General features: G+C 50.2%; 49 protein-coding genes, 13 tRNA genes and 2 pseudogenes (1 of these 64 running past the window's edge). 37 read left to right on the forward strand and 27 right to left on the reverse strand.

From position 1 onward, the window contains the following. Positions 1-56 precede the first annotated feature (56 nt). A tRNA-Ala gene (locus C2M29_RS14025) sits at positions 57-132 on the reverse strand. Positions 133-482: 350 nt separating this feature from the next. Further along, a complete protein-coding gene (locus C2M29_RS14030) occupies positions 483-1,286 on the reverse strand; it encodes a DODA-type extradiol aromatic ring-opening family dioxygenase (RefSeq protein WP_105190389.1) in 804 nt (267 codons plus the stop codon). Positions 1,287-1,561: 275 nt separating this feature from the next. On the opposite strand from C2M29_RS14030, the gene C2M29_RS14035 reads away from it, so the two are divergent. The 8 genes from C2M29_RS14035 (at position 1,562) to C2M29_RS14070 (ending at position 6,385) form a co-directional block, all read left to right on the forward strand. After that, positions 1,562-1,637 (forward strand) — tRNA-Val (locus C2M29_RS14035). 31 nt (positions 1,638-1,668) lie between these two features. After that, positions 1,669-1,744 (forward strand) — tRNA-Val (locus tag C2M29_RS14040). A gap of 42 nt (positions 1,745-1,786) precedes the next feature. Continuing rightward, positions 1,787-1,862 (forward strand) — tRNA-Val (locus tag C2M29_RS14045). A gap of 127 nt (positions 1,863-1,989) precedes the next feature. After that, positions 1,990-2,065: transfer RNA gene (locus C2M29_RS14050), tRNA-Val, on the forward strand. 119 nt (positions 2,066-2,184) lie between these two features. Further along, positions 2,185-2,260: transfer RNA gene (locus C2M29_RS14055), tRNA-Val, on the forward strand. Between the two features lie 116 nt (positions 2,261-2,376). Then, positions 2,377-2,452: transfer RNA gene (locus C2M29_RS14060), tRNA-Val, on the forward strand. A 338-nt stretch (positions 2,453-2,790) separates the two neighbouring features. Continuing rightward, positions 2,791-4,422 carry a response regulator gene (locus tag C2M29_RS14065; protein ID WP_105190390.1) on the forward strand — a complete coding sequence of 544 codons (1,632 nt, stop codon included), beginning with the start codon at positions 2,791-2,793 and terminating at the stop codon, positions 4,420-4,422. A gap of 100 nt (positions 4,423-4,522) precedes the next feature. After that, complete coding sequence (locus tag C2M29_RS14070) at positions 4,523-6,385, forward strand: DUF885 domain-containing protein (RefSeq protein WP_105190391.1); 1,863 nt, start codon at positions 4,523-4,525, stop codon at positions 6,383-6,385. 46 nt (positions 6,386-6,431) lie between these two features. On the opposite strand, the gene msrB is transcribed toward C2M29_RS14070, so the two are convergent. Both msrB and C2M29_RS14080 read right to left on the reverse strand, forming a co-directional pair. Beyond that, the gene (gene msrB, locus C2M29_RS14075; protein WP_105190392.1) at positions 6,432-6,875 is read right to left on the reverse strand and encodes a peptide-methionine (R)-S-oxide reductase MsrB; all 444 of its coding nucleotides are present in this window, start codon (positions 6,873-6,875) and stop codon (positions 6,432-6,434) included. 121 nt (positions 6,876-6,996) lie between these two features. Further along, positions 6,997-7,869 carry a LysR family transcriptional regulator gene (locus C2M29_RS14080; RefSeq protein ID WP_105190393.1) on the reverse strand — a complete coding sequence of 291 codons (873 nt, stop codon included), beginning with the start codon at positions 7,867-7,869 and terminating at the stop codon, positions 6,997-6,999. Positions 7,870-8,056: 187 nt separating this feature from the next. On the opposite strand from C2M29_RS14080, the gene C2M29_RS14085 reads away from it, so the two are divergent. The 3 genes from C2M29_RS14085 to C2M29_RS14095 are packed head-to-tail and all read left to right on the forward strand — an operon-like array spanning position 8,057 to position 11,229. Beyond that, positions 8,057-9,145 (forward strand): FAD-dependent oxidoreductase, encoded by a 1,089-nt coding sequence (locus C2M29_RS14085; RefSeq protein ID WP_105190394.1) that lies wholly within the window; start codon positions 8,057-8,059, stop codon positions 9,143-9,145. 15 nt (positions 9,146-9,160) lie between these two features. Next, positions 9,161-10,351: a pyridoxal phosphate-dependent aminotransferase gene (locus C2M29_RS14090; protein WP_105190395.1), complete on the forward strand. Its 1,191-nt coding sequence runs from the start codon at positions 9,161-9,163 to the stop codon at positions 10,349-10,351. Next, a complete protein-coding gene (locus C2M29_RS14095; RefSeq protein WP_105190396.1) occupies positions 10,351-11,229 on the forward strand; it encodes a DsbA family protein in 879 nt (292 codons plus the stop codon). Before C2M29_RS14090 ends, C2M29_RS14095 begins: the two co-directional genes overlap by 1 nt. A gap of 55 nt (positions 11,230-11,284) precedes the next feature. On the opposite strand, the gene C2M29_RS14100 is transcribed toward C2M29_RS14095, so the two are convergent. From C2M29_RS14100 to C2M29_RS14130, 7 genes are all read right to left on the reverse strand, one after another. Next, entirely contained in the window at positions 11,285-11,746 is a 462-nt protein-coding gene (locus tag C2M29_RS14100; RefSeq protein WP_105190397.1) for a hypothetical protein, read from the reverse strand. Position 11,747: 1 nt separating this feature from the next. Further along, the gene (locus C2M29_RS14105) at positions 11,748-12,251 is read right to left on the reverse strand and encodes a DUF2919 domain-containing protein (RefSeq protein ID WP_199774887.1); all 504 of its coding nucleotides are present in this window, start codon (positions 12,249-12,251) and stop codon (positions 11,748-11,750) included. Continuing rightward, positions 12,248-12,592: a DUF3392 family protein gene (locus tag C2M29_RS14110; RefSeq protein WP_105190399.1), complete on the reverse strand. Its 345-nt coding sequence runs from the start codon at positions 12,590-12,592 to the stop codon at positions 12,248-12,250. Before C2M29_RS14110 ends, C2M29_RS14105 begins: the two co-directional genes overlap by 4 nt. A gap of 3 nt (positions 12,593-12,595) precedes the next feature. Next, the gene (gene ligA, locus C2M29_RS14115; protein ID WP_105190400.1) at positions 12,596-14,614 is read right to left on the reverse strand and encodes an NAD-dependent DNA ligase LigA; all 2,019 of its coding nucleotides are present in this window, start codon (positions 14,612-14,614) and stop codon (positions 12,596-12,598) included. A 95-nt stretch (positions 14,615-14,709) separates the two neighbouring features. Beyond that, positions 14,710-15,489 carry a cell division protein ZipA gene (zipA, locus tag C2M29_RS14120; RefSeq protein ID WP_105190401.1) on the reverse strand — a complete coding sequence of 260 codons (780 nt, stop codon included), beginning with the start codon at positions 15,487-15,489 and terminating at the stop codon, positions 14,710-14,712. A gap of 29 nt (positions 15,490-15,518) precedes the next feature. Continuing rightward, positions 15,519-18,914: a chromosome segregation SMC family protein gene (locus tag C2M29_RS14125; RefSeq protein ID WP_105190402.1), complete on the reverse strand. Its 3,396-nt coding sequence runs from the start codon at positions 18,912-18,914 to the stop codon at positions 15,519-15,521. A 56-nt stretch (positions 18,915-18,970) separates the two neighbouring features. Further along, positions 18,971-19,714, reverse strand: coding sequence for an RNA methyltransferase (locus C2M29_RS14130; protein ID WP_105190403.1), 744 nt, complete (start codon positions 19,712-19,714; stop codon positions 18,971-18,973). A gap of 163 nt (positions 19,715-19,877) precedes the next feature. On the opposite strand from C2M29_RS14130, the gene C2M29_RS14135 reads away from it, so the two are divergent. The 5 genes from C2M29_RS14135 to C2M29_RS14155 all read left to right on the forward strand — a co-directional run bounded on the left by C2M29_RS14135 (position 19,878) and on the right by C2M29_RS14155 (position 25,418). After that, the gene (locus C2M29_RS14135; protein ID WP_105190404.1) at positions 19,878-20,987 is read left to right on the forward strand and encodes a YjgN family protein; all 1,110 of its coding nucleotides are present in this window, start codon (positions 19,878-19,880) and stop codon (positions 20,985-20,987) included. A gap of 3 nt (positions 20,988-20,990) precedes the next feature. Beyond that, entirely contained in the window at positions 20,991-22,019 is a 1,029-nt protein-coding gene (locus tag C2M29_RS14140) for a M48 family metallopeptidase (protein ID WP_105190405.1), read from the forward strand. A gap of 28 nt (positions 22,020-22,047) precedes the next feature. After that, a complete protein-coding gene (locus C2M29_RS14145; RefSeq protein ID WP_105190406.1) occupies positions 22,048-23,967 on the forward strand; it encodes a hypothetical protein in 1,920 nt (639 codons plus the stop codon). A 150-nt stretch (positions 23,968-24,117) separates the two neighbouring features. Then, positions 24,118-24,849 carry a sulfate transporter CysZ gene (cysZ, locus tag C2M29_RS14150; protein WP_105190407.1) on the forward strand — a complete coding sequence of 244 codons (732 nt, stop codon included), beginning with the start codon at positions 24,118-24,120 and terminating at the stop codon, positions 24,847-24,849. Between the two features lie 164 nt (positions 24,850-25,013). Next, on the forward strand, positions 25,014-25,418 hold the full coding sequence (locus C2M29_RS14155; RefSeq protein WP_105190408.1) for a VanZ family protein: 405 nt from the start codon (positions 25,014-25,016) through the stop codon (positions 25,416-25,418). A 32-nt stretch (positions 25,419-25,450) separates the two neighbouring features. On the opposite strand, the gene rlmM is transcribed toward C2M29_RS14155, so the two are convergent. The 4 genes from rlmM to C2M29_RS14175 are packed head-to-tail and all read right to left on the reverse strand — an operon-like array spanning position 25,451 to position 28,434. Then, positions 25,451-26,536, reverse strand: a complete 1,086-nt coding sequence (rlmM, locus tag C2M29_RS14160; protein ID WP_105190409.1) for a 23S rRNA (cytidine(2498)-2'-O)-methyltransferase RlmM — start codon at positions 26,534-26,536, stop codon at positions 25,451-25,453. Positions 26,537-26,545: 9 nt separating this feature from the next. After that, positions 26,546-26,911, reverse strand: coding sequence for a DUF423 domain-containing protein (locus C2M29_RS14165; protein ID WP_105190410.1), 366 nt, complete (start codon positions 26,909-26,911; stop codon positions 26,546-26,548). Continuing rightward, the gene (locus C2M29_RS14170; RefSeq protein ID WP_105190411.1) at positions 26,908-27,534 is read right to left on the reverse strand and encodes an alpha/beta family hydrolase; all 627 of its coding nucleotides are present in this window, start codon (positions 27,532-27,534) and stop codon (positions 26,908-26,910) included. Before C2M29_RS14170 ends, C2M29_RS14165 begins: the two co-directional genes overlap by 4 nt. Next, positions 27,535-28,434: a transcriptional regulator GcvA gene (locus C2M29_RS14175; protein WP_105190412.1), complete on the reverse strand. Its 900-nt coding sequence runs from the start codon at positions 28,432-28,434 to the stop codon at positions 27,535-27,537. It lies immediately after the preceding gene. Positions 28,435-28,575: 141 nt separating this feature from the next. On the opposite strand from C2M29_RS14175, the gene C2M29_RS14180 reads away from it, so the two are divergent. Further along, positions 28,576-29,460 (forward strand): hypothetical protein, encoded by an 885-nt coding sequence (locus tag C2M29_RS14180; protein WP_105190413.1) that lies wholly within the window; start codon positions 28,576-28,578, stop codon positions 29,458-29,460. An 8-nt stretch (positions 29,461-29,468) separates the two neighbouring features. On the opposite strand, the gene kdsA is transcribed toward C2M29_RS14180, so the two are convergent. The 7 genes and pseudogenes from kdsA to hemA all read right to left on the reverse strand — a co-directional run bounded on the left by kdsA (position 29,469) and on the right by hemA (position 36,116). Then, positions 29,469-30,323 (reverse strand): 3-deoxy-8-phosphooctulonate synthase, encoded by an 855-nt coding sequence (kdsA, locus tag C2M29_RS14185; RefSeq protein WP_105190414.1) that lies wholly within the window; start codon positions 30,321-30,323, stop codon positions 29,469-29,471. Positions 30,324-30,333: 10 nt separating this feature from the next. After that, positions 30,334-31,587 (reverse strand): DUF819 family protein, encoded by a 1,254-nt coding sequence (locus tag C2M29_RS14190; protein WP_105190415.1) that lies wholly within the window; start codon positions 31,585-31,587, stop codon positions 30,334-30,336. A 12-nt stretch (positions 31,588-31,599) separates the two neighbouring features. Beyond that, the gene (locus C2M29_RS14195) at positions 31,600-32,400 is read right to left on the reverse strand and encodes a tetratricopeptide repeat protein (RefSeq protein ID WP_105190416.1); all 801 of its coding nucleotides are present in this window, start codon (positions 32,398-32,400) and stop codon (positions 31,600-31,602) included. A 94-nt stretch (positions 32,401-32,494) separates the two neighbouring features. Beyond that, entirely contained in the window at positions 32,495-32,866 is a 372-nt protein-coding gene (locus C2M29_RS14200) for a SirB2 family protein (RefSeq protein ID WP_105190417.1), read from the reverse strand. Between the two features lie 45 nt (positions 32,867-32,911). Next, entirely contained in the window at positions 32,912-33,766 is an 855-nt protein-coding gene (prmC, locus tag C2M29_RS14205) for a peptide chain release factor N(5)-glutamine methyltransferase (protein ID WP_105190418.1), read from the reverse strand. Between the two features lies 1 nt (position 33,767). Then, positions 33,768-34,852, reverse strand: a pseudogene (gene prfA / locus C2M29_RS14210) (peptide chain release factor 1). Positions 34,853-34,859: 7 nt separating this feature from the next. Continuing rightward, positions 34,860-36,116 carry a glutamyl-tRNA reductase gene (hemA, locus tag C2M29_RS14215; RefSeq protein ID WP_105190419.1) on the reverse strand — a complete coding sequence of 419 codons (1,257 nt, stop codon included), beginning with the start codon at positions 36,114-36,116 and terminating at the stop codon, positions 34,860-34,862. 218 nt (positions 36,117-36,334) lie between these two features. Here hemA and lolB point away from each other — a divergent pair, with 218 nt between their 5' ends. The 12 genes from lolB (at position 36,335) to C2M29_RS14275 (ending at position 42,381) form a co-directional block, all read left to right on the forward strand. Next, complete coding sequence (gene lolB / locus C2M29_RS14220) at positions 36,335-36,919, forward strand: lipoprotein insertase outer membrane protein LolB (RefSeq protein ID WP_105190420.1); 585 nt, start codon at positions 36,335-36,337, stop codon at positions 36,917-36,919. Then, a complete protein-coding gene (ispE, locus tag C2M29_RS14225) occupies positions 36,916-37,773 on the forward strand; it encodes a 4-(cytidine 5'-diphospho)-2-C-methyl-D-erythritol kinase (RefSeq protein WP_105190421.1) in 858 nt (285 codons plus the stop codon). Before lolB ends, ispE begins: the two co-directional genes overlap by 4 nt. 123 nt (positions 37,774-37,896) lie before the next feature. After that, positions 37,897-38,844 (forward strand): ribose-phosphate pyrophosphokinase, encoded by a 948-nt coding sequence (locus C2M29_RS14230; protein ID WP_105190422.1) that lies wholly within the window; start codon positions 37,897-37,899, stop codon positions 38,842-38,844. Positions 38,845-39,088: 244 nt separating this feature from the next. Next, positions 39,089-39,712, forward strand: coding sequence for a 50S ribosomal protein L25/general stress protein Ctc (locus C2M29_RS14235; RefSeq protein WP_105190423.1), 624 nt, complete (start codon positions 39,089-39,091; stop codon positions 39,710-39,712). A gap of 19 nt (positions 39,713-39,731) precedes the next feature. After that, on the forward strand, positions 39,732-40,316 hold the full coding sequence (pth, locus tag C2M29_RS14240; protein ID WP_105190424.1) for an aminoacyl-tRNA hydrolase: 585 nt from the start codon (positions 39,732-39,734) through the stop codon (positions 40,314-40,316). 28 nt (positions 40,317-40,344) lie between these two features. After that, on the forward strand, positions 40,345-41,436 hold the full coding sequence (ychF, locus tag C2M29_RS14245) for a redox-regulated ATPase YchF (RefSeq protein WP_105190425.1): 1,092 nt from the start codon (positions 40,345-40,347) through the stop codon (positions 41,434-41,436). A gap of 201 nt (positions 41,437-41,637) precedes the next feature. Further along, a tRNA-Met gene (locus C2M29_RS14250) sits at positions 41,638-41,714 on the forward strand. Between the two features lie 39 nt (positions 41,715-41,753). Further along, a tRNA-Leu gene (locus tag C2M29_RS14255) sits at positions 41,754-41,838 on the forward strand. Positions 41,839-41,876: 38 nt separating this feature from the next. Next, positions 41,877-41,951, forward strand: a tRNA-Gln gene (locus C2M29_RS14260). Between the two features lie 18 nt (positions 41,952-41,969). Beyond that, positions 41,970-42,054, forward strand: a tRNA-Leu gene (locus C2M29_RS14265). 46 nt (positions 42,055-42,100) lie between these two features. Further along, positions 42,101-42,175 (forward strand) — tRNA-Gln (locus C2M29_RS14270). Positions 42,176-42,296: 121 nt separating this feature from the next. Next, positions 42,297-42,381: transfer RNA gene (locus C2M29_RS14275), tRNA-Leu, on the forward strand. Between the two features lie 161 nt (positions 42,382-42,542). On the opposite strand, the gene C2M29_RS14280 is transcribed toward C2M29_RS14275, so the two are convergent. Continuing rightward, positions 42,543-43,703, reverse strand: coding sequence for an FAD-dependent oxidoreductase (locus C2M29_RS14280; RefSeq protein ID WP_105190426.1), 1,161 nt, complete (start codon positions 43,701-43,703; stop codon positions 42,543-42,545). A gap of 267 nt (positions 43,704-43,970) precedes the next feature. Here C2M29_RS14280 and miaB point away from each other — a divergent pair, with 267 nt between their 5' ends. From miaB to lnt, 5 genes are read left to right on the forward strand one after another with little or no spacing between them, the layout of a single operon-like run. Further along, the gene (gene miaB / locus C2M29_RS14285; protein ID WP_105190427.1) at positions 43,971-45,407 is read left to right on the forward strand and encodes a tRNA (N6-isopentenyl adenosine(37)-C2)-methylthiotransferase MiaB; all 1,437 of its coding nucleotides are present in this window, start codon (positions 43,971-43,973) and stop codon (positions 45,405-45,407) included. 53 nt (positions 45,408-45,460) lie between these two features. Further along, complete coding sequence (locus tag C2M29_RS14290) at positions 45,461-46,492, forward strand: PhoH family protein (protein WP_105190676.1); 1,032 nt, start codon at positions 45,461-45,463, stop codon at positions 46,490-46,492. Next, positions 46,489-46,950 (forward strand): rRNA maturation RNase YbeY, encoded by a 462-nt coding sequence (ybeY, locus tag C2M29_RS14295; protein ID WP_105190428.1) that lies wholly within the window; start codon positions 46,489-46,491, stop codon positions 46,948-46,950. The genes C2M29_RS14290 and ybeY overlap by 4 nt, the downstream gene beginning before the upstream one ends. A 60-nt stretch (positions 46,951-47,010) precedes the next feature. Continuing rightward, complete coding sequence (gene corC / locus C2M29_RS14300; protein WP_105190429.1) at positions 47,011-47,892, forward strand: CNNM family magnesium/cobalt transport protein CorC; 882 nt, start codon at positions 47,011-47,013, stop codon at positions 47,890-47,892. Beyond that, positions 47,867-49,420 carry an apolipoprotein N-acyltransferase gene (lnt, locus tag C2M29_RS14305; protein WP_105190430.1) on the forward strand — a complete coding sequence of 518 codons (1,554 nt, stop codon included), beginning with the start codon at positions 47,867-47,869 and terminating at the stop codon, positions 49,418-49,420. The genes corC and lnt overlap by 26 nt, the downstream gene beginning before the upstream one ends. A 27-nt stretch (positions 49,421-49,447) precedes the next feature. Here lnt and C2M29_RS14310 read toward each other — a convergent pair. The 4 genes and pseudogenes from C2M29_RS14310 to C2M29_RS14325 all read right to left on the reverse strand — a co-directional run bounded on the left by C2M29_RS14310 (position 49,448) and on the right by C2M29_RS14325 (position 54,309). Then, positions 49,448-50,750: pseudogene (locus C2M29_RS14310) on the reverse strand (amidohydrolase). Positions 50,751-50,912: 162 nt separating this feature from the next. Continuing rightward, positions 50,913-51,386, reverse strand: a complete 474-nt coding sequence (locus tag C2M29_RS14315; protein ID WP_105190431.1) for an FKBP-type peptidyl-prolyl cis-trans isomerase — start codon at positions 51,384-51,386, stop codon at positions 50,913-50,915. Further along, positions 51,379-53,787, reverse strand: coding sequence for a Lon protease family protein (locus tag C2M29_RS14320; protein WP_105190432.1), 2,409 nt, complete (start codon positions 53,785-53,787; stop codon positions 51,379-51,381). Before C2M29_RS14320 ends, C2M29_RS14315 begins: the two co-directional genes overlap by 8 nt. Positions 53,788-53,850: 63 nt before the next feature. Further along, complete coding sequence (locus C2M29_RS14325) at positions 53,851-54,309, reverse strand: zinc ribbon-containing protein (RefSeq protein WP_105190433.1); 459 nt, start codon at positions 54,307-54,309, stop codon at positions 53,851-53,853. A 166-nt stretch (positions 54,310-54,475) separates the two neighbouring features. On the opposite strand from C2M29_RS14325, the gene leuS reads away from it, so the two are divergent. The 3 genes in view from leuS to holA are tightly spaced (at most 1 nt apart) and all read left to right on the forward strand, a layout consistent with a single transcriptional unit that may run on beyond the window. Continuing rightward, complete coding sequence (gene leuS, locus C2M29_RS14330) at positions 54,476-57,058, forward strand: leucine--tRNA ligase (RefSeq protein WP_105190434.1); 2,583 nt, start codon at positions 54,476-54,478, stop codon at positions 57,056-57,058. 1 nt (position 57,059) lies between these two features. Beyond that, positions 57,060-57,554, forward strand: a complete 495-nt coding sequence (locus C2M29_RS14335) for an LPS-assembly lipoprotein LptE (RefSeq protein ID WP_105190435.1) — start codon at positions 57,060-57,062, stop codon at positions 57,552-57,554. Further along, positions 57,554-57,671, forward strand: partial view of a DNA polymerase III subunit delta gene (holA, locus tag C2M29_RS14340; protein WP_105190436.1) — the start only. Its footprint extends 917 nt past the window's final position; only the first 118 of its 1,035 coding nucleotides appear in the window; its start codon is at positions 57,554-57,556; its stop codon lies beyond the right edge, outside the window. The genes C2M29_RS14335 and holA overlap by 1 nt, the downstream gene beginning before the upstream one ends.

Raw genomic sequence — 57,671 nt, forward strand, 5'->3', positions numbered from 1 at the left:
CACCTAGACATTCGAAGTCTAGCCCAACGGGCGGGTCGCGTACACACTGCAGATTTTGGTGGAGCTAGGCGGGATCGAACCGCCGACCTCTTGCATGCCATGCAAGCGCTCTCCCAGCTGAGCTATAGCCCCAAACCTGAGTGCAACGATAACGAATTTGACGTCGTCATCTCGCTTAGTGCGGGGCGCATTCTATGCAGCCACCCAAACAAAGTCAACATCTTTTAAGTAACTTTTTATCGACCGCGGTAATTTTAGACAAAGCGAACAAAGCTTGTGCAAGGTGCTGGTATTTGTGGCTTTTTATTGTGCAAAAGCCAAGGGCTTTTTATCCCTTCGGTTTACTTTATGTTCAATCTAAACCTGTTCTGATCGCGATGCGAGCCAGACGGTATAAATATCCTAAGACATTCGCGAATCCTGATGCTGAATAAACCGCTTCTTTCAGTTTAGCGGTTAGTATGTAGTAAACCGACTCGTGGTTAATTTGTCGCAGACCAAAGCCCGAAACTGGCTATTTTACCAAGAACAGGTATTTGCTCAAAAGCAATGGGCTCTGATTGAGTCGCCCCTAAGGCCACATGCAAAGGCATCAGATGCTCCTCGCTGGGGTGGCAATATCGCGCTCCGGGTGCGGCTTCCCAATTTATCAGGTGTTGCGCCCTCTCCTCTTTAGGCATGGACGTATTCAGCACCTGCTTTACCCAGGTTTCAAACTCACGGTTATTTTTAATTGCTTCCTTGTTATCAGCCACTGTAAATGCAGCCATATTATGAAAGGAAAACCCCGATCCTAAAATAAGGACATTATCCTGGTGTGCAATCGTCTTTGCTATTTGCTCACCCAGTTGCAGATGAAGTTCAGGGCTATAATCACGCTGTAGTGAGATTTGCACGCAAGGAACATCGGCCTCTGGGTACATTATGGCTAACGGCACAAAGACACCATGATCCAGCCCCCGCTCAGCTTCTTCTATTACAGGAACACCTAACCCCGTTAACCCAGACAGCAATTTTTTAGCTAACTGAGAAGCCCCCGGTACGGGATAGTTAATATTGTAGGCCTGCTCTGGAAAACCATAATAGTCATACAACAAGTGTGGCTGAGCCTGGGTGTTCACTTTTATCTCCTGGGTATCCCAATGCGCACTGATCACAATAATTGCCGAAGGCTTTGGGATTAAGGATGCAAACTTTTCTAATGTTTCGACCATTTCCTGGTGACCTTCATGGCCAAAAAGAGGTAACGGCCCGGCGCCGTGAGAAATAAACGCACTGTAGTTCATAGGGAAGTCTTCATCTTATTTATAGGGGTTGTGGTTATTGTTATAAAATCCACTGCCCAACACTAGGCGCTGGGCGCACAACTAATGTTCAATAGTGCACCGGCAACCTCTTATTTAGAGATGGATTTGATTAAATAGCCCACGCATTGGCTATAAATACCTCACCTAAAACAAAATGTGTCATTCAAGTGTTGACAGTCCTTTCTCTCTATCTATAATAGCGCCCCACAACAACGCAGCTAATTAAGTTAGTCAGCGATGTTGTTACCAGATGTGGGTTGTTAGCTCAGTTGGGAGAGCATCGCCCTTACAAGGCGAGGGTCACTGGTTCAAGTCCAGTACAACCCACCACTTTAAAAGTGACGCATCTGAAATTCTATATGGGTTGTTAGCTCAGTTGGGAGAGCATCGCCCTTACAAGGCGAGGGTCACTGGTTCAAGTCCAGTACAACCCACCATTTACTAGCTAGTCTAGTTTCATATAGAATTTAAAAGACCCCGGGTTGTTAGCTCAGTTGGGAGAGCATCGCCCTTACAAGGCGAGGGTCACTGGTTCAAGTCCAGTACAACCCACCATCATTTTGATGGAGTTAAGGAGCACGATGCTCGCATCGCACTATTATCCTTAACAAGGCAAGGGGTATTGGTAAGATCCAGTAAAACCAAGCATCATTTTTAAGTGACATATCTGATATTTCTATATGGGTTGTTAGCTCAGTTGGGAGAGCATCGCCCTTACAAGGCGAGGGTCACTGGTTCAAGTCCAGTACAACCCACCATCACTTGATGGAGTTAAGGAAAACGATGCTCGCATCGCATTATTATCCTTAGCAAGGCAAGGTTTATTGGTTTAACTCAATAAAACCCACCATATAGAAATCGCAAAACATTACGTTTTGGGTTGTTAGCTCAGTTGGGAGAGCATCGCCCTTACAAGGCGAGGGTCACTGGTTCAAGTCCAGTACAACCCACCATCATCTTGATGGAGTTAAGGAAAACGATGCTCGCATCGCATTATCATCCTTAGCAAGGCAAGGTTTATTGGTAAGTCCAGTACAAGCAGCCATCTACTAAAACGTAATCCTACTGCGGGTTGTTAGCTCAGTTGGGAGAGCATCGCCCTTACAAGGCGAGGGTCACTGGTTCAAGTCCAGTACAACCCACCATTCTTTGACTCCTTTTTTCTTAAATAGATGCCATGCATCGCACTATTATCCTTAGCAAGGCAAGGTCTATTGGCTTAAGTCCATTACAACTGACTGGTTTTTGAAGTCATTTTGCTTATCTTGACGCTCCTGTACCGAAACAAAACTAGCGGGTTTATTCCCATAGAAAGCAAGCTTATCTAACCCCCCAACCACCACCAAAAACAATACTAAAATCCTAGATTTTGAATCAGCTAAAGCTTAACAATGAGGCAATTTAAGGCTTTATTCTTGATTTACTTGTCAGTCACGAGTCTAGTTTATATAGTCGATGTAAACGATATTGATCTATCCATGGCATGTCTCAGCAAGTATCCAGTTCAGCCCATATTCTAATCATTGAAGAACAGCCTCTAGCACTGAGCTATATGAAGCAGTCTTTAGAGCGGCTGGGCTATCGCTCCTTACATTTTGCCGAGAATGCCATCCTCGCCAAAGAATTATGTAAAGAGCAGTGCTTCGATTTGATCATTTGCGCTTTTAACCTCAGCAAGCATCAGGATGGTTATCAGCTCTATGAAGAGCTCAAGGTCAAAAAACTAATTAAAGGCGCCACCGGTTTTATTTTTATTTCTGCCGAAACCTCTGGGGCCCTGGTACACAGTGTATTGGAGCTACATCCCGACGACTTTTTAGTTAAGCCCTTTAATACCCTTGAGCTACAAAGCCGCATTGAGCGCATCGTCAAACGCAAACATGCCCTTAAAGACGTTTATCAGTTAATCGATGATGAGAATTACTCCAAGGCACTGAAAGTAATCGATGCTAAACTGGTTGCTAATCAGGGTTACGCCGCTGTTTTGTTACGCCTCAAGGGCGAGACCTTACTGCTGCAAAAGCAGTTCGAACTAGCCAAACGCTTTTTCAAGTCAGTGCTGGATATTCAAAAGTTTACCTGGGCGCGTATTGGCATGGTCGAGGCGCTGATCGGCAACAAAGAACATAACCTCGCCCATCGTATGCTAAAAACCATGCTGGAGCGCGATGAAACCCGCTTGGTCGCCTATGATCTGCTTAGCCAGATAGAAATAAAACTCAATCGGTATGAACAAGCCCAGGCTTACCTGAGTGTCGCCACCAGCATGGCCCCGAGAAACTTAGCGCGTCAGAGTAATTTGTCGCAGGTGGCGCAAATCAACCATGATTACGAGCAAAACTACCAAACCTGTCGGGATATCGCCAAGTTTGCCCCCCACTCGATTCACGACAGCCCCGATGTGTATCTTAATGCCGCCCGAGCGGGTATCGACTATGCCCTCACCACAGATCAGAGTGAGCATATAACCCGGGTTACGCGTCAAACCACCAAATACCTGAATGATCTTAAAAAGCAATTTCCCGATGCCCAACAGCAAATTCAAGTGGATGTACTCAATGCTCGGCTTTATTACCTTAAAGATGAGCATCACAAAGCGAAAATGCTGCTCGAGCAACTGGTGATTGATGATAGTCCCATCCGCTCCATCGATGGCGCCCTGGATCAGGCCAAGGCCTATCATGAACTTGGTTTTCAAGCCCAAGCCCAGACTCTCTATAACAAGATTATCGACCACTGTGAGCGCTATCCAGAGCGACGCTCACCACTGCAACTAAAAACCGCTATGCAACAGCAAAGCGAACGTCGCGATCTCACCATGGGTCCTCGTGAGCTTAACAACCACGCAGTGGAGAAGTTTAAACAGGGCAACTACCTGCTGGCACTTGAAGCCTTTAGCCAAGCCTTTCGGGTTATGCCGAAAAACCGCAGCATCGCCTTAAATTTACTGCAGTGCCTGTACGAAGGCAGCGTGCGCCAGGGTACCAGTTTTAACCAACTACTGGCCGATAAATGTTGTGCCCTACTCGATAACAGCAAACTCGATGAAGAAATGAGCGCCCGCTACGAAAAAATTAAGCAAAAATACCTTCACGCCCATCCTGCGGCGCTCTGATCCCCTTTCTGCCAAGGCTCTGAAGGCCAGCGCACACGGCTGGCATTGTGCGTCAAAGCCTGTATATTGATGCTATAAATCAATAACAAACGAACCCAAGATGAATAAACTAACAGCCCTGGCTCTTGGTGTGTCACTGGCTTTGGCCGGTTGCCAAGACGCCCCAGCTCCACAGCAAGAAAAACAACAACAGGCAGCCCCTGTGGCACCAAGCTCACAGCAAATTGCCAAGGTAGTGGATGCCTATACCCAACGCTTTATCGACCATCAAAGCGCGCTGGCGACCTCCCTGAAATTACCGGCCGAGCAATACGGTCCTTATGCCAGTAAATTGCCAGACTATTCGGTAGCGGGCATGCAACGATTGCAACAAGATATGCGCGATGCCGCCAAGCAATTAGGTGCGCTGCAACACCCGGCTCTGGCACAAAAAGATGCCCTACACCTGAAGGTTAACCAGGTGATCGCTAACTACTATGCCGGCGATGCCAACTTTGCCGCGGGGTATATCGATACCTGGGGTGGTCACCTTCCTTATGTGGTCAACCAACTCTCTGGACCTTTAATCGACCTGCCAAACCTGTTGAAAGATCAACATGAAATAGCTTCAGAGCAAGACGCCAAGGATTATTTAGCCCGTCTTAACGCCTTTAGCGACGTGGTTAAGCAAGTGCAAGAAAAGGTCAATGCCGATGCCAAGTTAGGCGTGATTCTGCCTAAGGCCTTGTTCCCCAACACCCTAGGGTATCTGGAAAACTTCACCTCGGTAGCGCCGGGCGAGCACCCCTTAGTGAGCTCAATGAAAGCCAAGTTGGATAAGCTTGAAGACCTGAGCGAACAACAAGTGACAGATTATATACAGCAAGCGGAAGAAATAGTCCGCAGTAAGATTTACCCCGCTTTTGCAAGCGTCTACAACGACCTGCGAAGCCTACAGGAGCAAGCGCCCGAAGAAGTGGGTATCTGGGCTCAACCCAATGGTGAAGCCTTCTACCAACATGAGATCACCTACTTGGGCGACTCAGACCTCAGTGCCGAACAAATCCATCAGCTGGGTTTAGATGAAGTTAAGCGCATCAGCGCCCGTATGGACGAAATTTTAAAGGCGAATGGCTACAGCGAAGGCAGTGTTAACGAGCGCATGCAACAGCTTAACGCCGAGCCGCGCTTTTTATATGAAGACAGCGATGCAGGTCGCGCCGAGCTGCTGGCATTTTTACGCGATGAAATCGTCACCATAAATCAAAAAGCGCCGGACTACTTCTCGACCCTGCCGCCGCAAAAGGTCGAGGTTCGTCGTATCCCAGTGGCCGTGGAAGCGGGCTCGGCGGGCGGTTACTACAATGGCCCGTCACTCGATGGTTCACGCCCTGGGGTCTTCTATATCAATCTTAAAGACATGGCCGCGGTGCCCAGCTTTGGCATGAAAACCCTGACCTACCATGAAGCCGTGCCTGGACATCATTTCCAAATTGCGCTGAATATGTTGCAACAAGACATTGGCTTAATGCGCCAAAACGCCTCTTTCAATGCCTATGTTGAAGGCTGGGCCCTGTATTCCGAGTTGGTCGCCTATGAAATGGGTATGTATGAGAATGATCCCTTTGGCGATCTCGGTCGCTTGCAGGCCGAAGTGTATCGCGCCGCGCGTTTGGTCGTAGATACAGGTTTGCACTATAAGAAATGGACCCGTCAGCAGGCCATAGATTACTTTGCCGCCGCGACCGGCAGCCCCATGAGCGATGTGGTGCCCGCCATTGACCGCTATATTGCCTGGCCGGGCCAAGCCCTGGGTTACAAGCTGGGCATGCTAAAACTGGTTGAGCTTCGCGACCGCGCGAAAAAAGCGCTGGGTGACAAGTTTGATATCAAGGCCTTCCATGATGTTATCTTGCTCTCCGGTGCCCGCCCTATGGCCATCGTCGAGCAGGATGTCGATGCCTGGATAGCCGCACAGAAATAACATCAAGGGCCCTGTCGGGCCCTTAATTTTTACTTATAACTCTAATCTAGTCACCTTTAACTATCGCTACAGCGTTAATGCAATAACGCAGATGTGATGGCGGTGGACCATCGGGAAAAACATGCCCCAAGTGGGCATCACAAACATTACAGATGGCTTCTATGCGCTGCATACCATGACTGCCATCGGCAATATAGGCGATGGCATTGTCGCTTGCCGGCTGGGTGAACGAAGGCCAGCCACTGCCACTATCAAACTTTTCGGCACCATCAAACAGCAAATTATCACAACACACACAATGGTAGCGTCCAGGTTCAAACAAGGCACATGAATCACTGCTAAAAGGGCGTTCTGTGCCTTTTTTACGGGTCACGTAAAACGCCTCTTCACTGAGTTGCTCACGCCATTGCTGCTCGGTTTTTTCCACGCGATAAGGAGGCTCGGGGTTGCCCTTCGCGCTCATCATAAGAATATTTTGCCAGTTCAACATAGTCACTCCACAGTTTGGCTAGTCGGCAAGGCAACTTTGACACACCTGCGCGCCCTTGGTCTAGCTCTTAGTGCCTAAACAGGCTTAACACTAGCGTCCCGGTTCCATGTTAAAACTGACATCAGCGGATATAGGCCTTCCCTAAACGAATAATGGCCTGGATGCGATTATCTTCACGAAGGTCCTTATGATACACAAACCACAGGCTGCTATCGTTATGCGGTTCAATACAATCAAGACGCTTTAAATGCGGACACTGCTTGGCTTTGCTGTCGTCTATGGGGCCAATGCCTAAGCCATTTTCGATGGCAAACTGAATATCGAGCAGGTTATTGCTTTGGTAACAAATATTGTTTTCGTCAATTGCTTCCAGCACCTGCTTAACAAAGGTTAAATTTCTCTTACGCCCACCGGGCATCACCCATTGATGTTGATTGAATTCACTTTCACACTTGGGCGCCTGGTGTACCTGAAAATAGTGCTCGGAATAATAATAAGAGAAATTGAGGTCACTGACCTTCAAGGCAATCAAATCCGCCTGCGTTGGCATGGCACCGGCGCGGATAGACACATGGGCTTTGCCTTCTCCCAGCGGCACTATGTCATCGCTGACATCGACTAAAATTTTCAAATCCCGATACTGCTGTTGCGCTTGCACTAGAATGGGATGCAAAAACGAGGAATATTCGGGTAAGGTAGTGATCTTCAGGGTACCCTTGACCTGATCGGAAGTAGCCAAAAGCTGTGACGGCAACTGGTTGAAACGGCTTTCAATTTCCGGAAAGGTTTCCAGTAAACGCGTGCCCGCTTCGGTTATTTGATAGCCGCGCTGATTGCGAAAAAACAGCTTACACCCCAGGTCTTTCTCTAAGCGGTTAATTTTCCGTAATACGGTGGTGTAGTTAATGGCTTCTAATTCCGCCGCCTTAGCCAAAGAGCCGGTGGCAGCAACGCGATACGCCACTTTGACGTCGTCCCAATTAAACTCTTTCACACTAAAAATTCCAATACTTCCTGAATTCGAAGTTTACCTCTGCCAACACGCCCGCTTGCTATGCATTTTTGCAGAATCATTATGCACATTTAAGCATTAATTTACCTCATGATAAAGGATAGCATCACGCCGATAACAAAATAGCTACAACCAGGTACAAGTGTAACTGGTGTTTATCGGAGGGGATATGAGACCAAGAATTGCAATTATCGGCGGTGGTATTGCCGGTTTGGCTTTCGCTATTTACTACAAAAAACTGGGTGGACGCGTCGACATTTACGAACGTAGCCCGCTTTCAGGACGCGAAGGTTTAGGCTTTATCATGCTCGAAAATGGCGTTAAGGCCATGGCCCAACTTGGTTTAGACAAGCAAGCAGCCGAGGTAGGTTACCCGGTTGAACTATGTCATATCGTCGACGACAACAATAACTTGCTGATCGAAGAAACCTTAGAGGGAAGCTACGGGGTAACCCGCAAGGCATTTTTGGACGTGCTGCTAAACGAAATTCCCTCTGAATGGCTGCATTTCGATCATCAGTTCTCTCATTTTGAATGGCACCAGGACGGCTGCGCTAAGCTAGCCTGTTTTACCAATGGTGAAAAAGTCGAGGCCGATTACTTCCTTGGCTGTGATGGCGGCCGCTCAGCGGTGCGCGCACAAATCTTCCCCGAAGCGAAGCGCTCCGATATCAAGGTTAAAGAGCTGGTTTCCATCGTTAAAAGCCCGGAGCTGGTGCAGCAACTTGAAAATAAGTTTGTTAAGTACAAACACCTAGACGGCGGCTTGGCGGTTGGTATGGTGCCTGCAGACGAGCAAAGCGTGGTCTGGTTTGTACAGTATGACTGCGAACGCTTCGATATTCTTGACGACAGCGAAACAGGTAAACAGCACTTTGCCGAACGCCTGGTTAGCCAATGGCCCGACCCGATTAATGCCCTGATCAAGTTAACCGACTTCTCACAGTCGCATATTTGGAATACCTGTTATCTTATTCCGCTGGAGCGCTTCCACAAGCACAACGTGGTGCTGCTAGGTGATGCGGCCCATGCCCTGCTGCCCTTTACCAGTCAGGGCGTAAACTCTGCTATTGAAGATGCCATAGAACTGGCGAAGATTTTTGAATCAAGCGTCGAGGGCTTCGATGTGACCGCACTGGAGCATTTCTCCGTGATGCGTAAAAGCGTTGTTGCCAACTATCTGACTCAGGGGTTAGCCTTGCAGCAGGAGTTTTTAGCCCCTCATCATCACGAACAGAAAATCCCATTCGCTTTTTAAATTGGAGTTAAATTGATGACTACCTCATTATTTGCACACGATCAGGTGCCCTTGGAGACCTTGCGAACTCGGGCTTACAACTTTCGCTGGGCGGAAACCGATGCCGATATCATTCCCCTGACCGCTGCCGATCCGGACTTCGCGGTGGCCAAAGAAATTCGCCAAGCAATCGCCGATTATGCCCAAAGCGGAGTGTTTTCCTATGGCCCACACCAGGGCTTGTCTGAATTTAAAAACGAATTGGCCAGTGCCTTAGCACTGCGCAAAGACTATCGCCTTGACCCGGAATTGATCTTACCCATCGACAGCGCCGCCAGCGGCATGTACGCGACCGCACGTTTTTGCCTTGAACCCGGTGATGAAGCCATTATTTTCGACCCGGTTGATTTTCTCTTTGAACAGTCGGTGTTAGCGGCCGGCGGCAAGGTGATCCGTTGCCCTTATGATAAAGACACGGGTCGTTTTAAACTTGAGCTATTGCCAGAACTGCTTAGCGATAAAACCCGCCTCATTGGCGTGTGTAACCCGCATAACCCGCTGGGTAAAATTATTCCCTTGGAAGATTTAAAGACCATCGCCGAGTTTGCCAACCAGCACCAGCTGTGGATCATGAACGACGAAATTTGGTCTGATATCATTTATCCGGAAAAACAATTTACCAGTTTCCATCATCTGGCCCCCGAGCTGTGTGAGCGCGTGATCACAGTCTATGGTTTTTCCAAAGCCTTTGGTTTAGCCGGTCTGCGTGTCGGTGCAGTGATCTCTCCTAATGCCGACGTGCATCAAAAGATTGTCGACGCCGCCTATGTGATGACCACCGCGGGCGGGGTTTCAACCATTTCTCAAGTTGCCGCTACCACGGCACTGAAAAGCTGCTGGTATTGGGTGGATGCCTTTATCGAGCACCTTACGGCTCTTCGCGACCACGCGGTAAAAAGATTAAATGCCATCGAAGGCGTTAGTTGTCAGGCACCAGAGGCCACCTATTTGTTGTTTGCCGATATTTCCGCAACCGGCATGGAAGCGGAGGAGCTGGTTGAGCATTTGCGCAACTTTAAGGTCGCTGTGGTCCCCGGCAATGAGCGCTTTTTTGGCCCCGGCGCCAAGGGCCATATCCGCATCTGCTTTGCGACCAGCCTGGAGATTTTAGACCAGGGTCTGGATCGCATTGAGGCAGGAATTAACGCATTAAGGCAGGAAAAATAATGGAATGTGATGCAGATATCGGCTGTGTAATGCCGAACTATGAGACCGACAAGGACCTAGATGCCAAGGCTACTCAGACGGAGCAGACGCACCTTGTCTTTGTCACCGATCCTATTTGTTCTCATTGCTGGGCCTTAGAGCCGGTTTGGCGCCGACTGAAATTAAACTATCAGGTTAACGAGCGCTATATTCATGGTGGCCTGTTGCCGGGCTGGGAGAACTTTGGCGATCCAGGCAATGGCATCGCCAAACCCACGGATGTAATCGGCCACTGGCAGCAGGTGGCTCAGCACTACCAGCAGCCCATTGACCCTTCAATGTGGGCCAAGGATCCGATCAGTAACTCGTATATTCTTTGTCGAGCGGCCATTGCCGTACGCTTACTGGCTCCCAATCTGGAATCGGCCTTTGTGCGCCTGATGCGTGAGCGCATCTTCCTCTATGCCGAAAATATGGCAAAAGATGAAGCACTTGCTGAGCTGGTGACATCCATGGGTCTGGACGGACAAGCATTTGCTACCTTGCTCCATAGTGAGCAGGTACTGACGATCTTTAACACAGAGCAACAGGAAATGATGCAGCTGGGCGCCCGCGGCTTCCCTTCACTGATTTTCAACGGTGACAACGCCTTTAGACTGGCCGGCTCACAGCCGTATCAAAACCTCGAGCGCGCCTTGGTGTTGATGGGTGAAGCGCAACCGAAACGTCGCCATTTAACCGTACAGCAAAAATTAACATCCTACCCAAGCTGGACGTTACGTGAAGCCTGTGAGGTATTGCAGGTAAGCGCCGAGGAAGCGCGCATCGAACTGCACCAGTTCGGCTTTATCGAAAGTCAGATTGCCGGCGGCAGCTTCTGGCACAAACCGGCGCTCTAAGCGCCCCAGATTACGTGCAGGCATTAGGTGAATACTCTCCCTATTCACTTATTGCCTATGCACTTTCCTCTGCCAGCCACTCCACTTTGGTATCGGCAAGTACCGAGCGCATATAGGTATGCAGGCTTTCCTTGGAGCCAACCACACTGAGTCGAACCACCCTATCCTCCGCTATAAACTCCAGACCGTGCTCATAAATCCGTACCGATGAAATAGTCTCTATGGGCAGCGTGTACCAGGGGCCATGGAAGTCAAAAACGCCTGCCAGTGAGCAAAGCTTTAACTGCCTTTGTTCACGCCGAACAAAGCGGCTCACCGGATTGCGAGCGATAAACCAGGGAGTCAGGCGGTAGAGGCAGGAGGTCAAGGCCACGACATAGGACAGCATCAACGTCATGCGCAAAAGCGGCCAAGATGCCGTTAACCAGAGCATGATAACCACCGGCAGCACAGCGCCCAAGGTAAACTTGGCCAGGGTCGTATCTATGGGTCGCGGCGAGATATGGGTGCCAAACACCCTATTCTTCCTTATTTTTCTGGTCTTGTTTCTTACTCTCTAGCTCATCCGGCCAATCGGCAAAAAACACCCGTAAATAGCGGCTACGCATTAAATACAGGATGATCCAGGCGACCGCCACCGCCTGAACGGCAATATAAAAGGAAAATCGATAGTACTGCTGTGAAGCCTGTAAAATAAGCCAGGCTAAATCGAGCACGGCGCATAGCACCAGGGGCCAGCGCATATGCCGCCACAGGGACTTTAATTTGGGGTTGCTACCGGGGCGGCGCAGGGAATAAACCGTGGCCGGCACTATGGCGATAGCCGCTATGGCCAAGGCTACAAAAAAGTCCTGCTTTTGCCGATATACCAGGGCCACTAAATCGAGCTCGGGGCGTCGAGATATGGCCGCAAAGGCCCAAATAAGATAGGGGCGCAGCAATATCATCAGGGCGAGAGTAAAGCCTATCGGGGTGCGATAAGCGCCATGCTTATCCCAATATTCCGGACCATAATGTTTCACAGCTGGGATTTCCTGTCCGCCAGTACCCCTACCAGGATAAAGGCGGCAAATACCATCAGCGGCAAATAGGTGCTGCCGAAAAACATCAGAGCCTTAGCCATAAAGGGGCTCACCCACAGGGTTAATACCCCTAAACCAAAGGCACTGACGAGCACAAATACTAAGGTGCGCAGCAAAAAGTGCTTACCGGCCACCAGCTTCTTAACGGTTTTGATCACATCGCCAGCATACAGTCCGATAATACAGACCACGAACACCAGGGCGATGTCACCGAGATGGGGTGACAACCACTGACCAAAACGAAATAAGCCCGACTCCAGCCAGGCGATAAAATCATTCATGGCTTAGGCACCGTGTTCGGCAAACAAGGCCATTAAGTCGTCTTCACTGAGAATCTCAATGCCCAGCTCCTGCGCCTTGGTGAGTTTAGAGCCGGCCTTTTCTCCGGCCACCAGGGCATGAGTTTTCGCCGACACACTGCCCGCCACCTTAGCACCCAGAGTCTGTAAGCGTGCCTTAGCATCGTTACGGGTCAAAGTATGCAAGGTTCCGGTAAGCACATAGGTTAAGCCGGTGAGTGGTTGCTCACTTTCGCTTTTAACCTCGAGCGCTGGCCAGTGTACGCCTTCGTCGAGCAAGGCCTGAACAACGCCTTGGTTTGACTCCTCACTAAAGAAGCTGTGGATATGCTTGGCGACTATCTCACCCACATCACTGACTTCCTGTAGCTGCTCTATGCTCGCCTGCATAATGGCATCCAGGGTGAGGTAATGATTGGCCAGGTTTTGCGCCGTTGCCTCTCCTACCTCGCGTATACCCAGGGAATAAATAAACTTGGCCAGTGTTGTGGTCTTGGCTTCCTCCAACGCATTCACCAGGTTAGCCGCCGACTTCGGTCCCATGCGCTCCAGGCTTTCAAAATGACCCTGGCGTAATTGGAACAGTTCAGCCGGAGTATGGATCAGTTCACGTTCCACCAATTGCTCAACGATTTTATCGCCCAGACCATCGATATCCATGGCCTTGCGCGAGGCGAAATGTTTAATCGCTTCCTTACGCTGAGCCGCACATACTAAACCGCCGCTACAACGAGCCACCGCCTCGCCTTCAATGCGCTCGACGTGGGAATGGCATACGGGGCACTGGCTTGGGAAAATTATGTCTTTGGCATCCGCCGGACGCTGCTCCAGTACCACCTGAGTGATCTGCGGGATCACATCACCAGCACGGCGCACCACCACGGTATCGCCAATTTTAACCCCTAAGCGGGCAATTTCATCGCCATTATGTAAGGTGGCGTTAGACACCGTCACCCCACCCACGTACACGGGCGCCAAGCGCGCAACGGGTGTAATGGCACCGGTGCGACCAACCTGGAATTCCACATCCAGCAACTGGGTGATCTCTTCTTGCGCCGGGAATTTAAAGGCAATGGCCCAACGCGGCGCTCGGGCCACAAACCCCAGCTGCTCTTGCGCGTCTTTATCGTTAACCTTGATCACCACGCCATCGATTTCATATTTGAGCTCGCCGCGGCGCGTCAGTATATCCTTGTAATAGGCAATGGCCTCGGCGGCGCCATTAACCAGCTTGGTCTCGGGACACAGTGGCAGACCCCAATCTTTCAGCTGATGTAGCTGTTCGAAGTGACCGCCCGCCAGCTCGGCGCCAATTACCTGACCCATGGAATAGGCGTAGAACATCAGCGGGCGTTTGGCGGTGATTTTTGAGTCGAGCTGGCGCAAACTGCCAGCAGCGGCATTACGCGGGTTTGCAAACACCTTGCCGTCGTTCGCTTTAGCTTCCTCGTTAAGGCGATGGAAACCGGCCAAGTCCATAAACACCTCACCACGTACTTCCAGCTCTTCGGGAAAGTCACCGCGCAGCTTCAAGGGAATATTGCGGATGGTTTTAACGTTCTCGGTAATGTTCTCACCAACCTGGCCGTCGCCGCGCGTCGCCGCCTGCACCAGCACCCCGTCACGATACAGGATAGACACCGCTAAACCATCGAGTTTAGGCTCGCAACAAAAGGTTTGCTCGGCACTGGCTGCCAAACGGTCGTTGATACGCTTATTAAAGGCGTTGAATTCATCTTCATCAAAGGCGTTGTCGAGGGACAACATGGGTACCTGGTGAGTCACCTGGGAGAATTTGCTCAATGCCGTGCCACCTACCTTTTGGCTCGGCGAATCAGGGCTTTGCAAATGTGGATGCTCTGCCTCCAGCGCCTGTAACTGACGCATAAGACGGTCATATTCGGCATCGGGAATGCTGGGGTGATCCAATACATAATAATTGTAATTATGCTCCTCCAACGTGGAGCGTAGCTCGGCAATCTGTTGCTCAGGCGTGAGACTCATATCTACCTCGATAAAAAAGCCACCGGGTGGTGGCTTAGTTTAAATGTGTTTCCCTGCGTGCTTCACCTTAGAAATATAAGGCTAACACCGCAGGATTAAGCGTACTCGCGGACTTTTTCCACGTACTCGCGAATGCCGTTTACGCTCAGCGGCTGACGGTTTTGATCCAACAGCTCGGCACCAAACTCTTCGGCCAGCTTTTTCGCAGCACTGTGCAGCATATTAAAGGTGGTCATGGCCTCGCCTTCGTTCGGCAAGGTCATAAACAGGCTGATACCTGCGGTGCTAAATTGCTCCATATTATCGATATCAAAGGTGCCCGGGTTGTACATGTTCACCATGCGAAACAGTACTGGGCCTTGGCCACTGCTGTGTTCGTGGCGATGGAAAAAACCGTCGTCGGAATATTTGAAGCCCAGAGTTAATACCAAAGGCAATAATTTGGCGCCCTGCATTTGCAGACCCTCGGGCATATGCACATGGATAATCACAAAATCTTCCGGCTGCACTGCACTGGGCTGGGTCTCATGTTTATGTTCCTGGCCAGCATCCGCTTGCTCATCTTCTTCGATGGCAAAATTACCCACACTCGGCTCTTCATCGTCCAAGGCATTAAAGCTTGGCTCTTCACGCACATCAGAGTTCACCGACGGGTCCACAGACTGGTTCGCCAAAGGGCTCGCTGTACTACTCGCAGTATTCGATGCGTCCTGAGGCGCCTTTGGTTGCTCTGGGGCTGGGGCCTTGGTTTTGGTCGCTGCGGTGTTATCGACCGCTTGCGAACGCTTGCGCACCGACCAGAGGCCGTGAATTAGCAAACCACCAATTACTACCGCACTGATTAGAATTAATACCCATCTGAGATCTTCGGCCATCCCCTCACCTTTATTCTTAGTTTGTTCAATTAACTGGCTTGAGCCATTTCCATTGCTTGCTCAATATCCACCGCTACCATACGTGACACTCCAGGTTCCGCCATAGTCACACCGGTCAGGCGCCCCGCCATTTCCATGGCAATTTTATTATGGCTGATGTATATAAATTGCACGGTTTGCGACATTTCTTCAACCAGACGGCAAAAACGGCCGACATTGGCATCATCTAACGGCGCATCAACCTCGTCAAGCATACAAAATGGTGCTGGATTGAGCCTGAATATAGAAAACACCAATGATAATGCGGTCAGCGCTTTTTCTCCACCACTTAACAAATGGATTGTGGAATTTTTCTTGCCTGGCGGCCGAGCCATTATCGCCACCCCGCTTTCAAGTAAGTCATCGCTGGTCAATTCCAAATAGGCTGAGCCGCCACCAAAGACCTTGGGAAACAACTCCTGGAGATCATCATTGATCTGCTCGAAGGTGGCCTTAAACTGGGCCTTGGTCTGGCGGTCTATTTTGGCGATGGCCGCTTCCAGCGTCTGCATCGCCTTGGTGAGATCGTCTAGCTGCTCATCCAGATACTGTTTGCGCTCCTTGGCACTGGCAAACTCGTCGATGGCGGCCAGGTTCACCGCCCCCAAATCGCTTAACTGCTTGTCCAAGTTGGTGAGCTGCGCCTGCCAACGTCCGGCCTGGGCATCTTGCGGCAGGGTTTCGAGCACGGCTTTCAAGCTGGTATTGAGCTCTTCCAGCGGTGCCAAGGCCTGTTGCGCCTTTAAGGTCAGGGTTTGCTCTGACAACAAGGCCTGCTGGATTTGCTCTTGCAGTTGCTCTCTTTGTTGTTCGCCTTGAGCCAATTTATCCTTATTTTGCTGCAACTCGCTTTGGGCCTGTTCGAGCTGCTGCTGCAAGGCCAGTTGTTCGTTGCCGAGCAGCTCTTTTTGCTCCAGCAACTGGGCGATTTGTTCTTCCTGCACGGCGATGGGCTCGGCGACCTCCTGCTGTTCGGCTTCGGCCGCGGCTAATTGCCCGCACACCAATTCCAGCTCACGTTCAATGTTGTCTTGCTTGCTCTGACTTAAGGTCAGCTCACTGTGCAGGCGCTCGGTGTTAATGTGCGCTTCGTTAATCTGCCCCTGAATATCTTGCACACGCAATTGGGCCTGTTTCAAGGCCTGCTGGGCTTGCTCAAACTGGTGGTGTTCTTGATCTGAATTATGCTCCGCCTGTGCCAGGGCTTCCTCGGCTTGCTCAATGCGCGCCTGCTGTTGCTCCAGCACCAATTCTGCCGCCTCAACTTGCTCGGCCAGGGTGTGTGCTCGGGTCTGCAAACGCACTAGCTCCTGTTGCCATTGCTGAGCCTGCTCTTTGAGCAACTCCTGGCGGGTTTGCATGCTGGCATAGGATTTAGAATACTCATGGACTTCCAGCTTGGCCTGCTCAAGGGATGCTTTTAACGTTTGCCGCTCGTCGTTAAGCTGTTTCAGCTCTTTTTCTATTGTCGGCAATTTATCCTGGTGCTGCTTTAGGGCGGCGCCCAATTCATCGAGTTGCTGGCGCTGCGCGAGCACCCCGAGCTGCTCACGATTGGCCTGCAAACACCAGTGACGACCATGCAATTGGGCATTTTCATTGATCACCGCCAACCAGTTGGGATCATCCAGCACCCGAGTATCGCCTTTGGCATCAAAGGCGATACGATGTAACAAGTCTGGGTAAGCACCGGCTTTGATAAATTGAGCGACCGATTGCTTTGGCGCTTTATCAACTGGCGGCGCTAACCAGCTACCGCCGTTATCGTCGCCAACCGGCAAATGACGTAGCTGCATTAACGAGGCCTCAATGACCTGCTCATAGCCCTTTTGCACCTCAAGTTGAAACAGCACACTGTTGCCCTGCTCTGCCTGTTCATCCTGTAACACAGAGTGAATGGCGTCGCGTTTAGCACCCAGCTCTTGAATCTGACGCAGTAAGGTTTGATGTTCTTCACTGGCGCGATTCAGTTCTTCCCCGTTAGCCCGCAAGGCTTGCTCGCACTGTAACTGCGCACTTTGCGCCTTGGCCAGGCGCTCGGTTAAGGCCTTGCTTTGTTGCTCGCTGTCCTCAAGTTGCTGCATCAAGGAGGCTTGCTGATGACGGGCAAGGACGGCGCTATTTTCGTCGATTTGCTGCTGGAAAGCGTGCAGCCTGGCAGCAGCACCTTGATGCTCATGACGGCATTGTTGGAGCTGGCGCTGATATTGATATAAAGACTCGCGCTGCTGATGCTGTTGATGCTGCAACTGAGCGAACTGCTCATCGGCCTCATCGCGCACCGCCTGACACTCCAACAGGGCTTCTTGCAACTCTTCACTGAGCTGTTGCTGCTCTTCATATCGGGCTTGATGCTGGGCGACGAACTCGTTTTGTTGGCGCTGCGCCTCGAGCAGCTGCGTCTGCTGTTGCTGGTTTTGCGCTATGCTGGCCTGCAATTGATGGGCCCGCTGCTTGGCATGAATTTGTTGCTGTTCCAAACGCGCCAGCTGGTTGTCGGTTTGAAATATTTGTTGCTGGTTATGATTAAGCGCCGCATTGGTATCGTCCAGTTGCTGCTGATAGGCACTGAGTACATCCTGCTCACCGCGGTGGGCATCTTTAAAAAATGCCAGCTGTTCTTTCAACTCGGCAAGCTGCTCGGATTGTTGCAGCTGCTGTTGATGCAGCTTTTGCCATTTAAGCACCGCCAGCTCGCCCTTATAGCGGCGCTGCTGCGCTTTCAGCTCGCGATAACTGCTGGCTTGCTGCGCCTGATGTTCAAGCTTATCGAGCTGGGTTTGCAACTCGGCACGTACATCAAGCAGACGCTCGAGGTTTTCCTTGGTGCTGCGAATACGGGTTTGCGTCTCCCGGCGCCGCTCCTTGTATTTTGATACGCCGGCGGCTTCTTCGATAAAGACCCTTAATTCCAGTGGCTTACTTTCGATCAGCCGGGAGATCATGCCCTGCTCAATAATGGCATAGCTACGCGGCCCAAGGCCGGTGCCCAGGAAGATGTCGGTAATATCGCGCTTGCGACATTTACTGCCGTTGAGGTAATACAGAGACTGGCCATCGCGGGTCACCACACGCTTAATGGCAACCTGATTGCGCGCCGCCATGGTGCCGGGCAAGCGCCCCTGAGTATTGTCAAATACCAGCTCAACCGAGGCTTGGGAAACCGGCTTACGGGTCGCAGCACCGTTAAAAATAACGTCCGTCATGGCATCACCACGGAGATTTTTTGCCGAGCTTTCACCAAGCACCCAGCGCACCGCATCGATCACATTGGATTTGCCACAGCCGTTTGGCCCCACCACACAGGTCATGGGGTCGGGAAAAGGAATTTTGGTGGCATCAACGAAGGACTTAAAACCCGCCAGTTTTATGCTGCTTAAGCGCATTACGCCTCATTATTCTAGTTATTATTAGTTGCAACATGTGCCTCAGCGCTACCCACTTAGCCGTGACAACGCTTTATATTATCTAAAATAATGCCACTGGCAATAGCCACATTTAAGGATTCGGCGCCACCATAGCCGGCAATGGTGATACGCTCGCTAACGTGCGCCGCCACCGCATCACTGATGCCGTGGGATTCACTGCCCATCACCAATATCCCTTGTCCGCCAAAGTCGGTGTGATGCAGGTTTTGCCCACCTAAAAAGGCGCCGTACACAGGTTTGTTGCAGCTTGCCAGGTAGGCCGGCAAATCCACTTGATGGCAGGACACGCGAGTAAACGAGCCCATGGTGGCGCTGACCACCTTGGGGTTATAGGGGTCGGCACAATTGGCCGACAGCAGGACCTGTTTAAAGCCGTACCAATCCGCAAGGCGAATGATGGTGCCCAGGTTCCCTGGGTCGCTGACGCCGTCTAAGGCCAGTTGCCAAGGAGTGTCTTCTATTTCCGTCTGAGCGATGGGTGCCACGGCTATGGCATCGTTGTTGGTGACCAGGGTACTGACCTTGGACAAGGCGGTCTCATCGCTGCGATGCACATCTTTCGCACTTAAGCGACTGTCAATCAATTGCTTATGAGTATTGCAGAACTCCTCGCTGGCAAAGAGCTCAAGCACGCCATGGTCACTTTGCAATAGCTCAACCACATTCTTAGTCCCTTGAACTAAAAACTGTTGCTGCTGTTTTCGGTATTTTTTTTGTCCTAATTGACGCAGGTGCTTTTGCTGATTCTTTGAGAGCATGGAGCGTGGCCTTGGCTAATAACAAAGGAGGATCCGCTTATTATACACATGCTTTGCCCCATTGCAGAGTGTAAAAGTAGGATAAGCCCTTGCGTCTGTTGCATTATTTGAAACTTAACGCTAAATTAATGGACTGCGTTTAAACCGCCAAAAAGACTAAAAAATGGACTTATCACAAACAGATAGCGCAACTAACACGACACCTCAGTTTCAACCTTATAGCCGTCGCGTCGAGTTTAGTGGCTCAGGGAAAGAGTTTTTCTCAATTTGGATCGTTAATATCGTTTTGACCTTGTTAACCCTGGGGATTTATTCCGCCTGGGCCAAGGTACGCACCTATCGTTATTTTTACGGCCACACGCAACTCGATGGCCATCGATTTGATTATCTGGCAACGCCGATACAGATCTTAAAAGGCCGCATTCTTGCCTTTATCTTTTTTGTTATTTATATGTTCTGCACCCAGTTTGTGCCCGCGCTGGGCATACTGGCGATTTTTATTCTGCTGTTTTTAACGCCCTGGATCATCAATCAAGGCATGCGCTTTAACATGCGTATGAGCCGTTATCGCAATGTGCGCTTTAACTTTAAGGGCAGTTATGGCGAGGCCTTTGTGGTGTTCTTATTGCTGCCAGTGGCCAGCGTATTCACCCTTTATTTATTGCTTCCGTACGTGTTTAAACGCATGGACCAGTATTTACACAGCCATATTGAGTTTTCCGACACCCCCATTAGTGTCAATACCAAGGGCGGTGAGTATTATTTAGCGGCGCTGATGGCCTATGTGGCCGCCGGCATTATCGCGGTGATCATGCTAGCCCTGGCTGGTGCCTTCGGTTTTGGCCTGGAGGCCATGATCCAAGACCCGGAAATGATGAACGACCAAGCCGGCGCCATTGCTGGGGCTATCGCCATGGTGATGATGATGGTGATCTACTTTGTTGCCTTTGCGGTGGCCACGGGCATTTACCAAACCCATATTCGTAATCACCTGCTTAATAGCAGTGAGTTGCACGGCATTGCCGATTTTAAGTCGGATTTGAAGATGATCGACTACACCCTGTTGGTCTTTACCAATACCCTGGCCATCGTCTGTAGCCTGGGTCTGGCCTACCCTTGGGCCAAGGTGCGCAGCGCCCGCATGCTTAGCGCCGCCACCGAAGTCACCTTCCTGTGCGACCCACAAACCCTGCACGACCAACTGGGCGAACAGCAATCCGCGTTTGGCGAGGAAGCAGCGGACATGTTCGATATCGATCTGTCTTTGGGCTAACGCATGCAGGTCACCGGGTTTTATTACCTACGCAATCAAAGCCACAGTACCGAAGTAACCCTGTGGCTGACGCAAGATAGCAGTTACGAGCAAGTACGCATTTACAACGGCGATGAGTTGCTGGTGCAATTTGACGAATACCGTCAGGGGCAACAGCTCAGCGGCCTGCCGGTAGAGCTGGTGTTTATTGACGGCAGTCGTTTTGTGCCTCATAGCAGCGCTCACCGGTGGCCGTCGGAGTCCACTTGGGATCGCCTGGTAGAGCGTATCGAAAAGCATAAAACGGCGGTACTCGGCTGCGTAGTGGCAAGCGCGGTGCTCGCCTGGCTGTTGTTCTTTAAGATCATTCCCGCCAGCGCTGCGGTGGTGGCACGCTCCCTGCCGGATTCGGTGGTGCATGCGGCCTCAGCGCAAACGCTTAAAGCTCTGGAATACGTGTATCTGGAGCCAAGTAAGTTAGACGATGCGCAGCAAACCCATATTCGCACCCTGTGGCAAAACCATATAGCGCAAATGGACCAGGCTCCCGAGCATTTAGTTCTGCACTTCTACAGTGCCCCGGAGATAGGCGCCAATGCCTTTGCTCTGCCCGACGGTCAGGTTGTCTTAACAGACGAACTCGCGCTAATCCTCAAAGATAATGACACCGCATTGTTGGCGGTATTACTGCATGAGATCGGCCATGTTCATCATCAACATGGCTTGACCCTGGCAGCCCAATCCGCTGGCTCCTCGGTCACCCTGGCACTGATGTTTGGTGACCTGGAAGGCTTTGCCGAGATCATCATGGGTACGGGTTCGGCTTTGATACAACAACAGTTTTCTCGCGATATGGAACGTCAGGCTGATACTTTTGCACTAGAGCAGCTAAGCCAATTAGGCTATCATCGCTCGGCATTTGCCAAGGCCATGCAAGCCCTGGCCCAGGCACACGGGATGGATGAGCAACAGCAAGATTCATTATGGGATTACCTGTCTTCACACCCGGCAATCTCCGAACGCATCGAACGTGCGAACAACACTACGGATTAAAAAATTCTATTAACTCCAAGGAATCATCATGGCTTATGATTTTGGCTCGAAAGGGCTTGGTATAACTAACCCCTTTAAAATTGAAGGGACAATGCGCACCGCAGGTGGTGCCATTATTACCTTGATTGGTTTATTTAGCCTTTTTAAAGTCACCTCTTTAACACAAACCGATATGATCTCGGCCTGGACCTATGCGGCGGTGGGCTTGGTTCTTATGATCTTAGGTTTAAAACGCTGTGGTAGCGGTCTTTTCCAACTGTTTAAATTTTTCGTTGGCCGCTCGGTACCCAGCTCTTTGGCCCCAAATCTAAGCAAGAGCGAACAGGAAAACGCGGTACTGGAGCAAAAGAAAGGCTCCCTTGCCTATACGGCAAAAACCCTGGAGTCCATGCTGATGGGTCGTAAAAACGCCACCTTCACCGAGCCTAAAGGCTGGGTGGGTCGTTTTGCTCACTCGGTGTTACCAAAACTGATCTTCTTGCCTTACCCCATGCGTAACGTGGCGCAAGAAGTCATTGGCGTTATTCTGCAAACCATTTTGGCCTTTGTTGCCTTTGGTCTCACCTACTTTGTGTCATCGTCGGGCTTAGCCGGTGAAGCCGGTCATATTATTGTGCCTATCTTTTCGGCACTGATCTTGGTTTACCTCTTGCTGTGTTGGCGAAGCGCCGCCAATGCGGTGAGCCTAAACCGAGTAAAACGCCTTAAAGACGTAGGCGCTGCCTCACTTGCGAAAATCATCGCCTTTTCGGTGATCTTCCCCGTGGTTATAGGTCTTATCTATCATCATTTCTTCGCCCCACATAAGGGTGAATTGGAGCAATGGGCGCAGCTGACAGAAAAGGTAAGCCTGTTCTCGGCCTGGCCTAGCCTGTTTACCCTGTTATTCCTCGGTGCGCTTTGCTGCGCGGCAGTCTTCTACCTGATCAATGCCCGTAGCAAACAAAACGAAGTGGCCACCGAGGTCAGCGAATACCGTGCTAACTTGCAAGAAGAAGTGCATCCGAACGAGATCTTCATTAATATCGAAAGCATAGTTCTGGCCAACCGCCGCTATAAGGAAATCCCGAACCGTACCTATATCGACTTCGACCCGGTGCTGAACGAACAAAGCAGCAGCAAGGGTGATTTCCGCGGTGAACTGCTGATTGAAACTCAGCCTGAGTTTAACCCGCGTCCTGGTAACAAGGGCTTTAATATCACCCGCTTGGTAAGCACCTTTGCGGCCCAGCTGTGCCTGGTAATCGGCGCCCTGCTCTTCTTCTCTCTGGCCGGCGAAGCCATTGGTCTGTATCACTTTATTAGCCAGCAAAGCAGCCTGTTACCCGAGTTCACCCGTGCCGCCAACCGCGGTAACATCGAGCTGTTACAAAACTGGCTGGGCGAGCTTTCTGGCCTGATTGTCGCCGTCCTGTCCACCTTCTTTATGTGGCAAATCTTTAGCATCATCGGCCGCATGCTGGAAAACTTCAGCCATGTGTTCTGGGCGGAAATGCAATTTAGCTCTTTGCTACTGTATCTAAAAACCGAAGGGACCTTCACCGAGTCGAAGATCTCAACCGGTATGTCTATCCACGATTCAACACGCAGTGAAAACGTCGTGATCAAGTCGTCAATCACGCCTTGGATCATCAGCTCGCGCATCACCTCAAGCACCTTCGCCACCAGCGGCGCCGACAATGTTGAGATGCCACGTTATGTCATGGCGATGAAGAAGAATGAGCAGGAACTCAATACCATAGTCGATGAAATCCACAGCTTCTTGAAAGCGCGTGAAAACATCGCCGGGTTCAGCAATACCTCTGATCTGCAAAACGCCGAAAACATCTTAAAGATGAACCAGGTGTCGCGCGCCCAGCAGGAAACGCCGACGCTACTGGAAGAGCAAGGCGGTGCCTACCGCGAGCGCCAGCAGCAAGAAGCCGAGATGCTCGAAGATAAGAACTAATAAAACGCCCTGCCTGGCAGGGCTTTTTTTTACCCATTTTTCAGACCCTAGCCTGCTGTTTTTGCAACAATTGTTTACTACTTAGCGCTGTAAATTCGCGGCGCCTTAGATATACTGCTGGCTAAACCCTGTAACACTTTGAGGTAAAGCATGCAGTTAGGTCGTGGATTTGAATACTTTTTTAGTGGCTTTCCAATGATCACTGAAAAGGGCCTAAAACGCTTCGTACTGATCCCCCTGTTGATCAACCTAGTGATTTTCGGCACATCCCTGTTTTTTATTTACGGTTGGCTAACCGACGCCTTCGCCTGGGTTAATGCACAACTTCCTGAGTGGTTGTCCTGGCTTGAATGGCTGTTGTGGCCGCTGGCACTCTTGGTGGTGTTATTTAGCTATTCGATGATTTTTACGGTGATCACCAACTTTATCGCCGCCCCCTTTAACGGCATTTTGGCGGAAAAAGTGGAATTGCACTTAACCGGGCAGCGGATCAACGATGATGGCCTGCTCGATACCATGCGCGATGTACCGCGCATGCTGGGTCGAGAATGGACCAAGCTCTGTTATTACCTGCCCCGCGCCATCGGCTTTTTTATTCTGATGTGGCTCCTACCGGTGATTGGGCAAATAATCTGGGCGCTTTTTACCTGCTGGATGTTCGCCATTCAATATAAGGATTACGCCTTTGATAACCACAAAGTAAGCTTTCGCGATATGAAACGCGATTTAAATGCGCATCGGGGGCTCTCCTACGGCTTTGGCGCCGGTGTGATGCTCTGTGCCATGATCCCCATTCTCAACATGATAGTAATGCCGGTGGCCGTGTGTGGTGCCACCAAGTTGTGGGTCGAGAATTACCGTAACAATTATCGCGGGCAATAATACCAATTCTGTTAAGTATGTGATCAGAGATAGCGCTGGATAAATGATATGATCACAACGCGGAATTTTTCTTATGTAGTTATTCTACATAGAAAAATTCCAACACAGTGAGCATGATATTTAGCCCGCTAGAATGATTAGCTATTTAAGTGAATTGGTATAATATGAAAGGCACCTGGCAAAGGGTACTGATGCTGCTGGCACTTAGCTTTTTTACGTTTTTGGGATGGATTATCTATCTCGCCAACACAGGCCAGCCGAGTATCTTCTTTGATTTGGTTAAAGCCCTGCCCCATGGCGATAAAATTGGCCACTTTGTACTGTTTGGCACCGCCACCTTGTTGTTGAGTCTGGCCTTAAAAGCCGCATACTGGCGCCTTGGCACAATAAAACTTTATTGGGGTGCCTTGATCGTTTTCTTCTTTGCCCTAAGCGAGGAGATAAGCCAGGCCTTTGTCGCCAGCCGTACCTTTGATCTTGTGGATTTAACGGCGGACATTGTAGGCATTGCCGTTGCGAGCTTTCTGATCAGCATGTTGGTAAAGCAGTACAAAAAAAGCCAGAGTTAATCTCTGGCTTTTTTGCATCATAGCTATGAACCTTAGCTAAACACGTTTTGCGGTACGCGCAGCACCTGTAGATGCACGGTAACCTCTTCACGGTCGTGATACAGGTGTTTGGCCTGCAAGTTGTATTTTACGCCGTACTCGTGCAGTTCATCACGAATGCGCTGGAGGTTCTCATAAACGCAGTCGAAGCGCTTTTTCATTGGCAGCTTAAGGTTGAAAATCAACTCCTTAGCAAAACCATTGACCGCCCAATCGATCATTAACTCGGTCACGCGGCTTGGTTTTTCCACCATGTCACACACCAACCAACTGATGTTGCGACGCTCCGGACGGTACTTAAAACCATCTTCACGGTAGTGCTTTACCTGACCTGTGTCCATCAGCGCCTGATCCATGGGGCCATTGTCTATGGCCTGCACAAACATGCCGCGACGCACCAATTGATAGGTCCAACCGCCAGGGCAGGCACCTAGGTCCACCGCCTTCATACCCGAGGCCACACGCTCTTCGCGCTCGTCTTCGGGCACAAACATCATAAAGGCTTCATCAAGTTTCAGCGTCGAGCGACTCGGCGCATCCTTAGGGTAACGCAAGCGCGGAATCCCCATATACAAGGGCGAGTTGTTAAAGCTGAATGAATAACCCACGTAAGCGGTATCACTGGCGATAAACAACACATGCAAGGTCGGACGGTTTTTAACCTGCTGGCGTAACAGGATTTCTTGACCCTCTAATGCTTTAGCCAACGGATTACTGATCTTTTTACAAAACTTAGAAAGCTCTTTGCCCTCATTGGTATCACAGGTTTCCACACGCAGCTCACCGCACAGTGGGAATGACTTGGCCACTTCGCAAATGCTACCAACTCGGTCGTCGATAGGCATCTTTGCTACCTGAGTGCCAATAAACCACTGGCGAGCAAAGATCATGTCCTTGAAAGGGATCTTCTTGATCAGGTATTCGGCTTCATCATGGCTATAGCAGTGATACACCACCAGGGCCGAATTTGGCTTCGTCTTAACATAACCGCCCACACCTAAATTACTGGCATGGTGAGTGATCTCTGCGGCAGCGTCGTTTTCGAAACCGGCGCGACAATAAATAACGATACAGGACATGGTAATGACTTATTTCATTTGTAAAAGTTTAATAACCATCGCCGCCCAGGCGACAATAAAACACAGGCCACCCAAGGGAGTAATGGGGCCGAACCACTTAATACCGGTGAGGGCCAAAGCGTATAGACTGCCACTAAATAATAGGATGCCGGCGAGCATAAAGTAGCCGCTGATATTAAAATGCATACCGAGTTTACCCAGCACACCTATTAAAATGAGCCCAAGCGCATGATACATCTGGTATTCAACCCCGGTTTGAAACACCCCAATGGCGTATTCCGAGAGTCGATTTTTTAGGCCATGAGCGGCAAAGGCGCCGAGTATAACACCGAGCCCGGCGAAAATCGCGCCCAGCACCAAAAATAACTGACTCATAGCTGCTCCTTAATAAAGTTTACGGCAATCTGTGCCGCCTGCTGCCAATTCCCCTGCTGTGTATAACCGCTTTTTTTACGCGGTACCAGGGAGTGATCGCCATCCGCCAGCCAATGAATGTGTGCCGGACGGGTGTCAGCAAGCTGGCTCAACTCATCTTGCTTGCCAAAGGTGTCCCGCTCCCCCTGAATCACACAAAATGGCACCTTAATATCACCAAAATGCGCAACCCTGAGCTTGTCTTTTTTACCCGGTGGATGAAATGGATAACCAAAGGCTATCACCCCCCGTATCTGGGTATTCAATTCTTCAGGTTGCGCCACCAGCATGCTGGCCATACGCCCGCCCATGGACTTGCCGCCAATAAAAATTGGCAGCGCCTCTTGTTGTTGTTTTAACTGCTTGTTAAAGCTGGCCAGCAGCTTATCGGCCCGATCCGGCGGACGACGCTTGCTCTCTGCCTTGGCTTTTTGCATATAGGGGAAATCAAACAAGCCCACCGTAATGCCTTGTGCCGCCATTAAGCGCGCCATCTCTTGCATAAACTCACTGTCCATGCCAGCGCCGGCGCCATGGGCGAAAATAAATTGTGCAATCGGCTGCTGTGCATTAAACCACTGCATTTATAATTGCTCCTGCTCTTTTTCTACCAAACCTAACATCCATTCTTTAAAGGACACAATTTTGCCCAGCTCGGATTGCGACTCTCGAAATACCAGGTAATAAGCGTTTTTACTCTCCAAGCTGTGATTAAAGGGCACGATCAGACGCCCGGCATCAATTTCCGGTTTCGCCAACACCAGGTTCCCCAATGCCACCCCCTGACCATGAGCGGCGGCCTGCATGGCCATGGACGAGTGGGAGAATATTGGCCCTTGGTTCACCTGCACATTACGCACCCCGGCGGTTTTCATCCACACCTTCCAGGGACGTCGGGTGGTGTCGTGCAACAGGGTATGATTTTGCAAATCCTGCGGCTCATTCAGGGGCTTGGGCCCGGTCAGCAGCATGGGGCTGCACAGCGGCACCAGGTACTCGGTATGCAACTTATGGGTCTCCACCCCACTCCAATGGCCTCGGCCATAGTAAATCGCGACATCGACATCGTCTTGCAGGGAATTATCATCCTGATCCTGTGCCTTAATTCGCACATCAATATCCGGATGCTGCTCGTTAAACAGGCTTAAGCGTGGGACCAACCATTGAATGGCAAAACTCGGTGTCAGGCTTACGGTCAAAGAGCCCTTGGCACCGCGAGCCAGAAGTCTTTCGGTGGCATCGTCCAGCTGCGAGAAGATCTCTTTAATATCTAGAAAATAACCCTGGCCTTCCTCGGTCAGCAGCAAAGAACGGTTCTTACGTAAAAATAATTTTAAGCCAAGATGCTCTTCTAAGGTTTTGATCTGATGACTCACTGCGGCTTGGGTAACATAAAGTTCTTCCGCGGCCTTGGTAAAGCTTAGGTGCCTTGCCGCGGCTTCAAAAGCCTTGAGAGAATTGAGAGGAGGAAGTCGCCGAGCCATTATTGATACATTAGTTTTTTTAATTTGAAACGATTATATACAAAGCCCTTCAAGATGCCAATTTAGCGCACAATACCCGGCATGTTACTAAAATGAAAATTAATACTAGATTATAGTCTTGGTTCCTCGTAATCTGATTCAATGAAGTTGTTCTTAGTAGTCTTATTCGTACTTAGCCCGGTCTCCTTTGCCAAACAAAGCATTACCTGGCTGTTGTTAGACGCCCCCCCTTTTAGCATGCCGGATGACAGCCCGGTGGCTGGGGTATGCGATCTGGTGGTCGATGAAGTGATCAAGCGCACGCCGCAGTTCGAGCATCGCCGTCAACGTTTGCCCCAGGCCCGTATTCGCCAAGCCTTACAAGACGGCAAGGCTGTATGCCATCCCTGCATGATCAAGCGCGCCAACAGCGCCCTGGTGCGTTATTCGCTGCCAACGCAAATCTATCCGCCGCTGAGGGTTATCACCACCACAGAGCAACAATGGGCGTTAACACGCGCCCACGGCAACCCCATCAGCCTGCATTCACTGTTTGCCGATCCGGCATTACGCTATGGGCAAAGTGTGGCTCGTAAGTACAGCGATGCCATAGAACAACTAAAAGAGAATATTCAAACCCGGCAGGCCATCACGCTGAATTACCGCGGCCAAGATCAAGCTGCGGCACTCGGCGACATGTTGCTTAATAAGCGCATCGATTATGGCATCGATTACCCCTTTGTCGCTGACTACTACAATGACATCAGCGCCGCCAAGGTGCTGGCAACCACCAGTATCGGTGGCGTGATGGACGAGCTGGTAAACGGTGCCATTGGCTGTGCCCAAAAGGCCGATAACGACTTTGCCAAAGAAGTATTAAGGGTGATCAACCCCATCTTAAGCGAGGAGATTTTGCCAAGCCTTGACTATCGCCAGCACCAGCAACGCTGGCTTGGCCACTACTTCGAGAACTTCAACGCCAGTTACGAGCAACATGTTCTGACAAAAAAGCCAGCAACAATGGCTGGCTCAAAAGCAATAAGGTAAACGCCTAATTACAGGTCACTGGCGCTGGTATCAAGTGGCGCAAAGCTTTTCACTAAATCATCAATGGCCTTCATTTGCGTTAAATAGCCTTCTAACTTAGCCAGCGGCAAGGCACAAGGACCGTCACATTTGGCCTCATTCGGATTCGGATGCGCTTCAATAAATAAGCCAGCAATACCCAGTGCCATTCCACTGCGAGCCAGCTCTGCGGCCTGTGCACGACGACCATCGGCACTGTCGCTGCGTCCGCCTGGGCGCTGCAGGGCGTGAGTCGCGTCAAAAATAACCGGTGCCATGGCCTTCATATCGTCCATACCCAGCATATCAACCACCAAGTTATTGTAACCAAAGCTGGTGCCACGCTCACAAAGAGCTACCTGCTCATTGCCGGCCTCGGCAAACTTGTTAATGATATGACGCATTTCGTGCGGCGCTAAAAACTGCGGCTTTTTCACGTTGATCACATTACCGGTTTTGGCCATAGCCATAACCAGATCGGTTTGTCGCGCCAAGAAGGCCGGCAATTGAATGACGTCCACCACCTCGGCCACGGGCGCGGCCTGATAGGGTTCATGCACGTCGGTGATCAAGGGTACATTAAAGGTGTTTTTGATTTCCTCAAAGATTTTCAACCCTTCTTCCATGCCCGGACCGCGGTAGGAATTGATCGACGAACGATTGGCCTTATCGAAAGAAGCTTTAAACACATAAGGAATATTTAATTTGTTGGTCACTTCCACATAGTGCTCGGCGATGCGCATGGCAAGGTCGCGAGATTCCAACACATTCATCCCACCGAACAGTACAAAGGGTTTGTCGTTGGCCAGTTCAATGGCACCAATATTAATTTGTTTAATGGTCATTTTAAATTCCTTAAGGGGCGACCGACTGCATGATCAAGCCGCAAATATAAGCCATATACGTACCTACGCCGTAACCCAATACCGCCAACAGCACACCCACAGGTGCTAACGACGGGTGAAACGCCGAAGCCACCACCGGCGCCGAGGCCGCTCCGCCGACATTGGCCTGCGAGCCCACTGCCATATAAAACAGCGGCGCCTTAATGGCCTTGGCAACGATCAACATCAAGGCCGCGTGAGTCAACATCCAAATGGCGCCAAGGACAAAGAACCAAGGTGTATCTAAGATGGCCATAACGTTCATATGCAAGCCGATGGAGGCCACCAGAATATACAGGAAGCTCGAGGCCACTTTTGATGCGCCAAAAGCTTCAATATGGCGCACTCGGGTAAATGACAGACTAATACCTATGGTGGTTGAAATAACGATTAACCAGAAGAAGGTACTGTTCAAGCTGTACTCTTGCGCCCAGGCAAACTGATCGAAATAAGGCGCCAGAATATCGCCACAGAAATGGGCAAAGCCGGTAATACCAAAGGCAATAGCGATGATGGTCATATAGTCGTTCAGGGTCGGCAGGCGTGCATGCTCGGCATGGTAAGCCTCGACGCGCTGCTTAAGATCTTCAATCGCTGTGGTATCGGCACCGGTTTTGGCATCAATGGCCTTATGGTTACCGGCCATCAGTAGCAGCACCGCCATCCAGATGTTGGCAACGATAACATCCACGGTCACCATGGCGGAGAAGATATCTCCACCGACTTCAAACATTTCTTTCATCGAAGCCTGGTTGGCACCGCCGCCTATCCAGCTCCCGGCAATGGTGGTCATGCCGCGCCACACCGCATCCGGGCCATGACCGCCGACCACCTCTGGGTTAATCGCACTCATAACCAAGATAGCCAAGGGGCCACCGATAACGATGCCTATGGTACCGGTTAAGAACATGATCAATGCCTTAGGGCCGAGGTTGATAATAGCCTTTAAATCGATACTGATGGTCAGCAAGATCAAACAGGCTGGCAGTAAATAGCGCGACGCCACGTGATACACGCTCTTTGCACTTTTTTCGTCAACCACGCCAAAGGTGTTGAGTAAAGATGGCAGGAAGTAGCACAGCAGCAAGGCCGGCACATATTTATAAAACTTTATCCACATGCGGTTTTGACTGTGGGCAGTTTTAAAAATGACCCCGAGAATAATGGCAAGCAGTCCCATCACCACGGCGGGGTTGCTGATCATAGCCTCAGCAGGTTGATCCATAATGATTCCTTACTAATGTAGTGTGTTGTTATTGTTGTCGAGCTCATCAATTTGATGGCGCACTATCTCAATGCCGGGGTCGTCCGGACACTCTTCGACAAAGAAACGAAGATCTTCTTTGGCCAGCTCCGGACGGTTAATTTGATTCAGCAAATAGCCGCGGTCGCGACGCTCGTAAGGATCATCTCCCATCAGCTCCAACAACAGCTCGGCACAGGCGAAGGCGCTGCCAAAACGCTCGGCGGCAATAAAAGCCCATTTTTGATGGGCCAGATACAACTTATAAATTTCTTCGTCGATAAGCAGCTCGGGGCTTTGCTCCGGCTCGGCGTTCTCCGGCTGCAGATGCCACATTTGCTGGCCCGAGGCCGGCTCAATCAGGTAATGTTCCTGATCACTAAAATGCACCTGCACCATCACGCTTTGATCAACCAAGACCAGATCCGCACTAAATCCGGCGTCTTCAAGGATACCGTGCAAAATAATGCCCAGCGCCAGGCTGTTTCCGGTGCGATAAAGCAGGGTAAAATACACACTGTTAAGGCGATATTCTGGCACCTTCTGTTGGGTGCCGCTAAAGCCCCACTCGCTGTAAAAACTATCGACCACGGCGTTCAGCGCCTGGTGTTTATCATCTTCATGGCGCGCCACTATCTCTTGCGCTTGCTGCTCTAGTTGCTGCAATTGCGTATAGGCTTGCTCGGCCTGAGCCTGGGCCTGCCAGCGTGATTCGGCGGCAATGCAACGGTTTAAGGCGCTAACACTGTAGCTGTGCTCTAAATCAAATTGGTCATCGAACCAAACATCAGACATAGATAGGGGTATCTCACAGGCAATAAAATGGCCACTAGTTTACCTAGGATCGCCCTAAGATACCAATTTCACTGCACTAGCTTCGCCTGGGGCGCTAAAAAAACGCCGACTTGCTGCCCGCCAGATAGCCAATTGCCAATAACACCGCGGTGTTAACTCCTAACCATAGCAGCTTTTGTTGTTTGCTCTGCGCTTTAAGTAGCTTAAAGCCAATAACAATATAGGCCACGACCAGAATGATTTTTTGCCATAACCAGGGCACGGTAAGCGGGTTGAGACTGGCCACAATCAGCAGCGCCACTGCACTTAATAGCAACAGGGTGTCGACTACATGACTGGTGATAAACACCCCTTTATTAGCGGCAATTTTACCGCTGCCGAGGCGTGAAAAAGCGCGGGTGTAAAAAAGCACTACGCTGAGTACCACAAATAACACATGCGTGTGTTTAATAGCGATATAATCCATGTTCTTCCTTAGGCCTTATGCCTTTGTTGTTATTCTATCTTTATTCTACGCACACCCAGGCACCAATTCGGCCAGGGTAATACGATCATTATCACCTAAATCGCGCCGCGTGCGGGCATCTATGTAGCCATGTTCGGTGAACAATTGACGCACCGCGGCACCTTGCTCGTAACCGTGCTCAAACATCAACACACCCGGGCGCGCTAAAAACGCCTTCGCATGAATGATTATATGCGCTATGTCAGCCAATCCCTGCCGCGCGGCAACCAAGGCGCTAAGCGGCTCAAAGCGCACATCACCCTGCTGCAAATGGGGATCCGCCGCATCGATATAAGGCGGATTGCTAACGATTAAATCATATGTAGCATCATTAAGGGCACTAAACCAGTCGCTGTGCATCACTTGAACATTGTTAAGCCCCAGATTTTGCTTGTTTTTCAGGGCTAATGCCACGGCATCCCGGCTGGCATCGACGGCATCGATATGCCAGTTTGGGCGCTCCGACGCCAGCGCCAGGGCAATGGCCCCGGTGCCTGTGCCCAGATCAAGCACCCTGGCGTTTTCTGGCAAGGGCAATGCCAGGGCCTGTTCCACCAGGGTTTCTGTGTCGGGGCGAGGGATCAAAGTACTGTTGTTCACCATGATGGGCAACGACCAAAACTCCCGAATTCCGGTGAGGTGGGCAACGGGGTGACCCGCACAGCGTTTTTCCAACAGCTGCATAAAGTCATCATATTGTTGCTCACTGAGCTGGCGGTCACCCCAGGCAAACAGATAACTGCGGGGCTGTTGCAAGACGTGCAACATCAGCACCTGAGCGTCAAGTTTAGGCGAGTCGCTCAGGGCTTGAAGGCGCTGTGTGGCCGTCGACAAGGCATCATCAATGGATGGCAATGCCAACTTAGTCGTCTCCCATCGCCGCTAATAGGTCGGCCTGATGCTCAAGCAATAACGGGTCAATTACCGAGCCCAGCTCACCGGCGATGATTTCGTTAAGGCGATATAGGGTCAGGTTAATGCGGTGGTCGGTGATACGACCCTGCGGGTAGTTATAGGTACGAATACGCTCAGAGCGGTCACCACTACCTACCAGGTTGCGGCGCTGACTGGCTTCTTCGGCCTGACGCTTTTCGGTTTCCGCCTGCTCCAATCGGGCTGCAAGTACAGACATGGCTTTGGCACGGTTTTTATGCTGTGAACGCTCGTCCTGACACTCGACAACCACGCCTGTTGGCAAGTGGGTAATACGAATAGCCGAGTCGGTTTTGTTAACGTGCTGACCACCGGCACCGGATGCTCGGAAGGTATCTACCTTGATATCCGCCGGGTTGATTTCGATGGCTTCGGCCTCTGGAATCTCAGGCATCACGGCAACGGTACAGGCAGAGGTATGCACTCGGCCTTGAGATTCGGTTTCCGGTACGCGTTGCACACGGTGGGCACCGGATTCAAACTTAAGCTTACCGTATACGCCATCACCCTTGATGTTAGCAATCACTTCCTTGTAGCCACCGTGCTCACCTTCATTGGCACTCACCACTTCTACCTGCCATTTTGCGACTCGGCGTAGCGGCTGTACATGCGGAACAGATCACCGGCAAAAATTGCCGCTTCATCACCACCGGTACCGGCACGTACTTCAAGGAAAACATTGTTGTTATCCTTTGGATCCTTCGGCAGCATCAACACCTGAAGATCGTCCTCAAGAGACTCGATTTGGCCCTTGGCTTCTTTATACTCTTCCTGCGCCATTTCGCGCATATCCGGGTCTGAGTCTTTGAGCATTTCTTCTGCGGTCGCAACATCTTCCTGCGCTTGTTGGTATGCGGTGAAGGTTTTGGCCACTTCTTCGAGCTCCGAATACTCTTTAGATAAAGCGCGGAAACGATCCTGATTGCCGATTACTTCGGGATCACTGAGCAACGCCTGCACTTCTTCATAGCGTTCCACTAAGGATTCTAACTTACGGTATACGGACTCTTTCATCTGTTTGTTATTCCTGGTTAATTCCTAACATCTTCTTCATTTGTGCCAACTGCCCCAGCTCGCCTTTTTCGGCGGCGTCTTTAATCGCCTTAGTGGGGGCGTGCATCAAACGATTAGTCAATTTGTTGGCCAGCTCAACCATTACCTTATCCGGCTCTTTACCACTGGCAAGCTGGCTTAAAGCCCGCTCTAATAATTGTTCTTTGGTTTGTGTTACCTCGTTGCGGTAATCGCGAATTATGTCCACCGAATCAAGGGATTTAAGCCAACTGGCAAATTCATCCACCTTGGTGGCGATAATCCCCTGAGCTTGCTCTGCCGCCTGCTCCCGCGTCGCCATGTTTTCATTCACTATGGCCTGTAGGTCATCCACCGAATATAAGTAGGCATTGTCGAGCTCCGCCACCTGGCTTTCGATATCCCGCGGCACGGCGATATCGATAAACAGCATAGGCTTGTTTTTACGGGTTCGCAGTGCTTGTTCAACCACCCCCTTGCCGATAATGGGCAAGGTACTGGCGGTGGAGCTAATAACTATATCGGCATTTGCCAGTTGCTCGGGCAATTGCGCCAGAGAAATCACGCCGGCGGCAAACTCATCGGCTAGGTTGCGAGCGCGGTCAAGGGTACGGTTTGCCACCGTCATCGATTTGGGTGAATGCTGATGAATATGACGCGCCACAAGCTCGATGGTTTCGCCTGCACCTATTAATAAAACGCTGGTGTTATTGAGTTGACCGTAAATATGCTTGGCCAGATTCACCGCCGCGTAGGCAACGGAAACCGCACTGGCGCCAATATTAGTCTCGGTACGCACCTGCTTCGCCACCGAAAAGGTGCGCTGGAATAAACGCTCGAACAGCACGCCAACGCCACCGTTTTTCTTAGCGCTGGCATACGCCTGTTTAATTTGTCCGAGAATTTGCGGTTCGCCTAATACTAAGGAGTCGAGGCCGCAGGCCACCTTCATCAGATGATGAATAGCCTCATTATGGTCGTAACTGTAAACATTCTCGGCCAGCTCTTCGATATCGAGGCGATGGAACTCGGCCAGCCACTGCAAAACTTGCTCGGGCGTCCCGCTTTCTAACGAACAATAGATCTCTGTGCGGTTACAGGTCGAAACAATCACGGACTCAGCAAATTCATCCTGCATGGTGAGTTGCTGTAGTGCACGATCTAACTGCTCCGCCGAAAAGGCGACTTTCTCTCGTAAATCAACGGAGGCCGTTTTGTGATTAATACCCAGTGCGACTATGGTCATGGTGACAACTATTGCTTAACAACCAATTTGATTAAATACTTACTCATTGATAAATTAGCGCACACAAAGGCCTTTACCGGCAAATAGATTTTTACGATGACGGTAAACGCTTTCTTCGACGCTAAATGCAAATCGCTTGCAATTAATATTGGTCAAAACCTGCTACAAGCGAATAATTTTACGAAAATCAAGCGAATAAGAAAAGGCAGGAAAGACATTTGATTAACTTTCGATTGATTTTGCTGGTGTTTTTTTTGTTTATCACCGGCTGTGCTCAACAAATACCAAAATCTACCACTCCTGAAGACAACTGGCGTCGGCAACTTGCGACCATTACCCATTTCAGCGCAGAAGGGAAAATGGCCTTTATTTCGCCACAAAAACGCCAATCGGCCAATTTCGTGTGGCAACAACAAGATAACGATTATGAGTTCGACCTCAACACCTTTATCGGCACCAATGTCCTGCGCCTGCAAAAGCAAGGTGAGCAAGTACACCTGGAAGTCGACGATGAGCATTATCAGGATCGCGATGCGCAACAGCTGGTCTACCGCCTTAGCGGCTGGCTGCTACCTCTGAGCGAACCTCATACCTGGCTGTTGGGGCAACTCGAAAACGACGCCGAGGTGGATGAGCTCGAGCGCGTGCGCAGCGCCAACTGGCTAAGCCCGGATCAACGTCGCTGGCAAATTCGCTATGAGCACTACGAACCCATAAACGGCGTCTGGCTGCCCACCCGCATCACTTTGGTCCATGATTCACTACGGGTAAAACTTTTAATTAACCAATGGCAAGTGCAATGAATTCGCAAACCCTGAGCGTTATTGCCCCGGCAAAGCTCAACCTTTTTTTACATATTACCGGACGCCGCGATGATGGCTACCATGAACTGGAAACCCTGTTTACCTTTCTCGATCACGGCGACACCCTGCACTTTCATAAGCGCCAGGACCAAGAAATAGTCATCGCTCCCCTGCCCGGCGTTGCTAATGCCGATAATCTTATCTATCGCGCCGCGCGCATGCTGCAGCAGCGCTACGAAAAAATAGGCTCAGCCACCTTTGGCGTCGACATCAGCATAGACAAAATTCTGCCCATGGGTGGCGGGGTCGGCGGCGGCTCGTCCGATGCGGCCACCACCTTACTAACTTTAAATAAAATCTGGGGCCAGCGTCTGAGTCTGACACAACTGGCCGATCTCGGAGTCACTCTGGGCGCCGATGTGCCGGTGTTTATCCATGGCCACAGTGCCTTGGCCCGCGGCATAGGTGAGCAGTTACAAACCGTGGAGCTACCTGAACGCTGGTATTTAGTGGTTCACCCACAAGTGCATATTAGTACCGCCGCGGTTTTTACTCACCCGGACTTAACACGCGACAGTGAGAAACTTCCCGAGCAGTGGCAACAGGCCGAACTGCGTAACGACTGTGAGCCGCTGGTCAAAAAGCTGTACGGCGAGGTTGAAAAAACACTGCTCTGGTTGCTAAAATACGCCCCGTCGAGAATGACTGGCACTGGGGCATGTTGCTTTGCCGAGTTCGAAAATGAACAAGCTGCACGTGATGCTCTAGAAAAGCTGCCTGAAAAATGGCATGGCTTTGTTGCCAAAAACCTAAACAAGTCGCCCACACATTTGGCACTTGGTTTAGTGAAGTAAAGTGTTTAAGTTAGCCTGTAACCAGGCATTATCCTGCACCCTTGCAAACCCGTGTTTGCCACCGCAGTCGATATGCTCAATTTACAAGTTAGTCCCAAATTTCAGTGCCCGAGGACCCCTACCGTGCCAGACATGAAGCTCTTTGCTGGTAATGCAACGCCTGAACTTGCTCAAAAAGTTGCAAAACGTTTATATATCGAACTAGGCGATGCCGAGGTTGGTCGTTTTAGCGACGGTGAAATCAGTGTGTCTATTAATGAGAACGTCCGTGGATCGGACGTTTTTATTATCCAGTCAACCTGTGCGCCAACTAACGACAACTTGATGGAATTGATCGTTATGGTTGATGCGTTACGCCGTGCTTCGGCAGGTCGCATCACCGCCGTCATTCCTTATTTCGGCTATGCTCGCCAAGACCGTCGCGTGCGCTCGGCCCGTGTACCAATCACGGCCAAGGTTGTTGCCGACTTCCTATCAAGCGTAGGTGTTGACCGCGTACTAACCGTAGACCTGCACGCAGAGCAGATTCAAGGTTTCTTCGATGTGCCGGTAGATAACGTATTCGGTAGCCCGGTACTAATCGAAGACATGAAACAGCGTGACTTCGACGACGTAGTCGTAGTCTCTCCTGATATCGGTGGTGTAGTGCGTGCCCGTGCGATTGCTAAGTTACTAGACGATAAAGACTTGGCGATCATCGACAAGCGTCGTCCACAAGCCAACGTATCGCAGGTTATGCACATCATCGGTGATGTTAAAGGTCGCGACTGTATCATCGTTGACGATATGATCGACACCGGCGGCACACTATGTAAAGCAGCTGAAGCACTAAAAGAACATGGTGCCAAGCGCGTGTTTGCATACGCTACTCACCCGGTACTTTCTGGTAAAGCAGCTGAAAACCTGCGCAACTCAGTGATCGATGAAGTGATTGTAACCGATTCAATCCCTCTGTCTGACGAGCTAAAAGCGCTAGACAATATCAAGGTATTGACCCTTGCCGATATGATGGCGGAAACCATTCGCCGTATCAGCAATGAAGAGTCAATCTCGGCGATGTTCGAGCACTAAGCACGAACATTTCCTACCAGAGTTGGGAGTATTTCTCCCAGCCTGTTGAAAAAACACCGCAATCTTTCAGGGTATTGCCCAGGAAACGCGGTGTTTTTTTATATCCCTTGTTTATTTTATAAAGGTGCGGTGGTACTATAGCGCGCCTTTTTTGATTGGTGGTTAGTTAAACGGCCGTCAATCGGCTGAGACTTTTGGTCGCGAAGGTCTTAAAACTTTAAACTAAAATTTTTTGGAGACATCCATGTCTAACATTTCTTACACATTTGATGCAGAAGTACGTGCTGAGCTAGGTACTGGTGCGAGCCGCCGCCTACGTCGTGCAGATAAAGTTCCTGCAATCCTTTACGGCGCGGACAAAGAAGCTGTGTCACTAACGCTTGACCACAACAAAATCATTCAAGCGCAAGCACACGAAGGTTTCTACACTCACATCCTTACGCTAAACATCGGCGGTGAGTCAGTTGAAGCGATCCTTAAAGACGTACAACGTCACCCGTTCAAGCCTAAGATCACTCACTTAGACTTCCAACGTGTAGACGCTAACTCTAAGATCCACACTAATGTTCCTGTACACTTCATCAACGAAGAAGCAGTAACGAAGAAAGGTGCAACTGTTGTTCACCAACTAACTGAGATCGAAATCACGTGTCTTCCTAAAGCACTTCCTGAATTCATCGAAGTAGACGTAGCGAAACTAACTGTAGGTGATTCACTACACCTATCTGACATCGCTCTTCCTTCAGGTGTAACTTCTGTTGAGCTAGCTAAAGGCGCCGACCACGACCAAGCGGTTGTGACTGTTGTTGCTCCTAAAGGTGCTGCTGCTGAAGATTCAGAAGAAGCTGCTGAAAGCGACGCAGAATAAGATTTAAGGTGTTAGCACCTTGAATACTATTCAAATGCTAGTGGGCCTGGCTAATCCAGGCCCCGAATACAAACAAACTCGCCATAATGCAGGGGCATGGTTCATCGAAGAACTGGCCGCCCGTTACAACTGCATCCTCAAGCCTGATAGCAAACACCACGGTTTAACCGGTAAGGTGATCATTGCCGGCACAGAATTTAAATTATTGATCCCCACCACCTATATGAATCTAAGTGGCAAAGCCGTTTCAAGCTTGGCTAACTTTTATAAGATTCCGGTCGAGAGTATTCTTGTTGCTCACGACGAGATGGACTTAGAGCCGGGCACGGCCAAATTGAAAAAAGGTGGCGGTCATGGTGGTCACAACGGCCTGAAAGACATCATTGCCAAGATGGCCAATAATAAAGAGTTCATGCGCTTACGCATTGGCATTGGCCATCCCGGGCACAGAGATAAAGTAACCGGTTGGGTGTTAGGAAAAGCCCCGACGGCCGATCAAGAAAAAATTGATGCGGCAGTCGATGAAGCGGTGCGTTGTATGGAAATTTTGGCGAAAGATGGCGTGCTTAAGGCACAAAACAGACTCCATTCATTTAAGCCTTAGGCTTAAAGATTAAATAGGTATTAAGAATATGGGTTTTAAATGTGGCATCGTTGGCTTACCAAACGTCGGTAAATCAACTCTATTTAATGCACTTACCAAAGCAGGTATTGAAGCACAAAACTTCCCGTTTTGTACGATTGAACCAAACACAGGTGTTGTGCCTGTTCCAGATGCGCGCCTAACTCAACTGGCTGAAATCGTAAACCCACAACGCATCCTACCTACGACCATGGAGTTTGTGGATATCGCCGGTCTAGTAAAAGGCGCTTCTAAGGGTGAAGGTCTGGGTAACCAATTCCTTGCCAATATTCGCGAAACCGATGCCATTGGTCACGTTGTTCGTTGTTTTGAGAACGAAAACATCGTGCACGTAGCCGGTACAATCGACCCAGCTGACGATATCGACGTTATCAACACCGAGCTAGTACTTGCCGACATGGACACCGCCGATCGCGCCATGCAACGTCAAGCGAAAAAAGCCAAAGGTGGCGACAAAGACGCTAAATTTGAAATTCAGGTACTTGAGAAAGTAAAAGAGCACCTTGATGAAGGCTTAACGCTGCGCTCATTAGGCTTAGAGAAAGAAGAAAAAGCGGCTATCGCTTACCTTAACTTCTTAACCATCAAACCAACCATGTACATTGCCAACGTCAATGAAGATGGCTTTGAAAATAATCCTCACCTGGACAAGGTGCGTGAAATCGCCGCTGCAGAAGACGCCGTTGTGATCCCGGTGTGTGCGGCCATCGAAGCCGAGCTTTCAGAGCTTGACGACGAAGACCGTGATGAGTTTATGGCCGATTTAGGTCTAGAGGAGCCGGGCCTGAACCGCGTGATCCGTGGTGGTTATGAGCTGTTAAAACTACAAACCTACTTTACCGCCGGTGTTAAAGAGGTTCGCGCCTGGACTATTCCTGTCGGTGCCACGGCACCACAAGCCGCTGGTAAGATTCACACCGATTTTGAACGAGGCTTTATCCGCGCGCAAACCATCGCCTTCGATGACTACATCGCGTTTAAAGGTGAAAATGGCGCCAAAGAAGCGGGTAAGATGCGTCAAGAAGGTAAAGATTACATTGTTAAAGATGGCGATGTGATGAACTTCTTGTTCAACGTATAAAAAGTTTTTATGCCGACTAGCCCGCTATTAGCGGGCTTTTTTGTAGGCTTTTTAAGCAAGATAAGTCGATTTTCACTCGCTTCGTTTGTTTTTCAGGCAAACGGTTCATCCTGAATATGTTTTTATCAAAAAAGGTGTTGACGCGGTTTCACCATATCAGCATAATACGCCCCGCATCAGCGATGATGACAAACAAAAGTTGGCTACGTAGCTCAGTTGGTTAGAGCACATCACTCATAATGATGGGGTCCCCTGTTCAAATCAGGGCGTAGCCACCATTTTCAACTACCAAAGAAAATGGTTATGCTAGTTTGTATGCGGGAGTGGCGGAATTGGTAGACGCGCTGGATTTAGGTTCCAGTATCTTCGGATGTGTGAGTTCAAGTCTCACCTTCCGCACCATGTTCTTGATAAGAATTAAAACTATCAAACTCTATTGCTGGAGTATCGCCAAGCGGTCAGGCAGCGGGTTTTGATCCCGCCATTCCCAGGTTCAAATCCTGGTACTCCAGCCATCTCTTCTTGAGATAAATGCGGGAGTGGCGGAATTGGTAGACGCGCTGGATTTAGGTTCCAGTATCTTCGGATGTGTGAGTTCAAGTCTCACCTTCCGCACCATGTTCTCGATAAGAACTAAAATAATCAGCTCTTTTTGGTGTATCGTTGGAGTATCGCCAAGCGGTAAGGCAGCGGGTTTTGATCCCGCCATTCCCAGGTTCAAATCCTGGTACTCCAGCCATTTTCTAGAGTCATCTAGAATTTGAGAATATGCCGAAAATACATTGCGATAGCGCGAATTGGCAGTTGTCTTGACTTAGACGCTGGATTTAGATTCCCTATCAAAATGTGAATAATACATTGCGGGAGTGGCGGAATTGGTAGACGCGCTGGATTTAGGTTCCAGTATCTTCGGATGTGTGAGTTCAAGTCTCACCTTCCGCACCATGTATTAATCTTCTAAGTTATCCTTCAAAACCTCTATCTTAATTCGTAAAAATCTCAGAGTGATTAAATTACTCTCCATCTGTTTTTATTTTCCCTTCTTGCTCTGGCACAAAAAAGCTGCCCTATTGAGCAGCTCAAAAACGTTTGCCTTCGTTTTACAATCAAGTAACGCCGCCCATGGCGTGTTTTAATACTTGTCTTTTAATTGGTCCTGATTTATTTGCCGCAGATAAAGCGAGATTGCGTAGCCTCTTCAACGGAGATAGGCTATTTGAGAAGCCAAAGTAGCACGCATCCATCATGCTCATCATCAGTAAGTTCTCACCTCGTCTTTGGCGTTGATAGCGGTTTAAGGCGTCATCCAGAGACTCGCAACCTTCGAGTGCGTGTGTCAGGGCGACAACGTCTTTAAAGCCTAAATTAACTCCCTGCCCCGCTAGCGGGTTAATTGTATGCGCCGCATCCCCTACTAAAGCGAGGCGCTTGCTCACATAGGTATTTGCATGTTGGCGGGCCAGAGGGAACACCGCCGCTGTCACCACTTCAAAGTCGCCCGGAAGCTCAAAGAAGTGCTCTTGAATACGCTGCTTAAGGGTGGCTCCGTCCAACTGTTGTAACGCTTTAAGTTTCGACCCTTCGTCATACCAAATGAGATTGGCATAGGGATATTGCATAGGCAGAAAAGCAATCGGGCCAGTGGGTTTAAATTGTTGCCAGGTTTTCGTTTGTTGTGGTGCGTCAAGCTTTATCAGTATGCCCATGCAGTGCTGCTGGTATTGCCAACCGGTCACACCAATTCCCGCCAATTGACGAATACGAGAGCGGCCACCATCGGCGGCAATAATCAAATCACACTCGAATTGCTCGTGTTCATAGATTAGGGTGGCCCCCTGAGGCGTCTGCAGCAATTGCTGGGCCTGCCCCTCGGGTGAGCATACCTTAATGTCGTACTTTTCAAACTGGGCCCATAAGGCCGCCTGAATAAGTTTGTTCTCCACCAGGTGTCCTAAATGACTGGCACCGAGTTCCTGGCTGTCAAACAGCAACTGCTCAGGCTTGTCTTCGTACGCCTCCAATTGAGTATATTGGGCTATACGGTTTTGACGCAAAGCCGGCATGGCGCCCAACTCATCCAGAAGCTGTTCGGAGAAGCGGTTAATGGCGGATACGCGAATATCGACCTGGTCGCTTTGTAGTACCGCCTGCGGGTCTATTACCTGCTGCTCGATAACGCATACCTGCATGCCCTGCTTGGCAAGCTTGATGGCACAGGCTGCGCCCACCATACCGCCACCGACAATCAGCACCTGTTTTACACTCATTGGCCTTGTCTCTTATTCTTGTTTCGCTGGCTCAATTGTAACCCAGTTCTTTATGCAAATGGCAGTTGCTGGCATCAAGATGTCAAGCATCTTTGATTTACTGCACTGTGGCGCGGCAAATATCAAAACTATACTTGGCTCATAGCGCGATAGCATATAAAATACGCGTCCTTTAGGCTAAGCTAAGTCAATGACCACAGGTCCAGAGTATTAACTTGGCCTAGTCGTGCATAGTCAGTACCGGATTGAAAACGAGGCAATATTTCAATGAGCAAAAAGCTGCATATTAAAACCTGGGGTTGTCAGATGAATGAATATGACTCCCAGAAAATGGCGGATCTTCTAGATGATACCAATGGTTATCAACTGACCGAAGAGGCCGAAGATGCGGATGTTATTTTGCTTAACACCTGTTCTATCCGTGAAAAAGCACAAGAGAAAGTATTCCACCAGTTAGGTCGCTGGAAGCCGTTAAAAGATAAAAACCCGGACCTGGTTATCGGTGTGGGTGGCTGTGTGGCCTCACAAGAAGGCGACTCTATTCGCCAACGCGCACCTTTTGTAGACATCGTATTTGGCCCGCAAACCTTGCACCGCCTGCCGGAAATGATCCAGCAAGTACAGGCCAAAGAAGGCTCGGTAGTCGATATTACCTTCCCGGAAATCGAGAAGTTCGACCGTTTGCCAGAGCCTAAAGCAGAAGGCCCAAGTGCATTCGTTTCAATTATGGAAGGTTGCTCTAAATACTGTACCTTCTGCGTGGTGCCTTACACCCGTGGTGAAGAAGTAAGCCGCCCTCTTGATGATGTGTTGCTTGAAGTGGCTCAATTAGCCGAGCAAGGCGTGCGTGAAGTAAACCTGCTTGGTCAAAACGTAAATGCCTACCGTGGTGCCACCCATGACGGCGAGATTTGCTATTTCTCAGATCTACTGCGTTATGTTGCCGCCATCGATGGTATCGACCGTATTCGTTACACCACGTCGCACCCGGTTGAATTTACGCAAGACATCATCGATGCCTATGCCGATGTGCCTGAGCTAGTTGATCACTTACACTTGCCAGTGCAAAGTGGCTCGGACCGCATTCTTAATCTGATGAAACGTGGTCACATGGCGATGGAATACAAGTCGACAATTCGTGCCCTGCGCAAGGTGCGCCCGAATATCAGCATGAGCTCGGATTTCATCATCGGCTTCCCAGGTGAAACCACCGAAGACTTCGAAGCAACCATGAAGCTTATTAATGACATCGGCTTCGATATGAGCTTTAGCTTTATCTATAGCGCCCGCCCGGGTACGCCAGCGGCCGATTTACCGGATGACGTAAGCGAAGACGAGAAAAAGCAACGCCTTTACATTTTACAAGATCGCATCAACCAAATGGCACAGAAGATCAGCCGTGATATGTTTGGTACCGAGCAACGCATTTTGGTTGAAGGACCATCGAAAAAGAACCCGATGGAACTACGCGGCCGTACCGAGAACAACCGTGTGGTAAACTTTGAAGGTCCACATTCGGTGATCGGTCAATTTGTCGATGTACGTATTACCGAAGCGTTACCAAACTCGCTGCGTGGTGAACTTATCCGTACCGAAGCAGATATGAATCTGCGTCGTGACGTGGCTCCAAGCGATATTCTCGCCAAGGTGCCGAGTGAAGAGCAAACCAACGAGATTGGCGTGGGTACTTTTACCCCTAATTAATAAAAATAATGCGCTGTGGCCCATGCCGCGGCGCCAATCAACAGGAAGCAACTTTGAGTAACCAGTTAAAGAACATCGATATTTATTTAGAACCGTCCGATAATGCCCGCCTTTCTTCCTTATGCGGTCCTTTTGACGAGAATATAAAACACATCGAGCGTCGCCTGGGAGTTGAAATTGCGCACCGCGAAAACCTCTTTAAAATAACCGGCAAACCACACACGGCAAAGGCCGCAGGCGAAATCATTAAAAGCCTGTATGTTGAAACCGCGCCGGTCAAAGGCAAACAAAAAGAAATCGAGCCTGAGCATGTGCATCTGGCCATCATTGAAGCCGATGTCCTAGAGCAGGAAGCCCCCAGTGTGTGGGGCAAAGAAGTCTTTATTAAAACCCGCCGTGGTGTGGTAAAGCCACGTAATCCAAATCAAAGCCAGTATGTGGCCAACATTCTTAATCATGACATTTGTTTTGGTATTGGTCCTGCCGGTACGGGTAAAACCTATTTGGCGGTTGCAGCCGCCGTCGATGCGTTAGAACGCCAGGAAATCCGCCGCATTTTGCTTACTCGTCCAGCAGTGGAAGCCGGTGAAAAGCTGGGTTTCTTGCCGGGTGACTTAACCCAGAAAATCGACCCCTATTTGCGCCCACTCTACGATGCCCTGTTTGAAATGCTGGGCTTTGAAAAGGTCGAGCGTCTAATTGAGAAAAACGTGATTGAGGTTGCGCCGCTAGCCTATATGCGTGGTCGCACCTTAAATGACGCCTTTATCATTCTCGATGAGAGCCAAAACACCACGGTGGAACAAATGAAGATGTTCCTCACCCGTATCGGCTTTAATTCCAAGGCGGTGATCACAGGTGATATCACTCAGGTCGACTTACCTCGTGGTGCTCGCTCGGGCCTGCGTCATGCCATCGAAGTGCTCAGTGATGTCGATGAAATTAGCTTTAATTTCTTCCAGTCTCATGACGTCGTGCGTCACCCAGTGGTAGCGCGTATCGTCGAAGCCTATGAAGTGCACGATGAAGCAGAGCGTGCTAAGCGCCTGCAAAAAGAGCAAGCCAGAAAAGAGTCAGACCAATGAGCACCACCGTCGATCTGCAAATAGCCTGTGAGTTTGATAACTTACCCAGCGAGGCCCAATTTCAACGTTGGGCGGCGCTGGTGCTTGATGAGCTTAAACCCGACTCCGAGGTCACCATTCGCATCGCCGATGAACAGGAAAGCCAAAGCCTGAACCACAGCTATCGTGGTAAAGACAAGCCGACCAATGTCTTATCCTTTGAGTTTGACGCCCCTGCCGGTATCGAATTACCCTTGGTGGGTGATTTGATTATTTGCCCGCAAGTAGTATATGGTGAAGCGCTGGAGCAGCAAAAAGCGTTTCATGACCACTTTGCCCACATGGTGGTGCACGGATGCTTGCATTTGCTTGGCTATGACCATATAAATGAGACAGATGCCGAGATTATGGAAGCCTTGGAAAAGCGTCTGCTGGCCAGCATAAATATTAGCGACCCATACAGGGATGATGAGTGTTAATCCCAATAGTGAGCAAGGTCTCATTATCGGAATTAATTCAACTTGGAGCGCATAAAGCTAATGAGCGACGAAAACTCGCATAGTAGAGAGGGTTCTTCTGGAAAATCCTGGATTGATCGTATCAGCCAGATGTTTCAAGGGGAGCCCCAAAATAAGGAACAGCTGGCAGAAGTGATCTCAGACGCCCAGGAGCGCGATCTGATCGATCCGGAAACCAAGGAAATGATTGAAGGTGTTTTGGGTGTATCTGAACTCAAAGTACGGGATATCATGATCCCCCGCTCACATATGATCACCCTGGATGTCGACAAGCCCTTGTTCGACCAATTACCGCAGATGATCGAGTCGTCGCACTCGCGTTTCCCTGTGGTCTGCGAGGACAAAGATCATATTGAAGGGATTTTGCTGGCAAAAGATTTGCTTCCCCTCCTCATGGATAAAAAAGCCGATCTTCCCACTTTACGCGAAGTATTGCGTCCGGTTGTGGTGGTGCCCGAAAGCAAGCGCGTTGATACCTTGCTTAACGAGTTCCGCCAGCAACGCTACCATATGGCCATTGTAATTGATGAATATGGTGGTGTATCCGGCCTGGTAACCATTGAAGACATATTGGAAATTATCGTCGGCGAAATCGAAGATGAGCACGATGATGAGGAAGAAAATCTGCAAATCAAGCAGATTTCAAAACATGTGTTTTCGGTGCAAGCCCTCACTCCTATCGACGAATTTAACGATAAATTCAATACCGATTTCGATACCAATGAGGCCGATACCATAGGTGGTATTGTACTCCATGCCTTTGGCCATATGCCTGGGCGCGGTGAAATCATCGACATTGACCCTTTGCAGTTTAAGGTAACAAACTCCGACAGCCGTCGTATTTTGCAGCTGCAAGTCACTCTGCCAAAATCCAACGATGGCGAAGACTCTGACGCGGCTTAAGGGCGCCTTAAGGGATAATAAAACCTGGCTGGCCTTCGTGGCCGGCCTTGTTTTAACCCTCGCCTACGCTCCTTTTTCACTCTGGCCCATCGCCTTTATTAGCATCGCTCTATTGAGCTGGTGCAGTTATCAACACCCACCGAAAAAAGCAGCCTGGTACGGCTTTACCTTTGGCCTCGGCTGGTTTGGTGCCGGTATTAGCTGGGTTCATGTTTCCATCGCCGAGTTCGGTGGTTTGCCCATTATCGCATCCCTGGCAGTAATGGCCCTACTGGTAGGTTATTTGGCCCTGTATCCGGCCTTGGCGCTGGCACTTACCGCCTGGTGCTATCGTCGTACCGGCAGCTGGTTTGCACCCTTTTTGATAAGCTTTGCATTTGCTGAATGGTTGCGTAGCACCCTGTTAACCGGCTTTCCCTGGCTGTCCCTTGGCTATACGCAAACCGATTCTCAGCTCAACATGCTGGCCCCCCTGGTCGGCGAATTTGGCCTCGCTAGTATCGTATTGGCACTCGGTTATAGCCTGTTCATCTTGGTCCATAAGCGTGCCTGGCAACCCTTGGTTGGCATCAGTGCACTCGTGACCGTGATCTCGCTTATCGCGCACTTTGCGCCTGCTAATACCTATGCTAACAAGCACCTGTCCGTAGCCCTGGTGCAAGGTAATATTAAGCAGAGCATGCGCTGGGAGCCGGAGAACTTCTGGCCGACCATGCTCAAATATCAGGATATGACCCGCAAGCATTGGCAGGCGGATCTGGTGGTATGGCCTGAGGCAGCGGTACCCGAGCTGGAATCACTGGCCGGAGACTTTCTGCGCTCTCTGGATAAGGCCGCGGTCTTTAACAACAGTGCTCTGATCACCGGTATAGTCGATTATCAGTATGATACCCGTAAGGCTTATAACACCCTTGTGGTTGTCGGTAAACAAGAGGCCGACAGTGATGAAGGGCAATATAATTACCTGCATAAAAATCGCTATCGCAAACACCAATTGTTGCCCATTGGCGAATTTGTGCCTTTTGAAGACCTGTTACGCCCCATCGCACCGCTATTCGACTTGCCCATGTCGAGCTTTAGTCGCGGTGAACGGGTGCAGAATAACCTAATTGCCAACGGCTATCATATTTTGCCGGCAATTTGCTACGAAATCGCCTTCCCCGATTTGGTTCGTGCCAACTATCGCAGTGACTCGGATATTCTCTTTACCGTCAGTAATGACGCCTGGTTTGGCGACTCGCACGGCCCCCATCAACATATGCAAATATCACGCATGCGGGCATTGGAGCTGATGCGACCCCTGGTTCGCGTTACCAACACCGGGGTGACCGGAGTCTATGATCCGCTGACGCAAAAACAAGTGAGCCTGCCCCAGTTCGCCGATGATGTGCTGCTCACTGACGTACAGCTTATCGCTGGCGACAGCTTTTATGCGCGCCAGGGTCAATGGCCGGTATGGCTTTTGCTGATTGGGTTTGCACTGCTTAGCATGGGTAATACCTACCGACGTAAAAAAGGCGCTGAATAAGCGCCTGTTTTACTCTCTTAATCAAAGTTACTTATCCAGATAATCAAACACCAGATTAGTTAAGGCCTTCACGCCCAAAGGCAACCCCTGCTCATCGATATAAAAGTGCGGTGAGTGATTGCTTGGCGCCGTTTTCGCATCCTGATCTGCCGGTGTGATCCCTAAGAAAAAGAACATTCCCGGTGTTTCCAAGGCATAGTATGAAAAGTCTTCGGCACCGGTGATCAAATCGGTGATAATGACATTATCCTTACCCGCCGCCTGCTCCAGGGTAGGCATCATCTGCGCCGTTAATACCGGGTTATTGACCGTCACCGGGTAACCATGGTCTATATGCACCTCGGCCTTGGCTCCAGCTGCCTGTGCGGTTAATTCGGCGGTATGCTTTAAGCGCTTTTTAATGTCGGCGCGCATATCCTGATCAAAGGTACGAATGGTACCGACCATTTCCACCTCATCGGGAATAATGTTATTACGCACGCCACCTTTTATGGCTCCGAAGGAAATAACCGAAGGCGCCTTAGTGACATCCACCTGCCGTGAAGCTATGGTTTGGGTGGCCATAATAATTTGACTGGACGCCACGATAGGATCTATGCCATTCCACGGCCTCGAACCATGGGTCTGACGGCCACTGACCGTGATGCTAAAGGCATCCGAGCTGGCCATTAGCGGCCCCGAACGCAAACCTATCTGGCCACTGTTTAATGACGAGGTCACATGCAAACCGAAAACCGCCTCCGGCTTTTCGGCAAACAAACCTTCTTTCAGCATCAGCTCGGCCCCCCTCCTCACCTTGGGGCGCCCCTTCTTCCGCGGGTTGAAATATCAATAATACATCGCCGGCAAGCTGATCTTGTAACGCCACCAGCGACTGTGCCACCGCCATCAGGATGGCCACGTGAGCGTCATGGCCACAGGCATGCATCACGCCCACGTCTTCACCGCGATAGCTGGACGTTTGCTTTGAGGCAAAGGGTAAGTCTACCTGCTCGGTCACCGGCAGAGCATCCATATCGGCGCGCAACGCAATCAAAGGGCCACTTTTGCCACCCTTAATTTTTGCCACCACCCCAGTATGGGCAACGCCAGTTTGTACCTCTAGACCTAAACTTTTGAGGTGCTCGGCGATATATTTGGCGGTAGTAAACTCACGGTTACTAAGCTCAGGGTATTGATGTAAATGACGACGCCATTCGATCTACTTCTCCCCTACCTCGGCATTAGCGGTATCGATTTGCGCCGCTAAAGAGGCGGCATAAGTGTGCGCGCTCAGGCCCGTAAAGGCGCTAAAAAGCAGTGCGTGGCATAATGGCTTACGTAGTTTCATTGATTCATCCCCTGTTGAATGCATTTGGCTGCTGGCTCTGTGAACGGCACAGCTGTACTAAAAGTAGGCTATCAGGGGAGCAATCAAAAGCACAATGCGACAAAAGGCAGGTATAAAAAACCACCGCAGAGGCGGTGGTTTTTTTGATTGATTGGTACTCAGTTAACCGAGGCGCAGTAGTTCAACCTCAAAAACGAGGGGACTAGCCGGTTCGATAATTCCCACGCGGCGATCACCATAGGCAAGATGAGCGGGAATATACAAGGTGGCCTTATCGCCCACACGCATTTGTTGCAGCCCCAATTGCCAGCCCTTGATCACCTGATTCAATTTAAAATCTAGGGGCTTGTCACGTTTAAAGGAGCTGTCAAACTCGCGTCCATCGATCAGGGTGCCACGATAGTGCACACACACCTTGGATGTTGGCTCTGGCCGTGCTCCTTCATCGCTACGGGTATGCCACAGGATTTGCACCCCACTTGGCAGCTCTTCCAGGCTATCCTGCTCTTTGTTTTTGGCAAAGAAGTCGGCTTCCTTTTGCTTATTAACCGCCGCGACCTTGCGATTACGCAGGTGCCCGCGTATGGTCAAAACCAGTAACACCAGGATGATCGCAGACAAAATAAGATTAAGCATCGTCTTCGTCCTCCCCACCGACAATGGCGGCAATTTCGCGCAGTCTGTTCATAGCTAGGTCGTGGATACTGCCCTTGGGATAAGCGCCATCTTTACGCTCACCACATTCCTTACCCGTCAGCAGGCTAAGGGCTTCATCGACACTGGCCACCGGGTAGATATGAAAACGCCCCTGTTCCACCGCATCGATCACATCTTGATTCAGCACTAGGTTTACGCAGTTTGACTTCGGAATAATAACCCCTTGCTCGCCACTTAAGCCACGCATTTGACAGAGCTTGAAGAACCCTTCAATTTTTTCATTCACACCGCCAATGGCCTGTACCTCACCACGTTGGTTAATCGAACCTGTCATGGCGATACCTTGATCGATTGGCACCCGAGTAATACTCGAGACCAAGGCGCACAGTTCCGCCAAAGACGCACTGTCGCCATCGATATACCCATAGCTTTGCTCGATAGCAATATTGGCGCTGAGGGTCAGGCTGAAATCCTGGGCATATTTGCTGCCAAGATAACCGGTCAGCAACATCACTCCTTTAGAGTGAATCGCCTTACCCAGCTCCGCCTCACGCTCGATATCGATAACGCCATCGCTACCGGCATACACAGAAGCACTGATGCGCGCCGGAGTACCAAAAGAAGTATCACCCACATGTAAAACCGTTAGGCCATTGACCATGCCTACGGCCTTGCCCTCGGTGGCAATCAAAATGTGGCCTTCACGAATATCGCTGAGCATGTGTTCGCTCATTTGCCCGGTACGGTACTCCTTGCCAGCCAGCGCTTCGTGGACATGACTGGCATGGATTTGCTCGCTCTGATCCTGGCGAGCGTAATAGCTGGCCTCCGCCACCAACTCCATCAAATCGGCAAAGCGCGCCGAGAGTTTTTGTTGGTGTTCGGCCTGACGATGGCTAAAGCGCAGCAATAATGACATGGCATCGCAATTGACCTCGGTTTTCAAGGTCTCGCGACAATATTCCTGTACCTTGCTAATAAACTGGTACTGGTATTTATCCGTCCCCGGAAGATAGAAATCGAAATCCGCCAGTACCCTGAAGTGCTCGGCAAATTCTTCATCGTATTCGTTCAAGGTGTAATAGAGTTCGCGCGAGCCCAGCAAGATGACTTTAACATCCAAAGGAATAAGCTGCGGGCGCAGGGTAAAACTGCTGCCTACCGAGCTGTCCTGATAGGGTAAGTCATTTTTGATCTGATGGGTTTTTAACGACAGCTTTAACCCGTCCCACACCTGGGCGTTGGCCATCACCTTCTCCGCATCCATGATCAAGTAACCGCCATTGGCGCGATGTAAGGCGCCGGGCTGAATACTGCGATAACTGGTGACCAAAGACCCTTGCGAGGTGGAGTATTCAATCTTACCAAAGAGGTTCCCGAAGGTCGGGTTCGGCTCGTAGATCACTGGTGCCGCATCGTTTTCCTTGTAAGGCACCAGCAGGTTTGGGGCAAAGAATTCGGTAAGCATTTCCTTGCGGTCATACTCTTCTTCGCTCTTGTCATTGCTCTGCTCTTCATCGAGCCACTCCAGTACGGTATCGACCAGCTCGGAGCGCAGATCTTTTAAATAGCGCAACACGCCGATATGGGTGGCGTATTTGTGCTCCAGCTCGCGCAATAACGGCTTAATGGCCGCCTCTGCGGTGGCCTTTTTCAGCTTACGCAGCGCTTCGCTGGACTCGCGCTTCCATTTCGGCAGCTCGATCAAGGCATCGATTAAGGCGTCTTCAAGCTCGGTAATAGCGCTAATAAAACGCTCCTGAATGTGCTCGTCGAGGGCGCTAAATTGCTCATCGCTTAGACGTTGGTTGTTTACTATGGGCACAAAGCCAACGTTGTTTTGATCCTCGATCAGCTCAACACTGTGTTCACTGGCCAGCTCCTCGACATGAGCCAGCGCATCTTCGTATTTGTCTTCAAATTCACGGTCGATGGACTTTTTCTTGCGCTGATAGCCAGGGTTGTCAAAGGCAGCAGGAAAGGTATCCAGAATTTCCTCGAGCACGGCATCGATATCATCGACCAAAATCTGCCCTTCGCCCGGATTCATCAACAAGGCAATGGGTTCGCGGTGATCCTGGTAGTTATTCACATACAACCATTCTCTGGGCGTTTCCCTGTCCTTGGCATATTGCTGAAGCTTATGTTGCACCAAGGTATATCGTCCTAGCGCCGGCTCGCCCATCACATAGGCATTGTAACCGGGCAAATGCATGCCCAAAGCAAAATCGAGGGCGCTATCGGCACGTTTTTGGCCGATAAAAGGCAGCTCTTCTGGATAAGGGTGAGTGAGGCAAGTACGAATGTGATTTTCGGAAATTTGCGGCGCAAGAGCGCTAGCACTTAAGGAGCTAACAGCGCCTGATGTCTTATGTTTCATACAACACGTCTTTTGCTGGGCCCATTGCCGAGCCCTTGTTATTTTTAACGCCGCTCAGACTGACTATGGCTGCAGCGCCTGACGATTAAAGTGAATGCCACCGCACTCGGTGCAGGGCAAGATTTCACTGGGGTGGTAAACATCTACCTTCTGATGGCAATTTTGGCACACTAAGGTGCCCATGGCTATCCATTCTCCGCTATGATAAACCCCTTTATGTTTAAAGTCTTGGCTCAGCGCCTGCCACTCTAGCTGGGACTTGTCTTCGATATGGGCCAGCTCATACCAAAGACTCTCTTTGAGTTCCTGCCACGCCAGTGAATTATAATAGCTCTCGTGCTCGATAAAATGGTCGATATCCCGGGCCAGATAGCGCTTATACTCTTCGTATTTATCCTTGCTTAAATCCTTCAGTGCTTGCTTAGACTCTAAAAAACTTGCCACCATGTCTTTGACTTCATGGTCGTTAACATCCTTTAGCCAGTCGCTAAGATGCGATAACCATTGACGATAATCTGCCATATTGACTCCTTGCACAAAATTCACCTCTACTAGTTAACTATAGTCCGCCTATCGACAATTCAATAATGGCGACAAAAAAGCCTGTCCCTTGCTGTGATTAGCCATAGATTTGGGGTATGCTATCGGGCAAATTTGTCATCATTTTGCAAGAAGTCTGGAAGAGTAGATGCAAGAGCAATATAACCCGCAGGAAATTGAAGCGAAAGCCCAGTCATACTGGGAAGAAAACAAGGTATTTAAGGTCACAGAAGACGAATCGAAAGAGAAGTTTTACTGTCTCTCCATGTTCCCTTACCCCAGTGGTCGACTGCACATGGGTCATGTGCGCAACTACACCATTGGTGATGTAGTTTCTCGCTTCCAACGCCTGCAAGGCAAAAACGTCATGCAGCCTATGGGTTGGGATGCTTTTGGTCTGCCTGCGGAAAACGCCGCAATTAAAAACAACACCGCGCCGGCTAACTGGACCTATCAAAATATTGATTACATGCGTAACCAGCTGAAATTGCTTGGCTTTGGTTATGACTGGGACCGCGAAATCGCCACCTGTCACCCTGAATACTATAAGTGGGAACAGTGGTTCTTCACTAAGCTTTACGAAAAAGGCTTGGTATACAAGAAAATGTCAACGGTTAACTGGGACCCAGTAGACCAAACCGTGCTTGCCAACGAGCAGGTCATTGACGGTAAAGGCTGGCGTTCAGGTGCCGTGGTTGAACAAAAAGAAATTCCGCAGTGGTTTATTAAAATCACCGACTACGCCCAAGAATTGCTAGATGACTTAGACAAACTTGAGCACTGGCCTGAGCAAGTACGCACCATGCAGCGTAACTGGATTGGCCGCTCTGAAGGCGTGGATATCACCTTTAAACGTGCCGATGGCAAAGGTGAATTCAGCGTTTACACTACCCGTCCCGATACCTTTATGGGCGTAAGCTATGTGGCCGTGGCCGCAGCACACCCGATTGCCCAAGAAGCGGCTGCAGCCAATGCCGAGGTAGCGGCTTTCGTTGAAGAGTGTAAAAACACCAAAGTGGCCGAAGCAGACGTTGCCACCATGGAGAAAAAGGGTATCGCCACCGGTCTATACGCCATTCACCCATTAACGGGTCAGGAAGTGCCTATCTGGATCGCCAACTTCGTATTGATGGATTACGGTTCGGGTGCGGTTATGGCCGTCCCGGCGCACGACCAACGCGACTTCGAGTTTGCTACCGCCTATGGCCTTGAGATCAAACAGGTTATTGCCGCCAATGACGGTGACGAGTGCGATCTAACAAAAGCCGCTTACACGGAAAAAGGCACGCTGGTTAACTCTGGTGAGTTTGACGGCCTGGATTTTGATGGCGCTTTTAATGCCATTGCCGACAAGCTTACCGAGCTTGGCGTGGGTGAGCGCAAGGTAAACTTCCGTCTGCGCGACTGGGGTGTGAGCCGTCAGCGTTACTGGGGCTCTCCTATTCCTATGCTAAATAAAGAAGATGGCTCTGAGCTGGCCGCACCTGAAGACATGCTGCCGGTGCGCTTGCCTGAAGACGTGGTCATGGACGGTGTAACCTCGCCGCTCAAATCCGATCCAGAGTGGGCCAAAGCAACCATCAACGGTGAAACCGTATTCCACGAAACAGACACCTTCGACACCTTTATGGAGTCGTCTTGGTACTACGCCCGTTACTGTAGCCCGCGCTACGATGAAGGCATGCTGGAGCCGGGTGCGGCCAACTACTGGCTACCGGTAAACCAATACATTGGCGGTATCGAACACGCTATTTTGCACCTGCTTTATGCCCGCTTCTTCCACAAGCTGCTGCGCGACTTCGGTCTGGTTAATTCGGACGAACCGTTCGAGCGCCTGCTTTGTCAGGGCATGGTACTTGCGGAAACTTACTTCCGTAAGGATGAAAAAGGCGGTGACATCTGGATTTCACCCACAGACGTTGAAACCGAAAAAGACGATAAGGGCCGTATTATTAAGGCCTGGCATAAAGATGACGGCCAGCCGGTAGAAAGTGCCGGTATGAGCAAGATGTCGAAGTCGAAAAATAACGGTATCGACCCGCAACAGGTTATCGAGCAATACGGTGCCGACACCGTACGCTTGTTTATGATGTTTACCGCACCACCTGAGCAAACGCTGGAATGGTCAGATTCGGGTGTGGAAGGTGCACACCGCTTTATCAAACGTGTGTACAAGTACGCTGTTGATGTGAAAAATGCGGGCTTCGTTGCGCTAGATGTTGCTGCGCTTTCGAAAGAGCAAAAAGAGCTACGCCGTGAACTACACAAAGCCATTGCCAAGATCACCGATGACCTAGAGCGCCGTCAAACCTTCAACACCGCCATTGCCGCGGTGATGGAGCTATCGAATAAGCTGATCAAGGCACCACTTGAGAGCGAAGGTGACAAAGCGGTTGCTAATGAAGCACTTGAAGCCATGTTGATCATGCTTGCGCCGATCACGCCGCACCTGTCACACCAGCTATGGCAAGACCTGGGTAAAGAAGGCGATGTGCTTGACGCTAGCTGGCCGGTTGCCGATGAAGCGGCTATGGTTGAAAGTGAAAAGCTGGTTGTTGTACAGATCAACGGTAAGGTGCGTGCGAAGCTGACGCTTGCGGCGGATGCCGATCAAGAAGCGGTAGAAAAAGCTGCCTTTGCCGATGCCAATGTGCAGAAATTCACCGAAGGCCTCACTGTGCGTAAAGTGATTTATATCAAAGGTAAAGTACTTAACGTGGTGGCGAACTAAGATGTTCGCCCCATCGCGTTTGCTCAACCTTATGATGCTCGGCTGCTTAGCGCTTATGCTAAGCGGCTGTGGCTTTCATTTAAAAAGAGCTTCTGACCTACCCGCGGATCTCATGACCCTGGAAGTCACGGCGACAGACCCTAACTCAGCGCTTTACGCCGAGGTATTAAAGGAGCTTGAACGTGGCAACGTTCAGGTTAATCAAAACCTCAGCGCCAATTCCCCCACACTTACCCTTAACGCCGACGGCCTCGACAGACGCGTTCTGTCGCTGTTTAAAAATGGTCAGGTGGCGGAATATGAGCTGATTTATTCGGTCTCTTATCGCCTCGAACGCGCCAATGCCAAGCCAATTGAGCAATACTTTGAGCTCTATCGCAATTATCAGGACGATCCGGATAATGCCTTAGCTAAAGCCAATGAGATGACCATCTTGCTTGGCGAGCTGCGCAAACAGGCGAGTCGTCGTATCGTCCGTGAGTTGGCCCAGCTCTAATGCGCGTTTACGCTAATCAACTGCCGCAACAGCTACAAAAGGGGTTAGCGCCATTTTATATGGTCTTCGGTGAAGAGCCCTTTCAGGTCAGCGAATGTGTGCAGCAAATTCGCCACA

It is taken from the genome of Pseudoalteromonas sp. T1lg48 (assembly GCF_002964785.1).
In the GTDB taxonomy this organism is placed as follows: domain Bacteria; phylum Pseudomonadota; class Gammaproteobacteria; order Enterobacterales; family Alteromonadaceae; genus Pseudoalteromonas.

What these genes read in the sequence shown, in the direction of transcription:
- lnt (WP_105190430.1), top strand. Translation starts at nt 47,867, where the DNA reads ATGGCGAAGACTCTGACGCGGCTTAAGGGCGCCTTAAGGGATAATAAA.
- corC (WP_105190429.1), top strand. Translation starts at nt 47,011, where the DNA reads ATGAGCGACGAAAACTCGCATAGTAGAGAGGGTTCTTCTGGAAAATCC.
- rlmM (WP_105190409.1), bottom strand. Translation starts at nt 26,536, where the DNA reads ATGTCCTGTATCGTTATTTATTGTCGCGCCGGTTTCGAAAACGACGCT.
- kdsA (WP_105190414.1), bottom strand. Translation starts at nt 30,323, where the DNA reads ATGACCATTAAACAAATTAATATTGGTGCCATTGAACTGGCCAACGAC.
- C2M29_RS14085 (WP_105190394.1), top strand. Translation starts at nt 8,057, where the DNA reads ATGAGACCAAGAATTGCAATTATCGGCGGTGGTATTGCCGGTTTGGCT.
- miaB (WP_105190427.1), top strand. Translation starts at nt 43,971, where the DNA reads ATGAGCAAAAAGCTGCATATTAAAACCTGGGGTTGTCAGATGAATGAA.
- C2M29_RS14070 (WP_105190391.1), top strand. Translation starts at nt 4,523, where the DNA reads ATGAATAAACTAACAGCCCTGGCTCTTGGTGTGTCACTGGCTTTGGCC.
- zipA (WP_105190401.1), bottom strand. Translation starts at nt 15,489, where the DNA reads ATGGCCGAAGATCTCAGATGGGTATTAATTCTAATCAGTGCGGTAGTA.
- hemA (WP_105190419.1), bottom strand. Translation starts at nt 36,116, where the DNA reads ATGACCATAGTCGCACTGGGTATTAATCACAAAACGGCCTCCGTTGAT.
- C2M29_RS14190 (WP_105190415.1), bottom strand. Translation starts at nt 31,587, where the DNA reads ATGGATCAACCTGCTGAGGCTATGATCAGCAACCCCGCCGTGGTGATG.
- C2M29_RS14175 (WP_105190412.1), bottom strand. Translation starts at nt 28,434, where the DNA reads ATGGCTCGGCGACTTCCTCCTCTCAATTCTCTCAAGGCTTTTGAAGCC.
- C2M29_RS14170 (WP_105190411.1), bottom strand. Translation starts at nt 27,534, where the DNA reads ATGCAGTGGTTTAATGCACAGCAGCCGATTGCACAATTTATTTTCGCC.
- C2M29_RS14140 (WP_105190405.1), top strand. Translation starts at nt 20,991, where the DNA reads ATGCAGGTCACCGGGTTTTATTACCTACGCAATCAAAGCCACAGTACC.
- ybeY (WP_105190428.1), top strand. Translation starts at nt 46,489, where the DNA reads ATGAGCACCACCGTCGATCTGCAAATAGCCTGTGAGTTTGATAACTTA.
- C2M29_RS14320 (WP_105190432.1), bottom strand. Translation starts at nt 53,787, where the DNA reads ATGAAACATAAGACATCAGGCGCTGTTAGCTCCTTAAGTGCTAGCGCT.
- C2M29_RS14135 (WP_105190404.1), top strand. Translation starts at nt 19,878, where the DNA reads ATGGACTTATCACAAACAGATAGCGCAACTAACACGACACCTCAGTTT.
- ispE (WP_105190421.1), top strand. Translation starts at nt 36,916, where the DNA reads ATGAATTCGCAAACCCTGAGCGTTATTGCCCCGGCAAAGCTCAACCTT.
- C2M29_RS14125 (WP_105190402.1), bottom strand. Translation starts at nt 18,914, where the DNA reads ATGCGCTTAAGCAGCATAAAACTGGCGGGTTTTAAGTCCTTCGTTGAT.
- C2M29_RS14200 (WP_105190417.1), bottom strand. Translation starts at nt 32,866, where the DNA reads ATGGATTATATCGCTATTAAACACACGCATGTGTTATTTGTGGTACTC.
- C2M29_RS14180 (WP_105190413.1), top strand. Translation starts at nt 28,576, where the DNA reads ATGAAGTTGTTCTTAGTAGTCTTATTCGTACTTAGCCCGGTCTCCTTT.
- msrB (WP_105190392.1), bottom strand. Translation starts at nt 6,875, where the DNA reads ATGTTGAACTGGCAAAATATTCTTATGATGAGCGCGAAGGGCAACCCC.
- C2M29_RS14065 (WP_105190390.1), top strand. Translation starts at nt 2,791, where the DNA reads ATGTCTCAGCAAGTATCCAGTTCAGCCCATATTCTAATCATTGAAGAA.
- C2M29_RS14155 (WP_105190408.1), top strand. Translation starts at nt 25,014, where the DNA reads ATGAAAGGCACCTGGCAAAGGGTACTGATGCTGCTGGCACTTAGCTTT.
- C2M29_RS14280 (WP_105190426.1), bottom strand. Translation starts at nt 43,703, where the DNA reads ATGAGTGTAAAACAGGTGCTGATTGTCGGTGGCGGTATGGTGGGCGCA.
- cysZ (WP_105190407.1), top strand. Translation starts at nt 24,118, where the DNA reads ATGCAGTTAGGTCGTGGATTTGAATACTTTTTTAGTGGCTTTCCAATG.
- C2M29_RS14110 (WP_105190399.1), bottom strand. Translation starts at nt 12,592, where the DNA reads ATGAATGATTTTATCGCCTGGCTGGAGTCGGGCTTATTTCGTTTTGGT.
- C2M29_RS14090 (WP_105190395.1), top strand. Translation starts at nt 9,161, where the DNA reads ATGACTACCTCATTATTTGCACACGATCAGGTGCCCTTGGAGACCTTG.
- ligA (WP_105190400.1), bottom strand. Translation starts at nt 14,614, where the DNA reads ATGAGTCTCACGCCTGAGCAACAGATTGCCGAGCTACGCTCCACGTTG.
- C2M29_RS14195 (WP_105190416.1), bottom strand. Translation starts at nt 32,400, where the DNA reads ATGTCTGATGTTTGGTTCGATGACCAATTTGATTTAGAGCACAGCTAC.
- C2M29_RS14235 (WP_105190423.1), top strand. Translation starts at nt 39,089, where the DNA reads ATGTCTAACATTTCTTACACATTTGATGCAGAAGTACGTGCTGAGCTA.
- leuS (WP_105190434.1), top strand. Translation starts at nt 54,476, where the DNA reads ATGCAAGAGCAATATAACCCGCAGGAAATTGAAGCGAAAGCCCAGTCA.
- ychF (WP_105190425.1), top strand. Translation starts at nt 40,345, where the DNA reads ATGGGTTTTAAATGTGGCATCGTTGGCTTACCAAACGTCGGTAAATCA.
- C2M29_RS14095 (WP_105190396.1), top strand. Translation starts at nt 10,351, where the DNA reads ATGGAATGTGATGCAGATATCGGCTGTGTAATGCCGAACTATGAGACC.
- C2M29_RS14315 (WP_105190431.1), bottom strand. Translation starts at nt 51,386, where the DNA reads ATGCTTAATCTTATTTTGTCTGCGATCATCCTGGTGTTACTGGTTTTG.
- C2M29_RS14325 (WP_105190433.1), bottom strand. Translation starts at nt 54,309, where the DNA reads ATGGCAGATTATCGTCAATGGTTATCGCATCTTAGCGACTGGCTAAAG.
- C2M29_RS14030 (WP_105190389.1), bottom strand. Translation starts at nt 1,286, where the DNA reads ATGAACTACAGTGCGTTTATTTCTCACGGCGCCGGGCCGTTACCTCTT.
- C2M29_RS14145 (WP_105190406.1), top strand. Translation starts at nt 22,048, where the DNA reads ATGGCTTATGATTTTGGCTCGAAAGGGCTTGGTATAACTAACCCCTTT.
- C2M29_RS14165 (WP_105190410.1), bottom strand. Translation starts at nt 26,911, where the DNA reads ATGAGTCAGTTATTTTTGGTGCTGGGCGCGATTTTCGCCGGGCTCGGT.
- C2M29_RS14335 (WP_105190435.1), top strand. Translation starts at nt 57,060, where the DNA reads ATGTTCGCCCCATCGCGTTTGCTCAACCTTATGATGCTCGGCTGCTTA.
- C2M29_RS14130 (WP_105190403.1), bottom strand. Translation starts at nt 19,714, where the DNA reads ATGCTCTCAAAGAATCAGCAAAAGCACCTGCGTCAATTAGGACAAAAA.